Here is a 45,655-nt window from a genome sequence, read left to right as displayed (position 1 = left end):
CCACCAATATCTGGCTTTTCTCTGCCAAGTAAGAGTGCCAGATAGCCGATTATTCCCGCCATTTTCTGGCTATATCAGAGCCCTATCAGTTTCATTCACAGCAATTTGAACGACTCTGCAGGTGGTCAAATCAGGCTTCTGTCGCTTGCTGGCTACAGGGCAGTTCCATATTGACTACCCCCTCTTCCATTTGCACGTCGATCTTGAATCCCAGCCGCTTGGCGAGGTTGACCATGCCGCGATTGCTGGGCATGGTCATGCCGGATAGCTGGCCAATCCCCTGCTCTTTGGCGTAACGGATGATCTTCTCCATCATCAATTTGCCGAGCCCCACCCCTTTCAAGTCCGATCGCACCAGAATTGCAAACTCGGCATCGCTCAGATCCGGGGTCGAGATCGCGCGTACCACGCCGAGGATCTGATCCTGCAGCTCGCCATCTTGCCCCACCGCTACGAAGGCCATCTCCCGGTCGTAATCGATCTGGGTCATGCGAGCCAGCTCTTCATGGCCCAGCTCGCCTACATCGGCGAAGAAGCGTTTGTACCTGTCTTCATCGGAGACCTGCAGCACGAACTGCTTGTGAGCCGGTTCATCTTCCGGCCGGATCGGGCGCAGCAGGATATGGCGCTGATCTTTAAGCCAGGCACCCTCCTCCAGTTCGGTAGGATAGGGGCGGATTGCCAGTCGGTTGCTGGTCGGGATGGCGGGGTCAGCCAGCGTGAGGCTGGCATCCAGCACCACCATCTCGGTACCGCACGCTTGCAGCGGGTGCAGATCCAGCTCCTGGATCTCAGGAAAGGCGAGCAGCAGTTCGGAGAGCTGGCAGAGCACCTGACCGAGGGCATCGGTATCCAGTCGTTCCGGTGTGGCCTGCTCACGAATCTTGCGACTCTTGAGTGCACCGATGATCTGGTAACGGGCCAGCGCCTGATTGAGCGGCGGTAACGCTGCCACCATCTCCTGCGGTTCCGCACCCGACTCACCCAGCAGAATGACGGGGCCAAAGATGGCGTCTTGCTGGATGCGTACCCGCAGCTCGAGGCCACCGCTGCGGCGAGCCATCCGCTGCACCAGCAAACCTTCAATGCGGGCGCCCGCATCATGCTGTTTGACCCTGTCCAGAATGGCATCTGCAGCCTGTGCTACTTCGGCCGAGGTGCGCAGATTGAGCACCACACCGTGTACGGCAGACTTGTGCAGGATATCGGGCGAGCGCAGTTTTACCGCCACCGGATAGCCGATCTGCTCGGCGGTGAGGGTCGCCTCGATGGCGTCGGTGACGATCCAGGTTGGCAGGGTCGAGAGACCGGCAGCTTGTAAAATCGGGTGCACCAGATGGGTATCCAATCTTAGCTGTTTGCGCTCCTGCGCTTGGCGGATCAGCTGCTGGCACAGATCGACATTGAGCTGGTTGCCATGCAGGGATGCCGGGGTTTCCATCAACTGCTTCTGGTTGCGGCGGTATTCCACCATGTGCATGAAGGCGGCCATGGCGCTTTCCGGCGTGCGGTAGGTCGGGAAGCCCGCCTCGGTAAAGAGTTTGCGCCCCTCCTGCGCCGAGTATTCGCCCGCCCAGTTGGTGAGGATGTTGAAACGGCGAGCTCTGGGATGCTGTTTCAGATGAGCAATAAGATGGCTGGCCAGCGGCGCACTCGGTGCCGTGAGCGAGGGGGCGTGGATGATCAGGATGGCGTCGATGCCATCTTCCTGCAGCACGCTGTCCAGCGCCTCCTGATAGGTGGTGATGGTGGCATCGCTGCCGATATCGAGCGGCGGGCGAGCCAGTTTTCCGCCGCGCTCCAGCAGCACATCCACCGCCATATTGGCCAGCCCGCGGCCGTTGGAGATGATGGCGAGTCGCTCTCCCTTGAGGGTCATGGAGTGGCTGAGGGTTTCCACCGCGGCAAACAGTTCGTGGGTATCCCGTACCCGCAGCATGCCGGCACGGCGGATGGCGGCATCATAGACATTGTCGAGGCCGTGGGCCGGTTCGTGGCGCCCGCTTTTCAGCACCAGGATCGGCTTGTTGCGCGATGCTGCCCGCGCAGCCGAGAGAAAGTGGCGGGCGTCGTGCAACTTGTCCATGTAGATCAAGATGGCGCGGGTGACGCTGTCGCGGGAGAGCTGATCCAGCAGCTGGCCGAAGTCGATATCGCAGTGATCACCAAGGGAGATGAAGGCGGAGAAGCCCAGTTCATGCTGCTTGGCCCAATCCAGAATGGTGGTGCTGACGGCGGCGGATTGCGAGAGAAAGGCGACCTGCCCCGGCTTGGCGGCAATAGGGGAAAAGCTGGCGTTGATCCCCTGGCCGGGCAGCAGCATCCCCATGCTGTTGGGGCCGAGCAGGCGAATGCCATATTGCTGGCAGACCCGTTTCAGCTCCAGTCGCTCCTCGGGGGAAAAGTCGGCGGCCAGTATGATGGCCGCCCCCGCGCCCTTTTGGCCGAGCGCTTCCAGCAACGGCAAGACCCGCTCCCGTCTGGTGCAGATGATGGCGAGATCCGGGGTCAGCGGTAGGCTGGCGATATCGGGATAGGCCAGCACGCCGGCGATGGCCTTGTTACGCGGGGTGACGGGGAGGATGGGCCCTTTGAACTGGCCCGCCAGCAGGTGGCGCACGATCACATGACCCGCCTTGAGCGGGTCGGTCGAGGCGCCGATCACGGCGATTGAGTGGGGTTTGAACAGCCGATCCAGACCGCTTGCTTTCATGGGCACTCCCGACAAAAGGGGGAAGATACCAGTCTAATACGCCTTTGCTGCGGGTTCTGTGACCGGATCCTGATCACCGTTTGTTGAGGGCATTGGCACGCAGATAAAAGCGCAGTTCGCCCTGCACCCGGCGAATGGCTCCCAAGTGGCGTTCCTGCAGATAGATATCCTGCTCCCGATCGAGCGCCGTGCTGGGTACGCCCATGCTTTGCAGATACTCGTCAAACAGGGTTGAACCCTTGATCTCTACCAGATGCTGTTTCATGGCTCTCCTCCCTGCGGCTTGGCGTTTGTTGATGAACGCCCAGTCTGCGATGACCTGCCGGGTTTGCCTATTGTCACTTTTGACACGAGATTTGACACGAGAGCGCTCACACATCTTTCAGAGAGGGCGCCGTTGAGGTGCTGGCTGACGTTATAGTATGGCGAGGAGCATAAGGCACGGATGGTGCGCAGGATGATCAGAGTCTGGTGGTGGTGCATGGCACTGTGGACGGTTGGCGCAACGGCAACCGAGCAGCCTATCCGCGCCTGGAATCTGCTGCTGGATCACCCCAACCCCGCCGTCGTCCAGTTGTTGCGCCTCTCCCTCGATCTCACCGTGCCCGAATATGGCCCTTACCAGCTGGTCTCCAGCCCGCAGATGGAGCAGGGGCGGGCGGTGAAGGAGCTGCGCAGCGGCGAGCTGGTTCAGGTCGGTGTCTTTGCCCCGGATGGTCAGCGAGAGCGGGAGTTGCTGGCAATCCACATTCCGCTGGCCAAGGGGCTGCTGGGGTGGCGGGTGTGTCTGGTTCGGAAGGGGGATGAGGGACGTTTTGCCGCGATCGGATCGTTGGCGGACTGGCATCGCGCCGGGCTCTCCATCGGCCAGCACAGATCCTGGCCAGACACCCAGTTGCTGCGGGCTAACGGCCTCAAGGTGACGGTGGGCAATCTTTATGAGGCGCTCTTCAACATGCTGCGCAAGAAGCGTTTTGACTGCTTCCTGCGTTCGGTCATCGAGATCGAGGATGAGCTCAGGCAGCATCCGGATCTCGCCATCGAGCCCCGTCTGGTGTTTCGCTATCCGCTGGCGCTGCTCTTCTTTGTCTCGCCAAAATATCCGGAGCTGGCCCAGCGCATCGAGCTTGGCCTGCTGCGGGCGCGGCAGTCTGGTGCTTTTGACCGGGTCTTTGAAGAGGGATTTGGCAGCACCATTCGGCGGCTGAAACTGGATGAGCGGGTGCGCCTCGAGCTGCACAACCCCGACTTGCCGCTGCCCAGCCGTATGATGATGGTCGATCCGGCCCTTATCTATAATCCGGTGTCAGCGCAGTGAGCCCTGATTCTGCGCGGTATCCCAGAAGGCGCGGATCAGCGGTTCCTCCAGCCGCTTCTTGAGTACCCCGATCCCCACATCAAATGGTTTGAAGGCGGGTTTGAGGTCGATGATCCGCACCTTGTCGCCGAGCGGGCTATGGTCGATCACCGCTGCCGGCACCAGCCCCACGCCACAGCCGAGCGCCACCATGGCGACGATTCCCTCGTTACCCGCCACTTCGGCGTAGATGTTGGGCGCGATCCCCTTGTTGCGAAACCACTGATCGCTGCGTTTGCGGGCCAGCCCCTGCTCGGAGAGGATGACTGGCAACTGCTCCCAATCAGGTTCTCCCTGACGGAACCACTGGTTCAGTTGCGGGGCGTTGCGCGGCGCGATAAAGACCAGCGGCACCAGCTGAAGGCTGGCGAACTCCAACTTGGCGGGCAGGGCATCGGGGCGGGCGGCGATGGCGAGATCGGCTTCATCGGCCAGGATCTTGTCCACCGCTAGCGCCGGGTCGCCGGTCTCCAGCTTGATCTCCAGCTGGGGGTAGCGGCGGCGAAAGCGCTCCAGCACCTCGGGCAGCAGAAAGTAACTGGCAGTGACCGAGCAGAATACCCGCAGCCGCCCCTGTAGCGGTTCATCGCTGCGTTTGAGCTCCTGCTTGAGCTGACGCCACTCCTGCAACAGGCCGCCGCCAAACTCCCGCAGTTTCTCGCCGGCAGGGGTGAGCCGCACCGAGCGGTTGTCCCGCTCGAACAGGATGCAGCCTGTCTCCTGCTCCAGCCGCTGGATGGCGCGGCTCAGGGTGGAAGGGCTGACCGCCATGGCATCGGCGCTCTTGCCGAAATGAAGGGAGTCGGCGAGGTGTAGAAACAGCTCGAGATTGCGAAGATCCATCTTTCAGCTCCTGGCGCGGCTGGTGTGCCCGATATCCAGCGGTTGGCGGCTTGTTTTTGCCATCTCGCGGTACATTCAGCAGGCAATTATAAAGGGTGAACGTTTCAGTTATTGCAACGTACTGTTTCGAATATATCAGTTCAGGCAATAAGTGTCCCGCGCTATAGTGGTTCAGACAACGCCGCTATCCGGCATGGAATCAATCGAACGGAGCAATCACCATGGCTAACTATTTCAACACCTTGAACCTGCGTCAGCAGTTGGCCCAGCTGGGCAAGTGTCGTTTCATGCAGCGCGAAGAGTTCGCGGACGGCTGCAACGTGCTGAAGGGCAAGAAGGTGGTGATTGTGGGCTGTGGTGCCCAGGGTCTGAACCAGGGCCTGAACATGCGTGACTCCGGGCTGGATATCTCCTACGCCCTGCGCAAGGCCGCCATCACCGAGAAGCGCGCCTCCTGGCAGAAGGCCACCGACAACGGCTTCGCGGTCGGCACCTATGAAGAGCTGATCCCGACAGCCGATCTGGTGCTGAACCTGACTCCGGACAAACAGCACTCTGATGTGGTGAAGACCGTGATGCCGCTGATGAAGCAGGGTGCTGCGCTGGGCTACTCCCACGGCTTCAACGTGGTGGAAGAGGGTCAGCAGATCCGCTCCGATATCACCGTCGTGATGGTTGCGCCCAAGTGCCCGGGCACCGAAGTGCGTGAAGAGTACAAGCGTGGCTTTGGTGTGCCGACCCTGATCGCCGTTCACCCTGAAAATGACCCGAAAGGCGAAGGCATGGCCATCGCCAAGGCGTGGGCCTCTGCCACCGGCGGCGACCGTGCCGGGGTGCTGGAATCCTCCTTCGTAGCGGAAGTGAAATCTGACCTGATGGGCGAGCAGACCATCCTCTGCGGCATGCTGCAGGCCGGTTCTCTGCTCTGCTACGACAAACTGGTTGCCGAAGGCACCGACCCGGCCTACGCCGGCAAGCTGATCCAGTTCGGCTGGGAGACCATCACCGAAGCCCTGAAACAGGGTGGTATCAGCCTGATGATGGACCGCCTCTCCAACCCTGCCAAGCTGCGCGCCTTCGAGCTCTCCGAGCAGCTCAAGACCCTGATGCGCCCGCTGTTCGAGAAGCACATGGACGACATCATCGCCGGTGAGTTCTCCCGCGGCATGATGGCCGACTGGGCCGAAGATGACGTCAAACTGTTCACCTGGCGTGAAGAGACCGGCAAATCCGCCTTCGAAAACGCCCCGGCGTTCGCTGGCAAGATTGCCGAGCAGGAGTACTTCGACAATGGCGTGGTGATGGTGGCAATGGTCAAGGCGGGTGTCGAGCTGGCGTTCGAGACCATGGTGGCCTCCGGTATCTACGAGGAGTCTGCCTACTACGAATCCCTGCACGAGCTGCCGCTGATCGCCAACACAGTTGCTCGCAAGCGTCTGTACGAGATGAACGTGGTCATCTCCGACACCGCCGAATACGGTAACTACCTGTTCGCCAACGCCGCCGTGCCCTTGCTGCGCGAGCACTTCATGCCGACCCTGAAAGCGGGCGATCTGGGTGCCAGCAAGGCGGAAGGGCAGAGCGTGGATAACCTGGCGCTGCTGGCGGCCAACGAAGCGACCCGCAACCACCCGATCGAAAAAATCGGCCAGGTACTGCGTGGTTATATGAAAGACATGAAACGCATCGCCGTTGGCGGTTAAGCCCGCATCGGGCTGGATGATGAAGGGGCGGGGATGACGATCCCCGTCGCCGGTCGGACTGGACACCCGCTCGGCCAGCCAGAAAAATCAGCCTGACAGCCATAAAAAAGCCCCGCTCATCGAGCGGGGCTTTTGCATTCAGAAAGGCCCGATAAATCAGGCTTTCCACGCTTTCCAGGTGTTGATCAGGCCGTTGGTGGAGCAGTCGTGGCTGGTGACAGCCTCGTTGTTGCCCAGCTCCGGCAGGATCTTGTTGGCCAGCTGTTTGCCCAGCTCCACGCCCCACTGGTCGAAGGAGAAGATGTTCCAGATTGCGCCCTGTACGAAGATCTTGTGTTCGTACATGGCGATCAGGGCGCCCAGGGTTTTCGGGGTCAGGCTCTTGAACAGGATGGAGTTGGTCGGGCGGTTGCCTTCGAACACCTTGAACGGCACCAGATCCTTGACCTGCTCCAGGGTTTTGCCAGCCGCTAGGAACTCGGCTTCAACCTCTTCCTTGCTCTTGCCGAAGGCCAGCGCCTCGGTCTGGGCGAAGAAGTTGGCCAGCAGTTTCGGATGGTGGTCACCGATCGGGTTGTGGCTGATGGCCGGTGCCAGGAAGTCACAGGGGATCAGCTTGGTGCCCTGATGGATCAGCTGGTAGAAGGCGTGCTGGCCGTTGGTGCCCGGCTCACCCCAGATGATGGGGCCGGTCTGGTAGTCAACCGGCTTGCCGTTGCGATCCACGTACTTGCCGTTGGATTCCATGTTGCCTTGCTGGAAGTAGGCAGGGAAGCGGTGCATGTACTGGTCGTACGGCAGAATGGCTTCGGACTCGGCACCGTAGAAGTTGTTGTACCACAGGCCAATCAGCGCCAGCAGCACCGGCACGTTCTGCTCATAAGAGGCAGTGGCGAAGTGCATGTCCATCTCGAAGGCGCCTTGCAGCAGGGCTTCGAAGTTCTCGAAACCGACAGACAGGGCGATGGGCATGCCGATGGCAGACCAGGAGGAGTAGCGGCCGCCAACCCAGTCCCAGAACTCGAACATGTTGTTGGTGTCGATACCGAACTCGGCCACGGCCTTGCCGTTGGTGGAGAGGGCAGCGAAGTGCTTGGCAACGTGGGCCTTGTCACCGGCGATCTTGATGAACCAGTCGCGGGCGGTCAGGGCGTTGGTCATGGTCTCCTGGGTGGTGAAGGTCTTGGAGGCCACCAGGAACAGGGTGGTTTCCGGATCGATCTTCTTCAGGGTCTCGGCGATGTGGGTGCCATCGACGTTGGAGACGAAGTGCATCTGCAGGTGGTTTTTGTAGGGACGCAGTGCCTCGGTGATCATCACCGGGCCGAGATCAGAGCCACCGATACCGATGTTGACCACGTGCTGGATCGCTTTGCCGGTGTAGCCTTTCCATTCGCCGGAGATGATCTTCTCGCAGAAGCCTTTCATCTTGGCCAGCACGGCGTTCACTTCCGGCATCACATCCTTGCCGTCGCACTCGATGGGGCGGTCGGAGCGGTTGCGCAGGGCCACGTGCAGTACGGAGCGCCCTTCGGTCATGTTGATCTTGTCGCCATTGAACATGGCATCGATCGCGCTGCGAAGATCGGTCTCTTTGGCCAGATCAACCAGCAACTTGAGGGTTTCTTCGGTGATCAGGTTCTTCGAGTAATCAACCAGGATGTCGCCGCCGAAGGTAAGGGAAAACTTGTCAAAGCGCTTCGGGTCCTGCGCGAACAGATCCTTGAGTCGAGTCTCTTTGTTTGCTGCAAAGTGGGCTTCCAGTGCCTGCCAGGCCTGGGTTTGGGTTGGATTGATATTTTTCATAGGATTCCTGAAATGCCAAGTTGTGTTTGAACCTTGCAGGCAAGGTCCCGCCAAACCTTATTATCCGAGCATTATAGCGAGCCGATCGGGCGGCCCGTGTAACAGATTTTTACCGATTGTCTTTTACCGCAATGGGTCAGTGTCGGGAGCATACAACCAGAACATTGGGATTATGTGTCACGAAAGCAAGGCGGATCTTGCGCTTGCTCATGATTGGGGCCACCCCGATAGCCTGAAATTGTTTTCATCCGGTTGGCGTGGTTATGCACCGACATGGCCATGGGCTGGGGCCAGAAACGACAATGCCAGCCCGAAGGCTGGCATTGTCTGTTGCAGCAGAACCGCGATCACGCCTGCGGTTTTTGCATGTGCATCACCATCTGCGGGAAGGGGATCTCGATGCCTTCGGCATCAAAGGTCAGTTTCACCTTCTCGTGGAAGTCGAACCAGACACCCCAGTAGTCAGCGGTTTTCACCCAGGGGCGCACCACGATATTGACCGAGGAGTCGGCCAGCGCGGCAACGGCGATGGTAGCGGCCGGATCTTTCAGGATGCGCGGCTCTTCGCTTACCAGACGCTCGAGGATCTGTTTGGCCTTGCGCAGGTCAGAACCGTAGCCGATGCCAAAGGTCATATCGACGCGGCGGGTATCCATGCGCGAGTAATTGACGATGGTGCCGTTGAGGATGGCGGAGTTCGGTACTACCACCATCTTGTTGTCACCGGAGGTGAGGGTAGTGGTAAAGAGCTGAACGGACTGTACTACACCCGCGGTACCTGCCACTTCGATGAACTCGCCCGCCTTGATGGGGCGGAAGATGATCAGCAGGAAGCCGGCAGCGAAGTTGGAGAGCGAGCCTTGCAGCGCCAGACCGATGGCCAGACCGGCGGCACCGATAATGGCGACGAAGGAGGCGGTCTGCACGCCGACACGGCCCAGCGCGGCGATCACCACGAACACCAGAATGGCGTATTTGAGGATGCTGCCGACGAAGTGGGTGACTGTGGTGTCCAGCTTGCGGGCCTGCATCACCTTGACCACGCCACCGCTGATGAGGTTGGCGGCGATATAGCCGACCAGCAGGGTCAGCAGGGCGGCGGCGATATTGACGCCGTATTCGATCAGCAGTCCCTGATTATTGACCAGCCAGGTCTGCGCTTCGGTAATGATTTCGGGTTCCATAGGATGTCCTGTCAGGTTCTAAAAGGTTTATGGTGGATAAATCTAACACCGCAGCGCGACAGTACGGGTCGCATCTGGTACTTCTTTTCTGCCATAAAAACCTGACACAAAAAAGAAGGGAGGCCAAAGCCTCCCTTCTTTTTGCTGAATGATGCGAAAAAACCATCAGCTCTGCAGCAGCTGGCTGCGGATAAATTGCCACTGATCTTCAAAACCGGCGGTCGGCTTGAGCTTGAACTCGGAGCGCACGAACTGGCTGATGCGGCCTTCGGTGTAGGCCAGCAGCAGATTGGCCAGCATGGTCTCGTCGAGCTGGAAGCCTTGCCCCTCGCGCAGCCGCTTCTCGCGCAGCACCTGCTTGATCTGGGTCTCCAGCTTGTCGAACAGGATGCTGATGCGATCCCGCAGCCGATCGTGCTCACCCAGCAGGGCGTCGCCATTGAGGATGCGGGTAATGCCGGGATTGCGCTCGGCGAACACCAGCAGCAGCTGCAGGATATGGTGGCAGCGCGCCATGGTGTCCTTCTCTTCCGCCATGATCAGATTGACCCGTGACAGCAGGGAATCCTCGATAAAGTCGATCAGCCCCTCGAACATCCGCGCCTTGCTGGGAAAATGTCGATAGAGGGCTGCTTCAGAGACGCCGACCTCGGCCGCCAGACGGGCCGTGGTGATACGCTGCCCCGGACTGGTTTCCAGCATATGGGCGAGCGCTTGCAGGATCTGATCGCGCCGACTCTGTTTCTGATTACTGCTTGCCATGGATTCCCCTAAAAAAACAATGGCTTGATTCTGTTATTAAGCACCGCCCATCGGGCTGGTGTGGTCTGTTATTGGCGACCAGAAGAACCAAAACCGCCTTCACCTCGTTCGCTCTGATTGAACTCATCGACCAGTTGGAAGCTGGCCTGAACTACCGGCATGATCACCAGCTGGGCGATGCGCTCGCCGGGTTGCATGGTGAACTCATCTTTGCCGCGGTTCCAGACCGAGACCATCAGCTGACCCTGGTAATCGGAATCGATAAGACCGACCAGGTTGCCCAGCACGATGCCGTGCTTATGGCCGAGGCCGGAGCGGGGCAGGATGGTGGCACACAGACCCGGATCCTGGATGTGAATGGCCAGACCGGTCGGCACCAGGGTGGTATCACCCGGAGCCAGAGTCAGCGGCGCATCCAGCAGTGCGCGCAGATCCATGCCGGCAGAGCCCGGTGTTGCGTAGGCGGGCAGCGGGAACTCGGTACCGATACGGGCATCCAGAATCTTCAGTTCAATTTGTGTAGTCATGAATCGCTTTTTCAGTTGGATCTTGTATTGGCGCCCCTCTTGGCAAGGCGGGGCGCCGTGAGTCTTGTTCTTTCGGGACGCTCAGTGCCGGTAGTGGCGTGCAATCAGGGCGATCAGGTGACGGGCCAGCGTCAGCTTGTCGGCCAGCGGCAGCGGGGCCTGGCCCCCTTGCCAGAACACGGTCAGGGCGTTGTCATCGGCGTTGAAGCCTTGCCCCTCGCGGGACACATCGTTGGCGGCGATCATGTCCAGCCGCTTACGTTGCAACTTGTCGAGGGCGTATTGTTCCACATCCACGGTTTCGGCGGCAAATCCGACGGTGAAGGGTTTGTCTGAAAGGGCACCGACGGCCGCGATGATGTCGGGATTCTTCACCAGCTTCACCACCATCTGGTCGTTGTCGCCGGTCTTCTTGATCTTCTGGCTGGCGACCTGCTCAGGACGGTAGTCGGCCACGGCCGCGCAGCCGATGAAGAGGTCGCACTCGCCGACCCGGCTCATCACCGCCTGATGCATCTGCTCGGCGCTCTCGACATCGATGCGGGTGACTCCAGCAGGTGTAGCCAGCGTCACCGGGCCGCTCACCAGCGTCACTTCGGCGCCCGCTTCACGGGCAGCTTGGGCGATGGCGTAGCCCATCTTGCCGGAGCTGTGGTTGCTGATGTAGCGCACCGGATCCAGCGCCTCGCGGGTTGGCCCTGCGGTGAGCAGCAGCTTGACGCCTGCCAGCAAGGGCTCGGCGGCCAGCTGCTGACAGCAGCGATCCACCAGTTCGAGGGGATCCAGCATCCGCCCCGGGCCCACATCGCCACAGGCCTGGCTGCCGGCATCCGGCCCCCACAGCAGAATGCCGCGGCTGGCCAGGGTCTTGAGGTTGGCCTGGGTGGCGGCGTTGAGATACATCTGCTGGTTCATGGCGGGCGCCAGTGCGATGGGTGCCGGAGTGGCCAGACAGAGGGTGGTCAGCAGTTCGTCGGCCATGCCGGCGGCCATCCGTGCCATCAGGTTGGCGCTGGCGGGGGCGATCAGTACCAGATCGGCCCACTTGGCCAGTTCGATATGGCCCATGCCCGCTTCGGCAGAGGGATCCAGCAGGCTGTAGGCCACCGGATGACCGGAGACCGCCTGCAGGGTCAGCGGGGTGATGAACTCCTTGGCGGAGCGGGTCATCACCACCCGCACTTCGGCACCCTGATCTTTCAGGCGGCGTACCAGCTCGGCACTCTTGTAGGCGGCGATCCCGCCACTGACACCCAACAGGATGCGTTTATCGGCCAATCTCATCTGCTGTTTCTCTATCCGGCTCATTCTGACTGGTCGGCTAAGATACCACAGGCAATGGATGACGACAGGGGTTGGCATCAAGGGGTGTGGTCGGGCGCGCGCAATTTTTTGCTATGTTTTTTCTCAACAGGGATGAGGGAGAGACAAATGAGCATCAAAGAGTGGCCGGAAGATGAACGCCCCAGAGAGAAGCTGCTGCGTCAGGGGCCCGCGGCGCTCTCCGATGCCGAGCTGCTCGCCATCTTTCTGCGCACTGGCGTCAATGGCCTGAGTGCAGTGGATCTTTCACGTAATCTATTGAATCAATTCGGCTCTTTGCGCAGCTTGCTGGGGGCGGATCAACGGGCATTCTGCGAGGCGCACGGCCTTGGCCCGGCCAAATATGCCCAGTTGCAGGCGGTGCTGGAGATGGCCAGACGCCATCTGGCCGAGCAGCTGCAACGGGGCGATGTCCTCACTTCACCCCAGCTGACCCGCGACTATCTGCAGGCCCAGCTGCGGGATCGGCCACGCGAGGTGTTTGCCCTGCTGTTGCTCGACAATCAGCACAGAGTCATTCAATTTGTTGAGCTTTTTTTCGGCACCATCGACTCGGCGAGCGTCTGGCCAAGAGAAATCGTGCAGATCGCGCTCAAACATAATGCAGCCGCGGTGATTCTGGCGCATAATCACCCGTCCGGCGTCGCCGAGCCCAGTAGGGCCGACCGCCAGATCACGGATCGGATCACGGCCGCTTTGGCCCTGATCGATATCAGAGTGCTGGATCACTTGGTGATCGGTGATGGCATCACGGTTTCTTTTGCCGAGCGCGGTTGGCTATAACTGTGCTCTGGCACCGTATTAGTTGATCTTTGATCACGGATGCTGTATAAAATGCCGCCTTCTGTTTGCCCCGCAATCGAAGGCCAGCGGGGCAGATATTTGCTCGAGCAATGAAGTAAGATTTGGAGAGACTGACATGTCTAGAGTATGCCAAGTAACCGGCAAGCGCCCGGCAGTTGGTAACAACCGTTCGCACGCTAACAACGCCACCAAGCGTCGTTTCCTGCCGAACCTGCACACTCACCGTTTCTGGGTTGAGAGTGAAAAACGCTTCGTAAGCCTGCGCGTATCCGCAAAAGGCATGCGTATCATCGACAAGCGTGGCGTTGAAGTGGTTCTGGCTGAACTGCGCGCCAGCGGTGTTAAGGTATAAGGAATTAGATCATGGCTAAAGGTATTCGCGAGAAAATTCGCCTGAACTCCAGCGCCGGTACTGGTCACTTCTATACCACTACCAAAAACAAGCGCACCATGCCCGAAAAAATGGAGATCAAAAAGTTTGATCCCGTTGTTCGTCAGCATGTGATCTACAAGGAAGGCAAAATCAAGTAATTACTTGATGCTGCATTCCCAAAAACCCGGCTTCGTGCCGGGTTTTTTTATGCGCCGAATTCAGTACACTGCCGGTTCAAAGGGAGGCTTGCCATGTTCAAATTGAGCCGCAAAGGCTGGAATAACGTGATCATTGTGGTGGTGCTGATCGTGATCACCCTGTTGCATCGTATGGAGACTGCCCAGCAGGAGAACAGCGCCAAGCGGGCTCGCCCCTTGTTGCCGGATGCGTCTGTGGTGCTCACTTGGCAGGGGCCTAGTTGGCAGATTGAGCGGATCGGTCAGGGCTGGCGCAGCGTGCCGGATTTGGGGCTCGACACTGCTCAGCTGGATGCCCGTCTGGCACGCTGGCAGAGCTGGTTGCTGCCCCCCGGCGAGGTGGTGCGCGGTACCCCGGTGACCATCAAGGTGTGGATTGCCGGCCAGAGCGATCCGGTCGAGATCGGCCTCTATCAGAACAGCGGCCAATATGGCGCCCAGCTGCCCTCCGGTCTCTGGCTCGCCCTCACTGCCGAGCAGTATCGCGATCTGCTGCGTCCTGCCCCCTGAGTTCCTTTTCCTTGCGAGGTGCCCATGCCCGAATTGCCAGAAGTTGAAGTCAGTCGTCAGGGGATCTCCCCTTGGCTCACCGGTATCAAGGTGACGCGCGTGGTGGTGCGGGATGGTCGCCTGCGCTGGCCGATCCCCGGTGAGATTCAGGAGCTGGTGGACCTCACCATCCATCGGGTGCGTCGGCGTGCCAAATACCTGCTGCTGGAGACTGATTTCGGCACCGCCATCCTTCATCTGGGGATGTCCGGCAGCCTGCGGGTGCTGGATATCGGCACCCCGGCCGAGAAGCACGACCACGTGGATATCGAGCTGGAGAATGGCAAGCTGCTGCGGCTCAACGATCCGCGCCGCTTCGGTGCCCTGCTCTGGACCCGTGAACCGGCCGAAGCCCACGCGCTGCTCGCCAAGCTGGGGCCAGAGCCGCTCACCGATGCCTTCAGTGCTGATTACCTGCAGGGGCGCGCCAAGGGGCGCAGCACCGCCATAAAACAGTTCCTGATGGACAATCAGGTGGTGGTCGGGGTGGGCAACATCTACGCCAACGAGGCGCTCTATGCTGCCGGCATTCACCCCAAACGGGCGGTGGGCAATATCAGTGCCGAGCGGCTGGGAACCCTGGTGGCCGAGATCAAGCGGGTGTTGGCCGAGGCGATTCGCCAGGGCGGCACTACTCTTAAGGATTTCACTAGCGCCGATGGCAAGCCGGGCTATTTCGTGCAGCAGTTGCAGGTTTATGGCCGTGGCGGTCAGCCCTGTTTCCACTGCCACACCCTGCTGACCGAGACAAGAATGGGCCAGCGCACCACGGTTTTTTGCAGTCATTGCCAGCGCTGAGCGCACTTTTTGCCCCGATCCGGGGGAAGTTGTAACAGCGTATTTCCACTCTGTTGAAGATTTGCACAGCTGTCACTAGTATCCCGACCGTTCAGGCGGTTTGAGAATATAAAAATGACAGTTAAATCAATAGACTGGGAATATTTATCCCGGCAGGAGCGTTATTGCGCAAAATCCATGGCCCGCTTCCTCTACCCCGAGGGATGTGACCGGAAAACCTTCAATCGCGGCAAGTTCGTGCTGCGCAGCCTGCTCTATCGCAAGTCGCTGAGCCGGGTCTTCAGCCTGTTTCAGTGCGACTCGCTCAAGGCACTGCCAGCGGTCTATCCCGAGCTGCTCGACAAGCCGATGCGACCCTATCGCTTCGCCTGTGCCAGCGCCCGTGAGCGGGTCGAGATGCTGGAAAATCACTATCGGTTGCTGCTGGAGTGCTACCCGCAGCTGATCGACCCCCTCTATCTGGGCGAGGGGATCGCGCTGGGGCACTATCCCCAGAGCGGCTGCCGCATTCTGCTGCGCCACGATGGCACCTTCCGCCGCGAGGCCGAGCTGGCGCTATCCATCGTCAACGGCGAGGGGCAGCGCCTCTACAGCTGTGCTTTTTCGCTGGCGGGCAGTGCGGATCGTTTGATTCTGATGATCGGCTCCATGCAGGGGCCGGAGCCTGCAGTCGACAATGCCCAGGATCGGGTGCGCGAGCTGACCAAAGAGGGGCACGGCCTGCGGCCCAAATCCCTGCTGGTGCAACTGGTGCTGCAACTGGCGCAGAGCATGGGGGCGGCAGAGGTGCTGGCGGTGCGCAAGCGGGCCCACGTGTTTCAGGCCAAGCGCTACAGCAGCAAGCAGAAAGCCAATTTGCAGGCCGATTATGACGAGCTGTGGCAGGAGTTCGACGCCCGGGATGTGGATACCAACTTCGTCGCACTGCAAGCCCAGCCGCGCAAGCCGCTTGAGGAGATCGCTTCCAAGAAGCGGGCCATGTATCGGCGCCGCTACGAGTGGCTCGATCTGCTGGTGCAGGAGATGAATGAGCAGTTTGCCCGTCAGTAAACGGCAAGCAGGCTGACCTCTCCATGCGAGAGAGATACAACAAGGGCTACCCGTGGGTAGCCCTTGTTCGTAGTTGCCGTTGGGAATGGCGAGTATGGAAGGGGATCACCCTTTCTGTTTGGCTGCGATGGCCTGGGCCACCACGGGGTCGACAAACTGACGAATGTCGCCACCGTGCAGCGCCACCTCTTTCACCAGAGTGGAGGAGATAAAGGAGTTCTCCTCCGCCGGGGTGAGGAAGACGCTTTCCAGCTCCGGCATCAGGCGGCGGTTCATATTGGCCAGCTGGAACTCGTACTCGAAGTCGGAGACGGCGCGCAGGCCGCGGATCAGCACGTTGGCCTGATGCTCTTTGGCAAAATCGACCAGCAGACCGGAGAAGCCCACCACCTTGACGTTGGGAAGCTGGCTGGTCACTTGCTGGACAAGCTGGACACGTTCTGCCAGATCGAACAGCGGGCGCTTGCTCGGGCTGTTGGCGACCCCGACCACCACCTCGTCAAACAGCTTGGCGGCGCGGCCGATGAGATCGGCGTGGCCATTGGTAACGGGATCAAAAGTCCCGGGATAAATTACCCTGGTAGTCATCTTTGCGGTCCTGCAACCTGGAAATTTGGTCGCATTATAAGGTCGTCGCTTGAGAATAGCAGTGCATCAGGCAAGAATACGCCATCGCGCATCAAGCCTCCTTGCATTGGTGACAGGGAGCAAAGGGATTTTTTATGAAACGTATTCTGGTCGTTCGCAATGACAAGATTGGTGACTTCATGCTGGCGTGGCCTAGCTTCGCCATGCTCAAAGGCTCCATGGAGTGTCATGTGACTGCCCTGGTTCCGGCCTACACGGCGCCGCTGGCCCGGCTCTGCCCCTGGATTGACGAGGTGATCATCGATCCGGGCGTGCGGGCCGACAAGGAGCAACAGCGAGCGCTGCTGGCGCGGATCAAGGCGGCGGCGTTCGACGCGTCCATCTGCCTCTTCTCCAACTCCCGCAACGCCATGCTGGTGTGGAAGGCGCACATCCCTTACCGGCTGGCCCCGGCGACCAAGCTGGCGCAGGTGCTCTACAACCAGCGACTGGTGCAGCGTCGCTCCCGCTCCCAAAAGCCGGAGTCCGAGTACAACCTGGAGCTGATCCGCCGCTTCCTGGCCGATCAGCAGGTGGCCGTGGTGGAGCCCAAGACCCCCTTCCTGCAGTTCGATGACGAGACCCTGCTACAGGTGCGCGAACAGCTGGCACTCAAGCTCAAGCTCGATGCCAGCCGCCCCTGGCTGATGGTGCATGCCGGTAGCGGTGGGTCTGCCAACAACCTCTCCATCGAGCAGTATGCCCGCATCATCATCAAGCTCAATCAGGCCTGCCCCGAGCTGCAGTGCGTGCTGACCGCAGGCCCGGGCGAGGAGAAGATGGCCGAACAGCTGGCGGCCGAGTTGCTGGCCCACGGTGGCAACGGCTGGATCTACCGCTCCAGCGATGGTCTGCCGATGTTCTGTCAGGTGCTGGCCAACGCAGCCCTGTTTATCGCTGGCAGTACTGGCCCGCTCCATATCGCTGGCGCGCTCGATGTGCCGACCATCGGCTTCTTCCCGATGCGCCGCTCCGCTACTCCGCTGCGCTGGAAGCCCCTCAACAGCGAAGGGCGTCACCTCGCCTTCAGCCCGCCGGAGGATAGCGACCATCCTGAGGATATGAGTCAACTCGATCCCAAGACCATGGTGCCGGTGATGGCCCGCTGGGCGGCGCCTTTCTGGCGCAAGTAACCTATGCTGCAATGCAAACAGGGCCCCGCGGGGCCCTGTTTCGTATGACGGTTATTCCGGCTGCTGCGGCTGCTGGCGCACCCAGAGGTCGGCGTATTTAACGAAGGTGGAGTGGGCGGAGAGGATCGCCAGCAGCAACCCTTGCTTGCCATCGAGGAAGCCCGCTTTGAGCAGGTACATCTTGAGGAAGCAGCCTACCGCGTGGATCAGCCCCTGACTGAGGGAGCCCTTCTTGCCGCGAGCGGTGCGCTGATCGGCCCAGGCGCGGGCATAACCGGCGGATTTGACCAGATAGTGCTCCAGATCCCGATAGGTGAAGTGGAGCAGGTCGCCATGAATATTGACGATCTTCATGTTGGCGCGCACTTCCACTTTCTCGTGCACCAGTGCCTCGTTGTAGCTGGTGAGCGCCTTGGGATAGAGGCGCAGCACCCGATCCGGATACCAGCCACTGTGGCGGATAAAGCGGCCAAAGACCCAGGAGAGGCGCGGGATCGAGTAGATGGTATCGCTGGCCGGATTGGCCATCACGTTGGCGATGGCGGTTTTCAGCTCGGGGGTGAGCCGCTCGTCGGCATCCAGCCACAGCACCCAGTCGGATTGCACGTGGGATTGGGCCAGTCGGCGCTGTTTGCCAAAGCCCGGCCACTTGGCGTTGACGAAGAAGCGGGCGCCAAATTCGGCGGCAATGGCCGGGGTTTCGTCCTGACTGCCTGAGTCCAGAATGACGATCTCGTCCACCAGTCCGTCGAGGGAGGCGAGGCACTTGCGCAGGTTGTCGGCTTCATTCTTGACGATCAGAACGGCAGCCAGAGTCGGTTTTTTCACGAAATGGGGCTCACGGTTATTGCCCGGCTGGCGGGTCGAATGCGTATTGATGGGCCATTCTAACGGAAAAACGGGTCAAAGAGAGAGCCGCCATTGCCCGTTTCTATCAGCTGTTTGCCTGTCTCGTCTCGTCCGGCTGGAAGATGGGCGCCGCTGGAAAAATGGGGTGACGGCAGCGTCTGCCAAGGATCTTCTGTTATTTATCCAGTCATTCTTGGGGCATAATCTCGCCCAGTGATGATTAACTGCCGGGCCAGTCCCGAGAGAAGACGCGTGATGAAAATATTGGTGATCGGCCCCTCCTGGGTCGGCGATATGGTGATGTCCCAGAGCCTCTACAAGGCGATCAAGGCCAACCATCCGGAGTGCGAACTGCACGTGATGGCCCCCGCCTGGTGCTGTGCCCTGCTGGAGCGGATGCCGGAGGTGGACAAGGCGATCACCATGCCCCTTGGCCACGGTGACTTCAAACTGGTGGCACGCCGCCGCCTCGGCAAGCAGTTGGCCGCCGAAAAATACGATCAGGCCATCGTCCAGCCCAACTCCATGAAGTCGGCGCTGATCCCCTGGTTTGCCCGCATTCCGGTCCGTACCGGCTGGAAGGGCGAGAGCCGCTACGGTCTGCTCAACGACCTGCGCAGCAACAAGTCCGCCTTCCCGCTGATGGTGGAGGGCTATCTGGCGCTCGCTTATCCCAAAGCGCAGATGAAGAGTCGGGCCGATATCCCGACCATTCCGCATCCGGCGCTCCATGTCGATCTGATAAACCAGAGCAAGGCGCTGGAGCGGCTGGGACTGGATCGCGCCCGTCCGGTGCTGGTGCTCTGCCCCGGTGCCGAGTTCGGCCCGGCCAAGCGCTGGCCGGAAGGGCACTACGCCGTGGTGGCCCAGCAGCATCTGGACGAAGGATGGCAGGTGTGGATCTTCGGCTCCAACAAGGATGTACCGGTAGCCAATACCATCCGGGATCGGGTCAACCTGCTGACTCGCCCCAACTGCCACGTGCTGGCGGGCAAGACCAGCCTGCATGAGGCGATCGATCTGATGGCGCTGGCCAGCCGGGTCATCTCCAACGACTCCGGCCTGATGCACATCGCCGCCGCCCTCAACCGGCCGCTGGTGGGTGTCTATGGCTCCACTTCGCCGCTCTACACCCCGCCGCTGGCGGATCGGGTCGAGATCGTCCACACCGACATCGAGTGTCGCCCCTGCTTCAAGCGCACCTGCAAATTCGGCCATCTCAAGTGCCTGATCGATCTGGCGCCGGAGCAGGTGGTCGATGCCTGCAAGAAGCTGGAGCAGAGTCAGTAAGATGCCCTACCGTCTGCTCTACAACCTGCTGATCCATCTGGGATTGCCGCTGGCGCTGCTGGCCCTCTACAAGCCGAAGAGGGGCAAGCCCGGTTTTGGCAAGCGCTGGGCCGAGCATCTCGGGCGGCTGCCCGCCACCGGACAGGATGTACCGCTGTGGATCCATGCGGTGAGCGTGGGGGAGACGCTGGCCATCATGCCGCTCATTCGCGCCCTGAAAGCGGAGCGGCCCGATCTGCCGATCCTGCTCACCACCACCACCCGCACCGGCGCCGATCAGGCTGCCAGGCTGGGGGATCTGGTGATCCATCGCTACGCGCCGCTCGACTACCCCTGGGCCATTGCCGCCTTTCTCGACACCTTCAAGCCGCGCGCGCTCTGGGTGATGGAGACCGAGCTGTGGCCAAACTGGCTGGCCGCCTGCGAGGTGCGCCACCTGCCGGTGACCATCATCAACGCCCGCCTCTCCGAGCGTTCCTGCCAGCGTTATGCCCGCTTCCACGGCGCCTTCGACGCCCTGAGCCGGCCACTGACCCATCTGCTCTGTCAGCATCAGGATGACGCCGACCGCTTCGCCCACCTCGGCATCGATCGTTCGCGGCTGGCGGTGACCGGCTCCATCAAGTTCGATATCCAGTTTGGTGACGAGGTACAGGCAAAAGGGCGCGCCCTGCGCCAGCAGTTGGGGGCGGATCGGCCGGTCTGGATCGCTGCCAGCACCCATCAGGGTGAGGACGAGCAGGTGCTGGCCGCCTTCGATCTGCTGCTCAAACGCCATCCCGATGCGCTGCTCATTCTGGTACCGCGCCACCCCGAGCGGTTCGACCGGGTGGCCGAGCAGTGCGCCCCTTATGGCTGTGTGCGGCGCACTGATGGTGCTGCGGTGAGTGCCGGGGATAAGGTCTATCTCGGCGATACCATGGGCGAGCTGCCGCTGATGCTGGCGGCAGCCGATGTGGCCTTTGTCGGCGGCAGTCTGGTGAAGATCGGCGGTCACAACCTGCTGGAGCCGGCGGCCCTCGGCAAGCCTTGCCTGACGGGTCCCGCCTACTTCAACTTCAGCGACATCACTCGCCAGCTGGTGGCTCAGGGTGGCGCCGCCATCGTGGCCGATGCCGCCGAGCTGGGCGAGCAGGTGAGCCAGCTGTTTGCCGACGAGAGCACCCGCCGCGAGATGGGCGAGCAGGCCCGCGCCGTGGTGCTGCGCAATCAGGGAGCCCTGGCGCGTACCCTCTCGCACTGCCTCACTGCGCTGGAAAACGACTGAGTGTCGGTCTTTCATACCGCCCGGCCATAAAAAAACGGAGCGCGATGCGCTCCGTTTTGTTTTTGGCGGTTGCCGGAATTAGCGAACGATCAGCCCCAGCAGGATGCCGACCACACCGAAGTCGGAGTCGCTGAAGGTGGTGTTGGCGAAACCGAGGTTGCCCAGCACCGGCAGCAGGAACACCGGCAGAATGGTGAGCAGCAGCAGGCCGTTGGCGAAGGAGCCCAAAATGGCGCCGCGACGACCACCGGTGGCGTTGCCGAACACCCCGGCAGCGGCGCCGACGAAGAAGTGCGGTACCACGCCCGGGATGATGACGGTCAGGCCCATGGCGTAGAGCAGCGCCATCCCCACCAGACCGGCAGCAAAGCTCGACAGGAAGCCGATCAGCACGGCGTTGGGGGCATAGGGGAAGACGATGGGGCAGTCGAGTGCCGGCTTGGCGTTCGGTACCAGCTTGTCGGAGATACCCTTGAAGGCCGGTACGATCTCGGCGATGACCATCCGCACACCTTGCAGGATGACGTAGACACCGGCGGCGAAGGTGATGGACTGCATCAGGGAGAACATGAACCAGTGCTTGCCCTTGGCGACGCTGGAGACAAACTCGGGGCCAGCGAAGGCGGAGGTCACCAGGAAGATGATGCCCATGGTGAAGGAGATGGCCACCGGGGTATCGCGCAGGAACAGCAGGCTCTTCGGTACCTGCACATCTTCGCAGCTGTGGGCCTTGTTGCCGAACTTGGCGCCGATCAGGGCGGAGAGCACGTAGGAGCAGGTGGAGAAGTGGCCCAGTGCCACGTCATCGGAGCCGGTGATCTGCTTCATGAAGGGGTGGGCGATGGCCGGGAAGAAGACCATGGCGACACCGACCACCAGACTGCCCACCGCGATCAGCGGTACGCCGCTCATGCCGCCGGCAGAGAGGATCACCGCCACCATCATCGACATGAACAGGGTGTGGTGACCGGTCAGGAAGATGAATTTCCACGGGGTCAGACGGGCGATCAGGATGTTCACCAGCATGGCGAAGAACATGATCATCGCCATCTCCTTGCCAAACGAGGTCTGGGCGATGGAGACGATGGCCTCGTTGTTGGGGACGACCCCCTTGATACCGAAGGCGTGCTGGAAGATGACGGCAAAGTCACCCAGCGAGTTGATCACTAGGGTGGCACCGGCCCCCAGAATGACGAAACCCATGATGGTCTTGACCGTGCCCTTGATGCACTCGGTCACCGGTTTCTTCTGGGCAATCAGGCCGATAAGCGCGATCAGGCCGACCAGCACGGCGGGCTCGGACAGCACGTCAAACATCAGAAAGTTGAAAAATTCCATGGTCAGCTCCTGGCAATGGAAGATGCGGCCCGCAGGCCGCATGGAGGATCCTTAGAGGGCGCCCAGTTCGCGCAGGGCAGTGGCGAGCTTCTCTTTCATCGCGGCCTTGTCGACCATGTTGTCGAGGGCCACCAGACGGCCGTTGACGCCCATGGATTGCAGCTGCTCGGCGATGTCGCGGGTGGCGACAAAGATCTCGGCGGTTTCACTGCCGGCGGAGGCCAGATCGCGGTGATCCACTTCGGCGGTGACTGCCAGCTCTTTCAGGATGCTCTTGATGCTCATCTCCATCATCAGGCTGGTACCCAGACCGTGACCGCATACAACCAGAATTTTCATTGTCTCTTCCTCTGTCAGGTGCGCCGTGGCGCAGATCAGTAGCGCGCCAGAATGCGCAGGATGTCGTCTTTGGTGTCGGCCGCAATGATGGCCGCCACGTCCTCTTCATTCATAAACAGCTCGGCCAGCTGGGCGATGGTCTCCACATGGGAGTTGCTGTCGCTGGCGGCCAGGGTGATCAGCAGCCTGATCGGGTCGTTGCCCTCGGAATCGAAGTTGACCCCCTGCTTGATGACGGTCAGCCCCAGACCCAGCCGGTTGACGCCGTCTTCGGGGCGAGCGTGGGGCATCGCCAGACCGGGGCCCAGCACGTAGTAGGGGCCGAGCTCTTCATGAGAGCGAAACAGCGCCGCTACGTAGGAGGGTTCGATGGTGCCATTGGCCAGCAGGGGCGCCGTCGCCAGCTCGATGGCGTGACGCCAGTCGCGGGCTGCGGGTTCGATGCGGATGACATCCTCGGTCAGCAGTTGAGTCAGCATGGTGGTGATCCGGCTAGTTAAGATGGCGCCAATCTATCGATCTTGCGGTGGTGAAACTGTGAGAGTGATCGCGAAAGTTAGCGCTATCAGATAGCGCTAACATCAAACTGTGATAGCGCTATCACTTCACCCATTAACGGGAGTCATCTTGCCCCCGTGATCCGGGAAAGAGGGTAGAATCGGCCTTGAGCAAATGGTCAGTGGCGCTCTTTTGCCTTAAAGTGAGCAGCCGCAAGTCGAGGATGGGATGGATGTCAGAAGCAAAGAAGCGCCGTAGCACGGGTCGGGTGACCCTCAACGATGTGGCCCAGCTGGCTGGTGTGGGGGCCATGACGGTTTCCCGTGCCCTGCGCACGCCGGAGATGGTCTCCGACAGGATGCGCGAGCGCATCGAAGCTGCGGTGGAAGAGCTCGGCTATATCCCCAATCGGGCCGCCGGGGCGTTGGCCTCAGCGACTTCCCAGACCATCGTAGTGATCGTCCCGAGTCTGGCGGAAGCGGGCTGTGGCGAGATGATCGCGGGACTGCAACAGACCCTGCTCGAGGAGGGTTACCAGATCATGCTGGGGGATGCCCAGCATCTGAAACAGCAGGAAGAGAGCCTGCTGACCAGCTTTTTGCAGCACAATCCGGCGGCGGTGGTGCTGTTTGGTGGCGATCCCGGCGAGACGATCCGTACTCGCCTGAAAGCCTCCCGCCTGCCGGTGGTGGAAGTGGGTGCAATGGCCCGCAGCCCCATCGACATGAATGTGGGAGTCTCCAACTTCGATGCCGGTTATCAGCTCACCCACCACCTTATCGAGCGGGGCTACCGCAATATCGGTTTTCTCTGTGCCCGTCAGGAGCAGTGGATGCTGCAACAGCGGATGCAGGGCTGGCAGAAAGCGCTGCTCGACAACTACCTCTCCCCCGATGCCATCATCAACACCTCGGAGCGGCCCAGCTTCAGCACCGGTGCCACCATGCTGGGTGAATTTCTGCTGCGCTGGCCCGAGCTGGACGCGCTGATCTGCGTTAACGACGAACTGGCGGCCGGGGTACTGTTCGAGTGCCAGCGTCGCCATTTGAATGTGCCGGGCAAACTCGCCATCGCCGGATTTGACGATCTGGATGTGGCGCGCGCCTGTTATCCGACCCTTACTTCGGTCAGGATCCCCTATCGCAAAATGGGGCAGGAGGCTGCCGAGCTGATCCTGCGCCAACTGGCCGGGGAGCCCGTGATTGGCACTGCTCTGGCTCTCGATTTTCAACTGCAAAAGCGTCAAAGCAGCTGATCCCCGTTTCACACGTCATCAAAGAGGCAACCATGTTCAAGGCTCTGTTACTGGAAAACCAAGACGGCAAGACTGTACCGACTCTGACCCGGCTGGCCGAGAGCCTGTTGCCGGAAGGTGAAGTGCGGGTAGCGGTCGCTTACAGCTCCATCAACTACAAGGACGGGCTGGCCATCACCGGCAAGGGCAAGATAGTGCGTCAGTGGCCGCTGGTGCCCGGCATCGACTTCGCCGGTACCGTGCTCGAATCTGCCGACAGCCGCTATCAGCCCGGCGACAAGGTGGTGCTGACCGGTTGGGGCGTGGGCGAAGGGCACTGGGGCGGCATGGCCGAACAGGCGCGGGTCAAGGGGGACTGGCTGGTGCCGTTGCCCGCCGGGCTGGATGAACGGCAGGCCATGTGCATCGGTACCGCTGGTCTCACCGCCATGCTCTGCGTGCTGGCGCTGGAAGAGGCGGGTATTACACCAGATAGCGGCGAGGTGCTGGTCACCGGTGCGGCAGGCGGTGTGGGCTCCGCCTCAGTTGCCCTGCTGGCAGCCCTTGGCTATCAGGTGGCTGCGCTGACCGGTCGTCCGGAAGAGCAGGGCGCCATGCTCACTGCGTTGGGTGCCAGCCGCATCGTGCCGCGCAGCGAGCTGCTGGTGCCAGCCAAACCGCTGGAGAAGCAGCTGTGGGCCGCTGCCATCGATACCGTCGGCAGTCAGGTGCTGGCCAAGCTGCTGGCTCAGATGAACTATGGCGGCGCTGTGGCGGCCTGCGGGCTGGCGGGCGGTTTTGATCTGCCGACCAGTGTGATGCCCTTTATCCTGCGCAACGTGCGGTTGCAGGGGGTCGATTCGGTGATGTGCCCGTTTGAACGTCGTCAACTGGCGTGGCAGCGACTGGCACGAGATCTTCCCGCCAGCTTCTTTGCTCAGGCGGTCACCGAGATTGGGCTGGAGCAGGTAGTGGAGGCCGCCGAGGCCATCACGCAAGGCCAGATCGCAGGTCGCACTCTGGTCAAACTTTGAACTCTCTCTGACTGGCGAGCCCGACAATTCCGGATAAAATTGGAGTGCGGGTGAACTATCCAAGGAGAGTGAAGATGGGTGGACACAAGCCGGATTACGACTCCTCTGATGATGATTGGGAGCCGGATTCCTGGGAAGAAGAGCTGGATCAGTGGGAAGATGAAAGCTGGCAGGATGATGACACTTTCGATGACCAGTGAACCACGGCATTGAACGAACAGGCGGGCTTTGGGCCCGCCTGATTTTTTTGCCACGCTCACATGGCTGAGCGTTCGTCCTTGGTCAGGAGCGGGGCGCTGGGTAGAATGAACTGCCCAAATGACGCTCAAGGATGACTATGCGACTCACCATCATATTGTTGGCTGCCCTGCTGGGTGGCTGTGTCTCCAACGATGATCCCTGCGAGAAGGTGTGGAGTGAAGTGGGGGAGGCGGATGGCAAGCTGGGCTTCACCACCGAGCGGATCGAGTTCCATCAGGGCCAGTGTGGCAAGAAGGTGGATGCCGAACTGTGGAAGCAGGGACATCAGAAGGGATTGGCATGGTATTGCCGCCCCGAGCATCTCTATCTGGCTGGCCGCTCAGGCGAGGAGTATCGCGGCGTTTGCCCGAATGATACCCAGGCGCGCAGATTGTTCGAACAGGGGCGTCAGGGGTGGACAGATCAATAACGCCCTGACAGGGAGGGGCGTTACTCCTCTTTCAAACGCAGCGGCTGGCAGAGGTAACCCTTGTCATTGGCACTGCGGGCGCACTTGCTGCAGACAAACTTGGGTTTGCGCACGATTTTTCTCAGCGCCTTGAGATCGGTGGGGATCTCGTGACGGCGCCATTCACACAGGGTTTTGCTGCCCATAACGACTACCTCTACGACTTGACGGCCGTATTGTAATCGATTTTCATTTCGAATAAACCGGCAAAGCTCGCTTATTGGCCGATATGCCAATAAGCGATTGTTTCGGGATGGATTACTGGTAGAGGAACTTGGTGAAGATAAGCTCGCGCACCGCTTTCTTGCCGGTCTCTTTCACCAGCAGTTCGTTGACGGTTGTCTCGCACTCCTTGCGCAGCTCTTCTCGGTTGGTCAGGGACTTCACTTGATCGGCATTTTTGCTGCCAATCAGACGGATGATGGCATCGCGGATCAGCGGGTCATGCTGCTCCAGCAGCTTGAGATCGGCCTCGTTTTCCGCCATCAGCTCTACCGTGACCCGGATATAACCGAGGGTTTTGCTATCACTCAGGTAGTTGGTGATGATGTCGGGATCGAGCGCGTGGTAGGAGAAACCAGGCTTGGCAGCCCCCTCTGCGCCCTCGGCGGGCGGCTCATCTTCAGCCAGAGCTTGCTGCTGCAGGGCGCCACAGCTCAGTAACAACACCAGCAGAATTTTGAAGATCTTCATATAGATGGCTCATCAGCAAGAGATAACCCATTTTTGATGTTGCCATCGGGGCCGTCAAGCACGGATGTTCTTACATTTCGCTATTGATTTACGGATAATAAACCGGATTTTAACCTGAACACGGAAATCTCTGGATGGTGAAGCTGTGAAGTCCGAGTTGACTGTTCCCCTCACGCCGTTAAGCGGGTGGCTGGCCCCCGAATGTTGCGAATTGCCTGCCAGCTTGCGCCCCTGGCTGCTGGAGCCCGGCTCCATGACCCGGCGGCTGCGTCAGCACAATCGCCACTTTTCGGTGGAGTGGCTGGGCAATCACCCGGTCGCCCTTACTGCCGATGAGCAGTGGCTGGTGGATTCGGCCTCGCCGGCCGGTACCTGCCGCGAGGTGATCCTGCACGGGGATCGTGGGCCCGCCGTGCTGGGCTGGACCCTGTTTGCCGATGACGCACTGCAAGGGAGCGGCATTGCCGAGCTTGGCGAGCAGCCGCTGGGTGAGCGGGTATTTGGCCATGAGCCTGCCCGCCGCGATCATCTGCAACTGGCCCGTTTCGATATCGCCGCCAATCCCCGTTGCCCGGCCGCCACTGTCTGGGGGCGTCGTTCCCGTCTGTTTCTGGGGCAGTGGCCACTGCTGGTGCACGAGCTGTTTCTGCCCTCTCTCGTCTGTGACAAGGAGCTGGAGTGAATCTGTTAACCAAGGAGCGGGGACTTGCCTACATGCAGTTGGCCCGCGTCGACAAACCCATAGGTACTCTGCTGCTGCTGTGGCCAACCCTGTGGGCCCTCTGGCTGGCCGCCGGTGGCCTGCCCAATCTCTGGGTGCTGACCGTGTTTGTGGTCGGCGTCTTTCTGATGCGCTCGGCAGGGTGCGTGATCAACGATTATGCGGATCGCAACTTCGATGGCCACGTCAAACGCACCGCTGGTCGCCCCTTGCCCACGGGCAGAGTCAAGCCGTGGGAGGTGCTGGCGCTCTTCTTCGTGCTGGCGCTTATCTCGTTTGGTCTGGTGCTGACCATGAATCCGCTCACCATCGGTCTGTCGTTTGTCGCCCTGCTGCTGGCGGTGAGCTACCCCTTCATGAAGCGCTTTATCTCGAATCCCCAGCTGGTGCTCGGGATGGCCTTCTCCTGGTCGATCCCGATGGCCTATGCGGCGCAGGCGGATGCTCTGCCGCTGGTGGCCTGGCTGCTCTTCTTCGCCAACCTGCTCTGGACCGTGGCTTACGACACCCAGTACGCCATGGTGGATCGGGATGACGACCTCAAGATCGGCCTCAAATCCAGCGCCATCCTGTTTGGTCGTTACGACAAACGGATCATCGGCGTACTGCAACTCTCGACGCTGCTGTTGCTGCTGGCGGTCGGGCAGCTGATGACGCTGGGGGGCTGGTATTACTGGGGATTGCTGGGGGCGGCGGTGCTGTTTGTCTATCAGCAGCGGCTCATTCGCGAGCGGCAGCGAGAAGCCTGCTTCCAGGCGTTTCTCAACAACAACTATGTGGGGGCGCTGGTGTTTGCCGGTCTGGTGCTCGATTACCTGCTGGCGTGACATGTTCCCGCGCAGACTCCGATAAAAATGAAGGCCGCATCATGCGGCCTTCATTGTTTGCGTTGCAGATTAGAGCTGATTGCCTGCCTGAATGGTGCGGCGGATCTTGTTGCTCAGCAGCGGCACTATGTTGTCGGCCAGCGCCTGGAAGCGGCCGAGATCCGGCTTGCACTCGGGGGAGAGGTAGCCCTCCTTGCGCAGCGTGTGGATCAGGGTGCTGAACAGCTTCTGGTCGAAGAACTCGGGGGCGTTGATGCCGTGCAGGGTGCCGAGGCGCTCTGCCATCATCAGGCCGTCCGCCTCCAGCTGCTCCGCCTCGATATGGGGCTGGGCCAGTACCCGGGTCAGCACGATGGCGTAGCGTTGCAGGGTCTCCTGAATGCTCTCCGCCAGCAGCAGCAGGCGCATCTGGTTGGCCGGATTGACCCAGTAGCCGTCATCGCAGGTCTCGATCAGTTGCTGGGTCTGCAGTGCGTCGAGCAGGCTGTCGACCAGCGCTGGCAGCTCCTCCTCTTCATAACGCAGGAACAGCTCGGTCTTGAGCAGCGGATAGATGTCGATGCAGCGGGCCATGATCTCGCTGCGGGAGATCCCCTCGCACCGTTCAATCAGTGCCGCCACCAGAGAGGGCATGGCAAACAGGTGGAGGATGTTGTTGCGGTAGTAGGTCAGCAGGATCGCCTGATAGCGGTCGAGACTGATGATCTGCCCCAGCTTGTCCTCGCTCACCTCGAACTTGTTGAGCTCCATCGCCTGATCCAGCAGGGTCTTGGCATCCTCATCCGGAATGGTGCTCTGCGGGCTGTAGGGCACCGCCTTGAGCAGATCCAGATAGGTGTTGAGCTGGGCCTGCAACTCGTCGCGGGTCAGGGCGTGGCGCTCGGCGGCCAGCAGCGCCAGCGCACTCAGGGTCAGGCCGTTGACCGCGGCAGCGCCGTTGATGCGGGTCATCAGCAGTTCGGCCAGATTGTTGACAGTGCCCGCCATCCACTCCGGACGCTCCTCTTCCCCGATGTGCTTTTTCCAGTCGGGGATATGTTCGCTCAGGTAGCTGTTGAGAGTCAGCGGCTCGCCGAAGTTGACGAAACCACGGCCGTAGTTGCGCAGCTTGCGCAGGATGCCGAGCACCTGCAGGAAGCTCTCTTTCTCCTTGCGGCTCCCTTTGAGCTCGTTGTGGTAGGTGTTCACCTCCATCACGTGCTCGTAGCCCAGATAGACCGGCACCAGAGTGACCGGCCTGTCCAGCCCGCGCATCATCGCCTGCAGGGTCATCGCCAGCATGCCGGTCTTGGGCGGTAGCAGACGGCCGGTACGGGAGCGACCACCTTCGGTGAAGAACTCTACCGAGTAACCCTTGGCAAACAGCAGGTTGAGGTATTCACGAAATACCGTGCTGTAGAGCGGGTTGCCCTTGAAGGTGCGGCGAATGAAGAAGGCGCCGCCGTGGCGGAAGATGGGGCCCGCCGGCCAGAAATTGAGGTTGATGCCTGCCGCGATATGGGGCGGCACCATCCCCTGGTGGTAGATGACGTAGGAGAGCAGCAGGTAGTCCATGTGGCTGCGGTGGCAGGGAACGTAGACGATCTCGTGCCCTTCCTGCGCCAATTGGCGTACCTTCTCGGCGCCATTGACCGACAAACCGCGGTAGAGCTTGTTCCACAGCCAGCCGAGGAAGCTCTCGCCCAGGCGGATCAGCCGGTAGGAGAAGTTGGAGGCGATCTCGTCCATGTAGCCATGGGCACGCTTTTGCGCCTTCTCGAGGCTGATCCCTTCGCGCTGGGCCTCCTCTTCAATCGCCTGCTGGATCACCGCGGAGTCGAGCAGTTGCTTGAACAGCAGGTTGCGGTTCGGCAGTTTCGGGCCGGTGGCAGCCAGCTGCTGACGGCTGAAGTGGGTACGGGCAACTCGCGCCAGCTTGTGGGCGATCGCCTCGTCGGTGCCGTGCTTGTCGGCCATATAGCGCAGGGAGAGGGGCGGCGAGAAGCGCACCAGATTCTCGCGACCCTTGAGGATCACGATGAGCGCCTTCTTCAGCCGGTTCGGCGCCAGGCTGCTGATGATGTTGAGGCCGGAGGCTTCTTCCCCTTCCCGACCCGGAGCGCGGCCCCAGAACAGGGTGACGGGCACCACCTGGATATCCAGCTCGGGATCCTGCTTGTGCAGATCCAGCAGCTGGTGGAACTCCTGCAGGAAGGGGAGCGGTTTGCTGCGTTTGCCAAACAGGGGAGGCGGACGGTCCAGACAGACATAGCGCGGCAGCAGCTGGCCGTTGAGCTCCAGCGGCGTGAAGGGGCCGGGCAGACCGAGATCCTCGCAGCACTGCTGCAGGGTCATCAGGTCGGTGATCGAACTGGTTTTCAGGGCATAGACGATGGGTCTGGCCGGATCCAGATTGAGTTCTGTGATGGGATTTTCCGGCAGGCTCTTGTGATTGACCAAGCCGCTGACCGGCCATTGCAAGATGGCTCTGGAAATCTTCTGTCCTAGGGACATGTGCGTCTGCTCTCCAAAAAAATGCGGCGTGAGCATAGCAAATCGACAGCCCCTTGTCGCCGAGAGGTACGATGAGTCGGCTGCGCAGGATCAAAACAGTAGTAAATGAGGGGTCGGTTGCGACAAATGTCAGCTGCGCCTTGCCTTGGCCACTGCACTGTATATACTGCCAGTGTGCTGTATAAAAAGACAGGTGCCAATTCTATGAAACCCCTTACCCCCCGCCAGGCCGAAGTGCTGGAGCTGATCAAGGTGAACATGAGCGAGACCGGTATGCCGCCGACTCGTGCCGAGATTGCCCAGAAGCTTGGTTTCAAGTCGGCCAATGCGGCCGAAGAACATCTGAAGGCCCTGGCCAAAAAAGGGGTCATCGAGATCATGCCGGGCACGTCCCGCGGCATTCGCCTGTTGCTCGAAGAGGAAGAGGTGCTGGAAGAGAGCGGCCTGCCGCTCATCGGCAAGGTGGCTGCCGGTGAACCCATTCTGGCTCAGGAGCATATCGAGAGCCACTATCAGGTTGATCCCGCCCTGTTCCATCCGCGCGCAGATTTTCTGCTGCGGGTGCAGGGGATGAGCATGAAGAACATCGGCATTCTGGATGGCGATCTGCTGGCGGTGCACAAGACCCAGGAGGTGCGCAACGGTCAGGTGGTGGTCGCCCGTCTCGATGAGGATGTCACCGTCAAGCGCTTCCAGCGCAAGGGCAGTCAGGTATGGCTGCTGCCGGAGAATGAAGAGCTCTCCCCCATCGAGGTGGATCTCTCCTGCCAGCAGCTCACCATCGAAGGGCTGGCGGTCGGGGTGATCCGCAACGCCGACTGGATGTAATCATCCCCGCCAACTGCGTTTGCCACACGGCCTCCTTCGGGAGGTCGTGCTGTTTCTGACGCACTTTCCCTGTCATATCAAATAGATCATCGGCGGCGGCATTTTTGTCCTGCGCGACCGGCTACCAATCATCCATTTCAGATATATGCTCAGATCAGTGCCCTGTCGCCGAGGCCGGGCTTGGCGCCTCCCTCTGACCATCGCAATGCATCGGTACGGGAGGGCCGGTAACAACGAGAATCGGGCAGAACACCTTCACGGGATATGAAGGGGGAGTGGGGAGATCCCGAGCCTTGTCAGGCAAAGGGGACCACTCGTAATGGTTGCAGATAGTCGTGACGGGCCTGTTCCCAGTTCAGGCCGACGAAGCAACATGACCTGTCGGTCAAGGAGGACTGGTATGGCATCAAGATCGCCATGGGATTCAGAGGCTGGGGCTGCGCCAGCGGAATCGTCAATCACCCGTTTTGTCAAAGGTAGCCGGATGACCTGGTTTTACGGTCTCTGGCTGCACCATCGTGGTTCGCACTGGACGCTCTGGCTGGGATGCCCGAAAGAGAAGGTGGTGCGTCTGGTGCTGCTGTTCAAACGGGGTCACGGTGATCGCCAGGGGGAAGAGGGCTGGCTGGCCCCCGTGATTCCCATCGGCGTGCGGGCCATCGGCAAGATGTTGCAGCAGGGACGCAACGTTCGCCCCTGAGCAGAAGAGACAAACAAATCCATCCATAACCGGCACCCGAGGGGGCCGGTTTTTTTATGGCCGCAACTGGCGATTAATTATGCCAAATGGTCGACTCCTGACAGGGCGTTGCACAAGGTTGAACCACCTTGGCGGCTCGCTGGGGTACAATGCCCCCCTCTTGTCCGGTCACTGCTGGCCATCTGCCTCGAACTGAAAGGGTCTCTTGTTATGATGAAGCTCCGCTATCCCCTGCTCTTTCTGCTGCTGACAGCCTGTCTGATTCTGGTGTTTTACGCCACGCAGCCAGAGCAGCCGGAACAGGCCGATTATTATCCGGCGGGGCGGGACATCAATGATTTTGCCTTTACCGATGCGGACAACCAGCCGTTCACCCCTGCCAACCTGAAGGGGCACTGGACCTTCCTGTTTGTCGGTTACACCTTCTGCCCCGATATCTGCCCCACCACCCTGGCAGATATGCGCTCCGTCTATGACCAGCTGAAGAAGATGGCGCCCGACAGTCAGGTGGTGTTTATCTCGGCGGATCCCCAGCGTGATGATATTCCACGTCTCAAGACCTATACCGCCTTCTTCAATTCCGAGTTCAAGGCGGCCACCGCCCCCCACGACAAACTGTTCCCGTTTGTGCGCAATCTGGGGCTGATCTACTCCATCGCCAATCAGGGGGAGAAGGATTATCTGATCGATCACTCCGCCTCCATCGTGCTCATCAATCCCAAGGGCAAGCTGCAGGCGGTATTCCGCCCGCAGGTGGCGCCGGGTCAGGTACCACGGGTGCAGATGGCCACCATGCTCTCTGACTTTTCCCGTATCCTGAAGCTGACAGGCAACTGAGCGTGACCCCAGCTGTTGCCCCCTGGTGGCGAGATCCCTCTCGCCACCGCGCCGTCTTTGCGCTCGCTCTGCCCATGGTTTTTTCCAATATCACCACCCCCTTGCTGGGGCTGGTGGACACCTGGGTGATCGGTCATCTCGGTCAGGCCTGGTTTCTGGGGGGCGTCTCGGTCGGTGCGACCCTGATCAACCTCATCTTCTGGTTGCTCGGTTTTTTGCGGATGTCGACCACCGGGCTGACGGCGCAGGCGCACGGCGCCGCCGACGGTCGTGCCCAGCTTGATACCCTGCTGCGGGCGCTGGGGCTGGCCATTGCTCTTGGCCTGGCGCTGCTGTTGTTGCTTTTCCCCCTGTTGCCACGGCTGATCGCCCTGAGTGGCGGTTCGCCCGAGGTGCAGCTCTATGCGGGCCAATACGTGGCGGTGCGGATCTGGAGCGCCCCGGCGGCGCTCTGCAATCTGGTGATCATGGGCTGGCTGTTGGGGATGCAGGATGCCCGCAGCCCCATGGTGATGCTGATCCTCACCAATCTGGTCAACATGGCGCTCGACGCCCTGTTTGTGCTGGGGCTCGGCTGGCAGGTGCGGGGTGTGGCGGCGGCCTCGGTCATGGCGGACTACTGCGCGCTGGCAGTCGGTATCTGGCTGGTACGCCGTCAGCTGGGGCAACTGGCGCCGACGGTGTGGCAGGATGGTTGGCAGCGCTGGCGGCAGCTTGCGCCCATGGTGCGGTTGCTCGGCCTCAATCGCGATATCTTCCTGCGCTCCCTCTGTTTGCAGCTCTGTTTCGCCTTCATGACTCTGCAAGGGGCACGACTGGGGGATGTGGCGGTGGCCGCCAATGCGGTGCTGCTCAACTTCCTGATGCTTATCTCCTACGGACTCGATGGTTTTGCCTATGCGGTGGAGGCCATGGTAGGGCGAGCCATCGGTCAGCGGGATCGGCAGAAACTGCGGGAGGCCATCGTGCTCAATCTGGGCTGGGCCGCCCTCATCGCCAGTGGTTTTACCCTGGTGTTTTCCCTCTTTGGTGCCCACCTTATCGGCTATATCACCGACATTCCGGCTGTGGTGGCGGAGGCAAATCGTCAGCTTCCCTGGCTGATCGCCATGCCCTTGCTGGCGGTCTGGTGCTTCCTGCTCGATGGCGTATTTATCGGGGCGACCCGGGCGCGGGAGATGCGCAACAGCATGTTGCTGGCCGCGTTTGGCGGCTTCTTCCCGATCTGGTGGCTCTGTCAGTCGTGGGGCGTGGCCGCGTTATGGGCGGCGATGGCGGCGCTGATGGTGGGGCGCGGTCTGTCGCTGGGGGTCACTTGCTGGCGGCTGGAGCGCAGCGGGCATCTGCTCGACGCCCGCCACTGATCATCGGTGGCGCTTACATGGCACCGTCGTAGCCGAGCTGGCGCCAGCTCTCGTAGACAAAGACAGACACCGCGTTGGAGAGGTTCATGCTGCGGCTCTGGGGCACCATAGGGATGCGCAGCCGCTGCTCGAACGGCAGGCTCTCGATGATCTCGATGGGCAGGCCGCGACTCTCCGGGCCAAACAGCAGGGCGTCGCCAAGGGCATATTGTGCTGCCGAGTGCGCGGTGCGCCCCTTGGTGGTGCAGGCAAACACCCGCTTGGGCGCCACGGCGGCCAGAAAAGCCTCATAGCTCGGCCAGCGCTTCACTTCGGCAAATTCGTGATAGTCGAGTCCCGCCCGCTTTACCCGCTTGTCATCCCACTCAAACCCCAGCGGCTCGATCAGATGGAGCCGGTAACCGGTATTGGCGCAGAGCCGGATGATATTGCCGGTGTTGGGCGGAATTTCCGGCTGGTAGAGGACGATATCGAGCATGACGAGCTCCTGCAAAGAGGTGTAAAGCCAAGAAGGGGCGCCAGCATACCCAGCGCCCGTCCGGATGAAAAGGATCAGGCGATGGGCAAGCGGATGGTGATGGTCAGCCCGGTCGGGTGATTGTTGCTGGCCGCAATGGTGCCGCCGTGGCGCTGTATTGCCTCCGAGGCGATGGCCAGCCCCAGCCCGGTGCCGCCAGTCTTGGCGTTGCGGGCATCATCGACCCGGAAGAAGGGCTGGAACAGCAGCGCCTGCTGCTCGTCAGGCACCCCGGGGCCGTCATCCCGAATGGTCATCACCCACTCCAGTCCCTCTCGATACCAGTCCACCTTGATGAACTCGCGGGCATATTTGAGGGCGTTGCGCAGGGGGTTCTCCACCGCCCGGGCCAGCAGCTCGGGCCACATCTGGATCGACTCTGCGGGCAGTGGCGGCAGTCTGAGCTGTTTGCCGCTCTGGTTTGCCTCGAACATGGCATCTTCGAGGATGGGCTCCAGCAGGTCGGCCAGCGGGTGTACCACCGGCGCCTCCACATGCTGCTGCACCCGCGACAGATCCAGCAGATCGCCGATCAGCTTGTCCAGCCGTCCGATCTCCGATTCGATCCGCGCCAGCTCGGCGCTGTCACCCTGCTTGCGGCGGATCAGCGCCTGCGCCAGTTGCATCCGGGTGAGGGGGCTGCGCAGCTCGTGGGAGATATCGGAAAGCAGCTGTTTCTGCTTCTGGATCATGCTCTTGAGTGTCTCCACCATGCGGCTGACGTTATCCGCCAGCTGGCCGATCTCGTCGCCCCGTCCCAGGTTGGGGATCTGTACCTCCAGATTGCCAGCCGCCAGTTGGGAGACCGACTTCTGCAACTGCAGGATGGGCCGGGTCAGCCGCCAGGCGAGCAGCAGGCAGAGCGGGGTGCTGACCAGCATCGAGATGCCCAGAATGCGGATCGGGTGATCCAGCACCTGTATGAACAGGAACAGGTAGGGGTTCTCGGCATTGAGGCCGAAATAGACGTGATAGCGATGGCCGTGGTGCTCCATCAGGAAGGGGCCGGCGATCGCCTTGCGATCCTCGTTGCCCAGCATGGGATTGGCCGGGTCATCGGCATCCACCATAAAGCGCACCACGAACTTGCGCGGATGGGTGGTGGACTGGATCTGCCCCTTCTCGTCGCGCAGGTAGACGTTGTCCACCGGCAGCATGGCGATCTTGTCCATCGCCTTGGCCAGATCGAAATCCTGATCCGGCTCGGCGGCGTTGAGCAGGGCCTGCACGTTGTTCTGCATCCGCGCCACTTCATGGGTCGGCAGCGGGATCTGGTTGCGGGGATCCAGGGTCGGCAGGCTGATCACGGCGGCCAGCATCACCAGCAGCATGAACCAGAACCAGAGGAAGATGTGGGTCGAGATCCCGTTGAGGGAGTTGATGCGCTCTATTCTTGCTCTAGCCACAGGTACCCGCGCCCCCGTACGGTTTTGAAGCGGGGCTGGCCATCGGTGCGGTCCGGCAGCTTCTTGCGCAGGTTGCTCAGGTGCATGTCGATGGCCCGATCGAAGGGTTCCAGCTTCTTGCCCAGCACCTGCTCGGAGAGGTGGCTCTTGCTGACGATCTGGCCGGGATTACGCAGCAGGCACTCCAGCAGGCCAAACTCGGTGGCGGTCAGCTCCAGCAGCTGTTCGCCGCAGCGGGCCTGCTGCAGGCCGGGTTGCAGCACGATATCCATGAAGTGCACTTCGTCGGAGGAGTTGCCGCGCTGGGGCGGGGCGCTCTGGGTACGGCGCAGGATGGCGCGTACCCGGGCCAGCAGCTCCCTGTCATCGAATGGCTTGGCCAGATAGTCGTCGGCACCCGCTTCCAGACCGTTGACCCGATCCTGGCTGTCACCGCGGGCGGTCAGCATCAGCACCGGGGTATCGTGGGTCTTGCGCAGCTTGGTCAGCATGGCAAAGCCGTTGAGCTTGGGCATCATCACATCCAGCAACACCAGATCGAAGCTCTGCTCCGCCAGCCGTTGCAGCCCCTCTTCACCATCCTCGGCGACCGTGACCTGAAATCCCTCCAGGGTCAGAATTTCGGTGAGCAGTTGGGTCAATTCAAGATCGTCGTCGACCAAGAGTATTCTGTTCATCTGGTGTTATTCCGCAGATTTTCGCGCCAAACTGACGCCGGGGTCAGGGTATAATAAGTTTTTCATCGCCAGAGGAAAGCCGGTTTTGAGCCATCAACAATATTCCCGTTGGGTGACCTTTGCCAGCATAGCGGCGGTCACCACCGCTACCCTGCTGATCATCGGCAAACTGATCGCCTGGCTGATGACCGACTCGTCGACCCTGCTGGCATCGCTCACCGACTCCTTCATGGATGTGAGTGCCTCCATCATCAACCTGCTGGCCATTCGCTATGCGCTGGCCCCCGCCGATGACGAGCACCGTTTCGGCCACGGCAAGGCGGAGTCGCTGGCGGGCCTCATCCAGTCGGCCTTTATCTCCGGCTCCGCCCTGCTGCTGGTGATGCATGGCATCTCCTCCTTGCTCAATCAGGCGCCTATCCTGCGGCTGGAGGCGGGTCTCTGGGTCAGCGGCGGATCCATCGTGCTGACCCTGCTGCTGGTCAGTTTTCAGAGTTTCGTTATTCGCAAGACCAACAGTGTGGCCATCAAGGCCGACATGCTGCACTACCGCTCCGATCTGCTGCTCAATGCCGGTGTCTTGCTGGCGCTGGTGCTGGCGGGGCAGGGGTGGTACTGGGCCGACGGCCTGTTTGCCATCCTGATCGGGCTATTCCTGTTGTGGGGGGCGGGACACATCGGCTACGAGTCGGTGCAGGCGCTGCTCGATCGTCAGTTGCCAGCGGAAGAACAAGCGAGAATAATGGCGCTCTGCTGTGCCGTAGAAGGTGTACACGGCGTACATGACCTGCGCACCCGTCAATCCGGGCCGACCCGATTCGTACAGTTGCATCTTGAACTGGATGATCAGATCCCCCTGGTCAAGGCCCATCAGATCGCCGATGAAGCCGAACTGGCGGTACGCCAGGCATTCGAGCGGATGGATGTCATCATCCACATGGACCCCATCTCGGTGCTGACAAAAGAACAACAGAGCCCTCACCCAGAACAACAGTAGGCTGCAACATGGATGAACTGGTTGCCAAAACCTGGCACAAAATTCAGCAAGAAGCGGAGTGCATGGCGGCCCAGGAGCCGATGCTGGCCAGCTTCTTCCACTCCACCATTCTCAATCACAAGAATCTGCGTTCGGCCCTCAGCTTCCAGCTGGCCAACAAACTCGACAGCGCCACCATGCCCGCCATCGCACTGCGCGAGGTGATCGAGCTGGCCCTGCGCAGCGAGCCCGAGCTGCTGACGGTAGTGGCGGCCGACATCTGCGCCGTGCAGGAGCGGGATCCTGCGGTCGATCTCTTCTCCACCCCGCTGCTCTATCTCAAGGGGTTCCATGCCCTGCAGGGTTATCGGGTCGCCAACTGGCTGTGGCGTCAGGGGCGCCGCTCGCTGGCCCTCTATCTGCAAAATCAGATCTCGGTGGTGTTCGGGGTGGATGTGCACCCGGCCGCCCGCATCGGCAAGGGGATCATGTTCGACCATGCCACCGGCATAGTGGTGGGCGAGACGGCGGTGATTGAAGATGATGTCTCCATCCTGCAGAGCGTGACCCTCGGCGGTACCGGCAAGGAGAGCGGCGATCGCCATCCCAAGATCCGCGAAGGGGTGATGATAGGGGCGGGCGCCAAGGTGCTCGGCAATATCGAAGTGGGCGTGGGCGCCAAAATTGGCGCGGGCAGCGTGGTGATCAATCCGGTGCCGCCTCATACCACGGTCGCTGGCGTACCTGCCAAGATCGTCGGCCGTCCGGAGTGCGACAAGCCTTCCCTGGATATGGATCAGTGTCTCTGATCTCCCGGCCGGAGTAGTCGATGGCCAAACGCTGGTCGGGTTATCTGATTTTGGGGATGTGGCTGCTCAACCTGCTCCATCTCTATCTGGGACTCTCCCCCTGGCCAGCGGCCATGGCGGCCTGGGGGGCGTCACTGCTCACCTGGCCCTGGCTGGTGGGAGCCGCCAAGCGGCAGGCGCTGGCCCTGTATGGCGCCGCCCTGCTGCTGCTCATCTTCTCCTGGTGGCAGGGCGCGCCCCTCACCGCCGGTGACTGGCTGCTGCCCAACATCAATATGCTCACCATGTTTGCCGCGGTGAGCACCCTCAACCTCGCCACCTCAGGTCTCTTGACCGGCACCACCTCCTGGACCGGGCGTAAAGGTCTGTGGAGCACCATGGCCAGCCTCAATCTGCTGGGGGCGGTCATCAACCTCTCGGTGTTGTTCATCATCGGCGATCGGCTGGAGCGCAATGGCACCCTGGAGCGGCGTCAGGTGATGGTGCTGAGCCGGATCTTCTGTGCCGCTGCCTTCTGGTCACCCTTCTTTGTCGCCATGGCGGTGGCGCTTACCTATGCGCCGGGCTTGCAGCTCTCCCATATTTTGCCGTTCGGGATCCTCGCCGCCTTGCTGGCGATGGGACTGACCGCCTGGCAGGTGGAGCGGATCGGGGTGGCCGACTTTGCCGGTTATCCGCTGCGGTTGCAGACCCTGGGGCTGCCGGTCACGCTGGCGTTGCTGGTACTGCTCATCAAGCAGATCTGGCCCCAGCTCGGCATTCTGGCGGTGATCGCGCTGGTGGCCCCGCTGCTGGCGCTGCTTTTTATGCCGAGGGCCGGGCGCAAGGCGGCCCTCAAGCGGCAGGTGGTGGAGCGCTTCCCCGCCATCGGTGGTCAGCTGGTGCTGTTTCTGGGGGCCGGTTTGCTGGCGGCAGGCATCAACAGTGCGTTGTCGGTCATCGATCTCGGTGCCGGTCACGGCTTGCCGCTGTTCAATCACTTTGGCTGGCTTGAGGCATCCCTCACTCTGCTGCTGATACTGCTGGTGGCCATCGTCGGGGTACATCCGCTCATCAGTATCTCCGGGCTGGCGCCGCTGCTCTGGCCGCTGGCGCCGGATCCCAGCCTGCTCGGCATGTGTTTCCTGCTGGGGTGGGGGCTTGCCACCGGCACCAGTCCGCTCTCCGGCTCCAATCTGGCGCTGGCCTCCCGTTACAACCTCAGTGCCGGGCTGATCCTGCGCTGGAATCTGCTCTATGGCCTGCTGATGTATGTGGTCGCCTGTCTATTGCTGGGGGCTTATATCGCCTTGCATGGATAACGGCGGCGCCGTCAGGAGGGGGCAAATGATGCGCAGGTGGCGGGGTCTTTTACGCACGGTTCAGTGTGTTGTCGCGGCTCGGACGCAGGATGCGAGAAAAATAGACGCATATTTAGACAATACATCTATGGAAGGCGCATTTTACAGCGCACTGGCTTGTTTGTGCCGATGCGCTCGGGGTATGCTGGCTTCACGCGCTTGAATCGCCCTCTGTGGGGCATCGCAATTGAACATACAGGTATGCATATGTCACTAGAAGTCCTTGAGCAACTCGAATCCAAAGTACAATCCGCTGTCGACAACATCTCCCTGCTGAAGATGGAGCTGGACGAGCTGAAAGAGCAGAACAGCAAGCTGCAAGACGAGAACCATCAGCTGCGCAACGAGCACACTGCATGGCAGGAGCGTCTGCGTGCTCTGCTGGGCAAGATGGATCAGATGGGCGAAACCATCTAATTCATCGCCTTCAGGCAGAATTGAAAACGGGCCGCTCCATGAGCGGCCCGTCTGTTTTTGGCAGGGTGAAGATTACAGCGCCAGCAGTTGCTTGACTGTCTTCTCGATGCCGTCTGCCGCCTCGACAATATTGTTGGCCAGCATGTAGGCGGGGGTGGAGATCACCTTGCGCTCCTGATCCACTACGAACTCGTTGACCGGGCAGTTGAGATGGCTGCCACCCATCGCCTCGATGGCGTTGGCGGTGCCTTCGTCATGGCCGATGGTCGCCAGCGTCCCGGCACCATAGATCAGCGGGATCATGGCGGGCGCGATGCAGATATAGGCGGCCGGTTTGTTGGCTTTGGCAAAGCTCTGGCATGCTTTCAGCACATCGGGCTGGATCTGGCACTCGGCTCCTTTGATAGCAAAGTTACACAGGTTTTTGGCCGCGCCAAAGCCGCCGGGCACCAGCAGCGCGTCGTAATCGGCCGCATCCAGCTCGGCCACATCCTTTATCTGGCCACGACAGATGCGGGCCGCTTCGACCAGCACATTGCGGCTCTCTCCCTCGCTCACTTCACCGGTCAGGTGGTTGATGACATGGAGCTGCGCCACGTTCGGGGCGAAGCACTGGACGGCGGCTCCCTGACGGGCCAACGCCAGCAGGCTGATGACGGCCTCGTGGATTTCGGCCCCGTCAAAGACACCGCAGCCACTCAAAATCACGGCCACTTTTTTCATGGCAAACTCCTCGTTGTTGAAAATGTGAGCCAGGATGGATTGTTGTACTTTTGTATGGTTATCGCTCGCCCTCCGCTGGTCAAGTCATCTTGCTGTGCTAGGATTGTTTCGTTTTGGATCCTGCCGTACCTACTCCCTTAAATCTTTTTCCACATTGATCGAGATCATTCCAACTGTCTTGCGATCGGTTTTTACGATCTCAATTAACTGTTTTTAATGGATTTTTATATTCTTATGCACAGTTTTATCACTGTGCACTCTGATGCGCCCCATTTTTGAACACAGACTTATCCACAGACTGAGTCCCTGTATCAGGCTCTGTGTGCTGTTGCTGCGCCCCTTGGTGTGAGGGGGGCCCTGTGGCATCCTAGCGGCTGTTTATCTCTGGCAGGACGATTTCATGGCCCCTAGCAACCCCCTTATTCTGGTCGACGGCTCCTCTTATCTTTACCGCGCCTTCTTCGCCTCCCAGCAGGCTGATCTGCGCACATCGACCGGTTTGCCGAGCGGCGCCGTCCGTGTCATGGCCAACATGATGCGCAGCCTGCGCAAGCAATATCCTGATTGTCATGTGGCCGTGGTGTTTGATGCCAAGGGCAAGACCTTCCGCGATGACATCTATCCCGAGTACAAGGCGACCCGTGCCAGTATGCCGGACGATCTGCGCAGCCAGGTTGCGCCTATCCACCAGATGATCAAGGCGATGGGCTTCCCCTTCCTGATGGTGGAAGGGGTTGAAGCCGACGACGTGATCGGCACTCTGGCCCGCCAGGCGACCGAGAAGCAGCTGCCGGTGCTGATCAGCACCGGTGACAAGGATATGGCACAGCTGGTCTCCGACCATGTCACCCTGATCGACACCATGAAAGATGTGAAGACCGATCGGGAAGGGGTGATCGAGAAGTTTGGCGTGCCGCCCGAGCTCATCATCGACTATCTGGCCCTGATGGGTGACAAGGTCGACAACATTCCCGGCATGACCGGTGTCGGCGAGAAGACCGCACTGGCCCTGCTGCAGGGGATTGGCAGCATCGACGATATTGCCGCCAACCTCGACAAGGTGGCCGCGCTCGGCTTTCGCGGCTCCAAGGCGTTTGCCGACAAGTTCCGCGAGCAGGAGGAGCAGGTTCGTCTCTCCTATCGACTGGCGACCATCAAGACCGACGTCGAACTGGAACAGAGTCTGGAAGAGCTGTTGCTCAAGCCGGTCGACAAGGAGTCCCTGCTGGCGGTCTATCGCGAATACGAGCTGCGCAACCTGATCAAGGAGCTGGAATCCGGTGGTGAAGAGGGCAGCGAGAGCGCCGGACAGGACGAAGCTGGCGATGAGAGCGCCGCTCCGGTTGCCGCCATCGAAACCGACTACCGCTGCATTCTGGACGAAGCCGAGTTTGACGGCTGGCTGGAACAGCTGAAAGCGGCACCGCTGTTTGCCTTCGATACCGAAACCACCAGTCTCGACTATATGGAGGCGCGGATCGTCGGCGTCTCCTTCGCGGTTGAAGCGGGTAAGGCTGCTTATGTACCGTTTGGCCATGACTATCTGGGGGCACCGGTACAGCTGAGCGAGGCCGTGGTGCTCGGCAAGCTCAAACCGCTGCTGGAAGATCCGACTTGTCTCAAGGTAGGGCAGAACCTCAAGTACGATCGCAACGTTCTGCTTAACCATGACATCGACCTGCAGGGCATTGCCTACGACACCATGCTCGAGTCCTACGTGCTCAACTCCACCGCCAGCCGCCACGACATGGATTCGCTGGCCAAGCGTTACCTCGGGGTCGAGACCACCTCCTTTGAAGATATTGCGGGCAAAGGAGTGAAACAGCTCACCTTCAACCAGATCGAGCTGGAGCAGGCCGCTCCCTATGCGGCGGAAGATGCCGATATCACTTTGCGCTTGCACCAGACCCTGTGGGGTCAGCTGGAGGCCGTGCCGGGTCTCGCCAAGGTATTCAGTGAGATCGAGCTGCCGCTGCTGCCGGTATTGGCGCGGATGGAGTTGCTCGGCACCACCATCGATCCCAAGCTGCTGCACCAGCAGAGCCAGGAGATCGAGCTGCGCTTGGCGGAGCTGGAGAAGCAGGCCCATGAGCTGGCCGGGCAGGAGTTCAACCTCTCCTCGCCCAAGCAGCTGGGGGAGATCCTCTTCACCAAGCTGGGCCTGCCTATCATCAAAAAGACGCCGAAGGGGGCACCGTCCACCGCAGAAGAGGTGCTGGCCGAGCTGGCGGAGACCTATGAGCTGCCGCAACTGCTGATGGAGCACCGTGGGCTGGCCAAGCTCAAGTCCACCTACACCGACAAGTTGCCGCTGATGATTAAGCCGCAGACCGGGCGGGTACACACCTCCTATCATCAGGCGGTAGCGGCTACGGGCCGTTTGTCATCATCTGATCCCAACCTGCAGAACATCCCGGTGCGCAACGAGCAGGGGCGCCGGATCCGTCAGGCCTTTATTCCGAGCGCCGGTTACAAGCTGGTGGCGGCGGACTACTCCCAGATCGAACTGCGCATCATGGCGCACCTCTCCGGTGATAAGGGGCTGCTGACCGCCTTTGCCGAGGGCAAGGACATCCACAAGGCGACCGCCGCCGAGGTGTTCGGCGTGGCGATCGATGCGGTCACCACCGATATGCGCCGCAGTGCCAAGGCGATCAACTTCGGCCTCATCTATGGCATGAGTGCCTTCGGTCTGGCCAAGCAGTTGGGGATTGGCCGCGCCGAAGCGCAGAAGTACATGGACCTCTACTTCGAACGCTACCCGGGCGTGCTGGAGTATATGGAGCGTACCCGTCAGCAGGCGGAAGCCCAGGGCTATGTCGAGACCCTGTTTGGTCGTCGCCTCTATCTGCCGGATATCAAGTCCCGCAACGCCGGTCTGCGCAAGGCAGCCGAACGGGCCGCCATCAACGCACCCATGCAGGGTACGGCTGCCGACATCATCAAGCGCGCCATGATCAACGTGGACAGCTGGATCCGCGGTATCGAGGATGAGTCGATCCGCATGCTGATGCAGGTACACGATGAACTGGTGTTCGAGATCCGCGAAGAGAAGCTGGAGGAGTACATCGCCATCATCAAGGAGAAGATGTCTGCCGCAGCCGAATTAGATGTGCCGCTGGTGGTGGAGGCGGGCACCGGTGACAACTGGGATCAGGCTCACTGATTTCCGGTCAGCCGTTCTGCACGGTTATATAGCTATATAAGAAGCGAAGCCCGGCATTATGCCGGGCTTCCTGTTTCTGCCAGCCCTATCAGGTCTCTTGCAGATACTCATCCTTGAGCAGCACATAGTTGTCGGCCGAGGTCTTGAGGAAGGCGATCTCGGCGGGTTTGAGTGGGCGAGCCTGTTTGACGGGATTACCTATATATAGAAAGCCCGATTCGAGTCGCTTGCCCGGTGGCACCAGCGAACCTGCGCCGATCATCACATCATCTTCAACCACGACGCCATCAAGCAGAATGGCACCCATGCCGACCAGCACCCGGTTGCCGATGGTGCAGCCGTGCAACATCGCCTTGTGACCCACAGTGACATCTTCACCGATCAGCAGCGGATAGCCGGTCGGGTTGCTGGCGCTCTTGCGAGTCAGGTGCAGCACAGTGCCGTCCTGAATATTGCTGCGGGCGCCGATGCGGATATGGTTCACATCCCCCCGTGCCGCCACCATGGGCCAGATGCTGGCATCATCGGCCAGCTCGATATCGCCCACCAGTGTTGCGCAGGGGTCTACATACACCCGTTTGCCCAGTTGCGGGCATTTTCCCTTGTAGGGTCTCAGTCGCAAGTCCATCTTGGCCTCCTTGTTTTCGGCCATTCTAGCAACCAGAAGGGTGTTTCTGTGGATAAGTTTGTATAAAAGCTGTGGTTGGATATGAATAACTAAAAAAGTGCTGTTTTTTGCAATTTTATTGCAGATAAGGGGTTGCCAGAAAGAATCTGTTCCCTATAATGCGCCTCCATCGACAGGGCAAGCGGCAACGCAGAAAGCCAAGTCGATAACCTCGAAAAGCCCTTGA

47 protein-coding genes are annotated in these 45,655 nt (G+C 60.6%); 26 read left to right on the top strand and 21 right to left on the bottom strand.

Translation table 11 applies throughout. The annotated features are described in order from the left end of the window. Nucleotides 1-130: 130 nt before the first annotated feature. Both BN1139_RS15405 and BN1139_RS15400 read right to left on the bottom strand, forming a co-directional pair. On the bottom strand, nt 131-2,713 hold the full coding sequence (locus tag BN1139_RS15405) for a bifunctional acetate--CoA ligase family protein/GNAT family N-acetyltransferase (RefSeq protein ID WP_005355969.1): 2,583 nt from the start codon (nt 2,711-2,713) through the stop codon (nt 131-133). A gap of 73 nt (nt 2,714-2,786) precedes the next feature. Then, the gene (locus BN1139_RS15400; protein WP_005339486.1) at nt 2,787-2,978 is read right to left on the bottom strand and encodes a hypothetical protein; all 192 of its coding nucleotides are present in this window, start codon (nt 2,976-2,978) and stop codon (nt 2,787-2,789) included. A 192-nt stretch (nt 2,979-3,170) separates the two neighbouring features. Here BN1139_RS15400 and BN1139_RS15395 point away from each other — a divergent pair, with 192 nt between their 5' ends. Beyond that, nucleotides 3,171-4,031, top strand: coding sequence for a transporter substrate-binding domain-containing protein (locus BN1139_RS15395; RefSeq protein ID WP_041202832.1), 861 nt, complete (start codon nt 3,171-3,173; stop codon nt 4,029-4,031). Here BN1139_RS15395 and ilvY read toward each other — a convergent pair. Then, the gene (gene ilvY, locus BN1139_RS15390) at nt 4,020-4,913 is read right to left on the bottom strand and encodes an HTH-type transcriptional activator IlvY (RefSeq protein ID WP_005342097.1); all 894 of its coding nucleotides are present in this window, start codon (nt 4,911-4,913) and stop codon (nt 4,020-4,022) included. The genes BN1139_RS15395 and ilvY overlap by 12 nt on opposite strands. A gap of 221 nt (nt 4,914-5,134) precedes the next feature. On the opposite strand from ilvY, the gene ilvC reads away from it, so the two are divergent. After that, on the top strand, nt 5,135-6,616 hold the full coding sequence (gene ilvC / locus BN1139_RS15385; protein WP_005355979.1) for a ketol-acid reductoisomerase: 1,482 nt from the start codon (nt 5,135-5,137) through the stop codon (nt 6,614-6,616). 156 nt (nt 6,617-6,772) lie between these two features. On the opposite strand, the gene pgi is transcribed toward ilvC, so the two are convergent. The 5 genes from pgi to coaBC form a co-directional block, all read right to left on the bottom strand. Continuing rightward, nucleotides 6,773-8,422 carry a glucose-6-phosphate isomerase gene (gene pgi, locus BN1139_RS15380; protein WP_005355982.1) on the bottom strand — a complete coding sequence of 550 codons (1,650 nt, stop codon included), beginning with the start codon at nt 8,420-8,422 and terminating at the stop codon, nt 6,773-6,775. Nucleotides 8,423-8,769: 347 nt separating this feature from the next. After that, on the bottom strand, nt 8,770-9,606 hold the full coding sequence (locus tag BN1139_RS15375) for a mechanosensitive ion channel domain-containing protein (RefSeq protein WP_005339493.1): 837 nt from the start codon (nt 9,604-9,606) through the stop codon (nt 8,770-8,772). A gap of 165 nt (nt 9,607-9,771) precedes the next feature. Continuing rightward, nucleotides 9,772-10,368 (bottom strand): nucleoid occlusion factor SlmA, encoded by a 597-nt coding sequence (slmA, locus tag BN1139_RS15370; protein ID WP_005339495.1) that lies wholly within the window; start codon nt 10,366-10,368, stop codon nt 9,772-9,774. A 68-nt stretch (nt 10,369-10,436) separates the two neighbouring features. Then, a complete protein-coding gene (gene dut, locus BN1139_RS15365) occupies nt 10,437-10,895 on the bottom strand; it encodes a dUTP diphosphatase (RefSeq protein ID WP_005355985.1) in 459 nt (152 codons plus the stop codon). Between the two features lie 81 nt (nt 10,896-10,976). Next, nucleotides 10,977-12,179: a bifunctional phosphopantothenoylcysteine decarboxylase/phosphopantothenate--cysteine ligase CoaBC gene (gene coaBC, locus BN1139_RS15360; protein ID WP_005355988.1), complete on the bottom strand. Its 1,203-nt coding sequence runs from the start codon at nt 12,177-12,179 to the stop codon at nt 10,977-10,979. 147 nt (nt 12,180-12,326) lie between these two features. Between coaBC and radC the strand changes: the two genes are divergently transcribed. From radC to BN1139_RS15330, 6 genes are all read left to right on the top strand, one after another. Then, nucleotides 12,327-13,001, top strand: a complete 675-nt coding sequence (gene radC, locus BN1139_RS15355) for a RadC family protein (protein ID WP_005355991.1) — start codon at nt 12,327-12,329, stop codon at nt 12,999-13,001. A gap of 136 nt (nt 13,002-13,137) precedes the next feature. After that, nucleotides 13,138-13,374 (top strand): 50S ribosomal protein L28, encoded by a 237-nt coding sequence (rpmB, locus tag BN1139_RS15350; RefSeq protein ID WP_005307492.1) that lies wholly within the window; start codon nt 13,138-13,140, stop codon nt 13,372-13,374. Between the two features lie 11 nt (nt 13,375-13,385). Further along, nucleotides 13,386-13,553, top strand: coding sequence for a 50S ribosomal protein L33 (gene rpmG, locus BN1139_RS15345; protein WP_005307500.1), 168 nt, complete (start codon nt 13,386-13,388; stop codon nt 13,551-13,553). 93 nt (nt 13,554-13,646) lie between these two features. Next, nucleotides 13,647-14,102, top strand: coding sequence for a hypothetical protein (locus tag BN1139_RS15340; protein WP_005355994.1), 456 nt, complete (start codon nt 13,647-13,649; stop codon nt 14,100-14,102). Nucleotides 14,103-14,126: 24 nt separating this feature from the next. Continuing rightward, nucleotides 14,127-14,939 (top strand): bifunctional DNA-formamidopyrimidine glycosylase/DNA-(apurinic or apyrimidinic site) lyase, encoded by an 813-nt coding sequence (gene mutM / locus BN1139_RS15335; protein ID WP_005356002.1) that lies wholly within the window; start codon nt 14,127-14,129, stop codon nt 14,937-14,939. A 114-nt stretch (nt 14,940-15,053) separates the two neighbouring features. Beyond that, entirely contained in the window at nt 15,054-15,989 is a 936-nt protein-coding gene (locus BN1139_RS15330; RefSeq protein WP_005356007.1) for a VirK/YbjX family protein, read from the top strand. Nucleotides 15,990-16,094: 105 nt separating this feature from the next. Here BN1139_RS15330 and coaD read toward each other — a convergent pair whose 3' ends face one another. After that, on the bottom strand, nt 16,095-16,577 hold the full coding sequence (gene coaD / locus BN1139_RS15325; protein ID WP_005356008.1) for a pantetheine-phosphate adenylyltransferase: 483 nt from the start codon (nt 16,575-16,577) through the stop codon (nt 16,095-16,097). Between the two features lie 134 nt (nt 16,578-16,711). On the opposite strand from coaD, the gene BN1139_RS15320 reads away from it, so the two are divergent. Further along, entirely contained in the window at nt 16,712-17,749 is a 1,038-nt protein-coding gene (locus tag BN1139_RS15320) for a glycosyltransferase family 9 protein (RefSeq protein WP_005339514.1), read from the top strand. A gap of 51 nt (nt 17,750-17,800) precedes the next feature. Here BN1139_RS15320 and BN1139_RS15315 read toward each other — a convergent pair whose 3' ends face one another. Then, complete coding sequence (locus BN1139_RS15315) at nt 17,801-18,577, bottom strand: glycosyltransferase family 2 protein (RefSeq protein ID WP_005339515.1); 777 nt, start codon at nt 18,575-18,577, stop codon at nt 17,801-17,803. A 276-nt stretch (nt 18,578-18,853) separates the two neighbouring features. Here BN1139_RS15315 and waaF point away from each other — a divergent pair, with 276 nt between their 5' ends. Then, complete coding sequence (waaF, locus tag BN1139_RS15310) at nt 18,854-19,888, top strand: lipopolysaccharide heptosyltransferase II (protein WP_005339516.1); 1,035 nt, start codon at nt 18,854-18,856, stop codon at nt 19,886-19,888. Between the two features lies 1 nt (nt 19,889). Continuing rightward, nucleotides 19,890-21,155 (top strand): lipid IV(A) 3-deoxy-D-manno-octulosonic acid transferase, encoded by a 1,266-nt coding sequence (waaA, locus tag BN1139_RS15305; protein ID WP_005356009.1) that lies wholly within the window; start codon nt 19,890-19,892, stop codon nt 21,153-21,155. Between the two features lie 78 nt (nt 21,156-21,233). Here waaA and BN1139_RS15300 read toward each other — a convergent pair whose 3' ends face one another. From BN1139_RS15300 to BN1139_RS15290, 3 genes are read right to left on the bottom strand one after another with little or no spacing between them, the layout of a single operon-like run. Next, nucleotides 21,234-22,493, bottom strand: a complete 1,260-nt coding sequence (locus tag BN1139_RS15300) for a PTS ascorbate transporter subunit IIC (protein WP_005356012.1) — start codon at nt 22,491-22,493, stop codon at nt 21,234-21,236. Nucleotides 22,494-22,544: 51 nt separating this feature from the next. After that, nucleotides 22,545-22,832, bottom strand: a complete 288-nt coding sequence (locus tag BN1139_RS15295) for a PTS sugar transporter subunit IIB (protein WP_005356014.1) — start codon at nt 22,830-22,832, stop codon at nt 22,545-22,547. Between the two features lie 35 nt (nt 22,833-22,867). Beyond that, nucleotides 22,868-23,311 carry a PTS sugar transporter subunit IIA gene (locus BN1139_RS15290; RefSeq protein ID WP_005356016.1) on the bottom strand — a complete coding sequence of 148 codons (444 nt, stop codon included), beginning with the start codon at nt 23,309-23,311 and terminating at the stop codon, nt 22,868-22,870. A 251-nt stretch (nt 23,312-23,562) separates the two neighbouring features. On the opposite strand from BN1139_RS15290, the gene BN1139_RS15285 reads away from it, so the two are divergent. The 4 genes from BN1139_RS15285 (at nt 23,563) to BN1139_RS15275 (ending at nt 26,268) form a co-directional block, all read left to right on the top strand. Beyond that, on the top strand, nt 23,563-24,585 hold the full coding sequence (locus BN1139_RS15285; RefSeq protein ID WP_005356020.1) for a LacI family DNA-binding transcriptional regulator: 1,023 nt from the start codon (nt 23,563-23,565) through the stop codon (nt 24,583-24,585). 32 nt (nt 24,586-24,617) lie between these two features. Then, the gene (acuI, locus tag BN1139_RS15280; RefSeq protein ID WP_005356023.1) at nt 24,618-25,598 is read left to right on the top strand and encodes an acrylyl-CoA reductase (NADPH); all 981 of its coding nucleotides are present in this window, start codon (nt 24,618-24,620) and stop codon (nt 25,596-25,598) included. A gap of 74 nt (nt 25,599-25,672) precedes the next feature. After that, nucleotides 25,673-25,798 carry a hypothetical protein gene (locus BN1139_RS21875; RefSeq protein ID WP_005339521.1) on the top strand — a complete coding sequence of 42 codons (126 nt, stop codon included), beginning with the start codon at nt 25,673-25,675 and terminating at the stop codon, nt 25,796-25,798. A gap of 137 nt (nt 25,799-25,935) precedes the next feature. Then, complete coding sequence (locus tag BN1139_RS15275; protein ID WP_005339523.1) at nt 25,936-26,268, top strand: DUF2799 domain-containing protein; 333 nt, start codon at nt 25,936-25,938, stop codon at nt 26,266-26,268. Nucleotides 26,269-26,288: 20 nt separating this feature from the next. Here BN1139_RS15275 and BN1139_RS21675 read toward each other — a convergent pair whose 3' ends face one another. Both BN1139_RS21675 and BN1139_RS15270 read right to left on the bottom strand, forming a co-directional pair. Continuing rightward, nucleotides 26,289-26,453, bottom strand: coding sequence for a hypothetical protein (locus BN1139_RS21675; RefSeq protein WP_005339525.1), 165 nt, complete (start codon nt 26,451-26,453; stop codon nt 26,289-26,291). A gap of 112 nt (nt 26,454-26,565) precedes the next feature. Further along, nucleotides 26,566-27,000, bottom strand: coding sequence for a flagellar basal body-associated protein FliL (locus tag BN1139_RS15270; protein ID WP_005339527.1), 435 nt, complete (start codon nt 26,998-27,000; stop codon nt 26,566-26,568). 145 nt (nt 27,001-27,145) lie between these two features. Between BN1139_RS15270 and BN1139_RS15265 the strand changes: the two genes are divergently transcribed. Further along, nucleotides 27,146-27,682, top strand: coding sequence for a chorismate--pyruvate lyase family protein (locus BN1139_RS15265; protein ID WP_005339534.1), 537 nt, complete (start codon nt 27,146-27,148; stop codon nt 27,680-27,682). After that, nucleotides 27,679-28,548, top strand: coding sequence for a 4-hydroxybenzoate octaprenyltransferase (gene ubiA, locus BN1139_RS15260; protein ID WP_005356031.1), 870 nt, complete (start codon nt 27,679-27,681; stop codon nt 28,546-28,548). Before BN1139_RS15265 ends, ubiA begins: the two co-directional genes overlap by 4 nt. 69 nt (nt 28,549-28,617) lie before the next feature. Here ubiA and plsB read toward each other — a convergent pair whose 3' ends face one another. Beyond that, a complete protein-coding gene (gene plsB, locus BN1139_RS15255) occupies nt 28,618-31,041 on the bottom strand; it encodes a glycerol-3-phosphate 1-O-acyltransferase PlsB (protein WP_005356040.1) in 2,424 nt (807 codons plus the stop codon). Between the two features lie 204 nt (nt 31,042-31,245). Here plsB and lexA point away from each other — a divergent pair, with 204 nt between their 5' ends. The 4 genes from lexA to dinF all read left to right on the top strand — a co-directional run bounded on the left by lexA (nt 31,246) and on the right by dinF (nt 34,770). After that, nucleotides 31,246-31,869, top strand: a complete 624-nt coding sequence (gene lexA / locus BN1139_RS15250; RefSeq protein WP_005339540.1) for a transcriptional repressor LexA — start codon at nt 31,246-31,248, stop codon at nt 31,867-31,869. A gap of 484 nt (nt 31,870-32,353) precedes the next feature. Continuing rightward, nucleotides 32,354-32,569 carry a hypothetical protein gene (locus BN1139_RS15245; RefSeq protein ID WP_005356042.1) on the top strand — a complete coding sequence of 72 codons (216 nt, stop codon included), beginning with the start codon at nt 32,354-32,356 and terminating at the stop codon, nt 32,567-32,569. Between the two features lie 210 nt (nt 32,570-32,779). Further along, nucleotides 32,780-33,406 (top strand): SCO family protein, encoded by a 627-nt coding sequence (locus tag BN1139_RS15240; RefSeq protein ID WP_005356049.1) that lies wholly within the window; start codon nt 32,780-32,782, stop codon nt 33,404-33,406. 2 nt (nt 33,407-33,408) lie between these two features. Then, on the top strand, nt 33,409-34,770 hold the full coding sequence (dinF, locus tag BN1139_RS15235; RefSeq protein WP_013724202.1) for an MATE family efflux transporter DinF: 1,362 nt from the start codon (nt 33,409-33,411) through the stop codon (nt 34,768-34,770). Nucleotides 34,771-34,783: 13 nt separating this feature from the next. On the opposite strand, the gene trmL is transcribed toward dinF, so the two are convergent. The 3 genes from trmL to BN1139_RS15220 all read right to left on the bottom strand — a co-directional run bounded on the left by trmL (nt 34,784) and on the right by BN1139_RS15220 (nt 37,370). Next, complete coding sequence (gene trmL, locus BN1139_RS15230) at nt 34,784-35,248, bottom strand: tRNA (uridine(34)/cytosine(34)/5-carboxymethylaminomethyluridine(34)-2'-O)-methyltransferase TrmL (RefSeq protein WP_005339545.1); 465 nt, start codon at nt 35,246-35,248, stop codon at nt 34,784-34,786. A 74-nt stretch (nt 35,249-35,322) separates the two neighbouring features. Next, nucleotides 35,323-36,693: an ATP-binding protein gene (locus BN1139_RS15225; RefSeq protein ID WP_005356054.1), complete on the bottom strand. Its 1,371-nt coding sequence runs from the start codon at nt 36,691-36,693 to the stop codon at nt 35,323-35,325. Beyond that, on the bottom strand, nt 36,675-37,370 hold the full coding sequence (locus BN1139_RS15220) for a response regulator (protein WP_005339549.1): 696 nt from the start codon (nt 37,368-37,370) through the stop codon (nt 36,675-36,677). The genes BN1139_RS15225 and BN1139_RS15220 overlap by 19 nt, the downstream gene beginning before the upstream one ends. Nucleotides 37,371-37,455: 85 nt before the next feature. On the opposite strand from BN1139_RS15220, the gene fieF reads away from it, so the two are divergent. The 4 genes from fieF (at nt 37,456) to BN1139_RS21555 (ending at nt 40,912) form a co-directional block, all read left to right on the top strand. Beyond that, nucleotides 37,456-38,367 carry a cation efflux pump FieF gene (gene fieF / locus BN1139_RS15215; protein ID WP_005339551.1) on the top strand — a complete coding sequence of 304 codons (912 nt, stop codon included), beginning with the start codon at nt 37,456-37,458 and terminating at the stop codon, nt 38,365-38,367. Between the two features lie 8 nt (nt 38,368-38,375). After that, nucleotides 38,376-39,155: a serine O-acetyltransferase gene (cysE, locus tag BN1139_RS15210; protein ID WP_005339552.1), complete on the top strand. Its 780-nt coding sequence runs from the start codon at nt 38,376-38,378 to the stop codon at nt 39,153-39,155. A 20-nt stretch (nt 39,156-39,175) separates the two neighbouring features. After that, nucleotides 39,176-40,456 carry a hypothetical protein gene (locus BN1139_RS15205; RefSeq protein WP_005356062.1) on the top strand — a complete coding sequence of 427 codons (1,281 nt, stop codon included), beginning with the start codon at nt 39,176-39,178 and terminating at the stop codon, nt 40,454-40,456. Nucleotides 40,457-40,702: 246 nt separating this feature from the next. Continuing rightward, nucleotides 40,703-40,912 carry a cell division protein ZapB gene (locus tag BN1139_RS21555; RefSeq protein ID WP_005339554.1) on the top strand — a complete coding sequence of 70 codons (210 nt, stop codon included), beginning with the start codon at nt 40,703-40,705 and terminating at the stop codon, nt 40,910-40,912. A 72-nt stretch (nt 40,913-40,984) separates the two neighbouring features. On the opposite strand, the gene elbB is transcribed toward BN1139_RS21555, so the two are convergent. Then, nucleotides 40,985-41,635, bottom strand: a complete 651-nt coding sequence (gene elbB, locus BN1139_RS15195; protein WP_005356063.1) for an isoprenoid biosynthesis glyoxalase ElbB — start codon at nt 41,633-41,635, stop codon at nt 40,985-40,987. A gap of 400 nt (nt 41,636-42,035) precedes the next feature. Here elbB and polA point away from each other — a divergent pair, with 400 nt between their 5' ends. After that, the gene (gene polA / locus BN1139_RS15190; RefSeq protein WP_005356064.1) at nt 42,036-44,801 is read left to right on the top strand and encodes a DNA polymerase I; all 2,766 of its coding nucleotides are present in this window, start codon (nt 42,036-42,038) and stop codon (nt 44,799-44,801) included. An 88-nt stretch (nt 44,802-44,889) separates the two neighbouring features. On the opposite strand, the gene BN1139_RS15185 is transcribed toward polA, so the two are convergent. Next, nucleotides 44,890-45,429 carry a gamma carbonic anhydrase family protein gene (locus tag BN1139_RS15185; RefSeq protein WP_005356065.1) on the bottom strand — a complete coding sequence of 180 codons (540 nt, stop codon included), beginning with the start codon at nt 45,427-45,429 and terminating at the stop codon, nt 44,890-44,892. Between the last annotated feature and the right edge of the window lie 226 nt (nt 45,430-45,655).

Origin of the sequence: Aeromonas veronii bv. veronii, assembly GCF_000820225.1 — a bacterium.
GTDB classification, from domain to species: Bacteria; Pseudomonadota; Gammaproteobacteria; order Enterobacterales; family Aeromonadaceae; genus Aeromonas; species Aeromonas veronii.
The sequence above is the reverse complement of the archived record's forward strand: the minus strand, read 5'-3'. Positions and strand labels throughout refer to the sequence as shown.

What these genes read in the sequence shown, in the direction of transcription:
- BN1139_RS15395 (WP_041202832.1), top strand. Translation starts at nt 3,171, where the DNA reads ATGATCAGAGTCTGGTGGTGGTGCATGGCACTGTGGACGGTTGGCGCA.
- BN1139_RS15330 (WP_005356007.1), top strand. Translation starts at nt 15,054, where the DNA reads ATGACAGTTAAATCAATAGACTGGGAATATTTATCCCGGCAGGAGCGT.
- coaD (WP_005356008.1), bottom strand. Translation starts at nt 16,577, where the DNA reads ATGACTACCAGGGTAATTTATCCCGGGACTTTTGATCCCGTTACCAAT.
- BN1139_RS15220 (WP_005339549.1), bottom strand. Translation starts at nt 37,370, where the DNA reads ATGAACAGAATACTCTTGGTCGACGACGATCTTGAATTGACCCAACTG.
- rpmG (WP_005307500.1), top strand. Translation starts at nt 13,386, where the DNA reads ATGGCTAAAGGTATTCGCGAGAAAATTCGCCTGAACTCCAGCGCCGGT.
- BN1139_RS15300 (WP_005356012.1), bottom strand. Translation starts at nt 22,493, where the DNA reads ATGGAATTTTTCAACTTTCTGATGTTTGACGTGCTGTCCGAGCCCGCC.
- BN1139_RS15320 (WP_005339514.1), top strand. Translation starts at nt 16,712, where the DNA reads ATGAAACGTATTCTGGTCGTTCGCAATGACAAGATTGGTGACTTCATG.
- BN1139_RS15275 (WP_005339523.1), top strand. Translation starts at nt 25,936, where the DNA reads ATGCGACTCACCATCATATTGTTGGCTGCCCTGCTGGGTGGCTGTGTC.
- BN1139_RS15405 (WP_005355969.1), bottom strand. Translation starts at nt 2,713, where the DNA reads ATGAAAGCAAGCGGTCTGGATCGGCTGTTCAAACCCCACTCAATCGCC.
- ilvC (WP_005355979.1), top strand. Translation starts at nt 5,135, where the DNA reads ATGGCTAACTATTTCAACACCTTGAACCTGCGTCAGCAGTTGGCCCAG.
- acuI (WP_005356023.1), top strand. Translation starts at nt 24,618, where the DNA reads ATGTTCAAGGCTCTGTTACTGGAAAACCAAGACGGCAAGACTGTACCG.
- BN1139_RS15295 (WP_005356014.1), bottom strand. Translation starts at nt 22,832, where the DNA reads ATGAAAATTCTGGTTGTATGCGGTCACGGTCTGGGTACCAGCCTGATG.
- dut (WP_005355985.1), bottom strand. Translation starts at nt 10,895, where the DNA reads ATGACTACACAAATTGAACTGAAGATTCTGGATGCCCGTATCGGTACC.
- plsB (WP_005356040.1), bottom strand. Translation starts at nt 31,041, where the DNA reads ATGTCCCTAGGACAGAAGATTTCCAGAGCCATCTTGCAATGGCCGGTC.
- polA (WP_005356064.1), top strand. Translation starts at nt 42,036, where the DNA reads ATGGCCCCTAGCAACCCCCTTATTCTGGTCGACGGCTCCTCTTATCTT.
- radC (WP_005355991.1), top strand. Translation starts at nt 12,327, where the DNA reads ATGAGCATCAAAGAGTGGCCGGAAGATGAACGCCCCAGAGAGAAGCTG.
- coaBC (WP_005355988.1), bottom strand. Translation starts at nt 12,179, where the DNA reads ATGAGATTGGCCGATAAACGCATCCTGTTGGGTGTCAGTGGCGGGATC.
- slmA (WP_005339495.1), bottom strand. Translation starts at nt 10,368, where the DNA reads ATGGCAAGCAGTAATCAGAAACAGAGTCGGCGCGATCAGATCCTGCAA.
- BN1139_RS15205 (WP_005356062.1), top strand. Translation starts at nt 39,176, where the DNA reads ATGGCCAAACGCTGGTCGGGTTATCTGATTTTGGGGATGTGGCTGCTC.
- waaF (WP_005339516.1), top strand. Translation starts at nt 18,854, where the DNA reads ATGAAAATATTGGTGATCGGCCCCTCCTGGGTCGGCGATATGGTGATG.
- BN1139_RS15270 (WP_005339527.1), bottom strand. Translation starts at nt 27,000, where the DNA reads ATGAAGATCTTCAAAATTCTGCTGGTGTTGTTACTGAGCTGTGGCGCC.
- BN1139_RS15285 (WP_005356020.1), top strand. Translation starts at nt 23,563, where the DNA reads ATGTCAGAAGCAAAGAAGCGCCGTAGCACGGGTCGGGTGACCCTCAAC.
- BN1139_RS15375 (WP_005339493.1), bottom strand. Translation starts at nt 9,606, where the DNA reads ATGGAACCCGAAATCATTACCGAAGCGCAGACCTGGCTGGTCAATAAT.
- waaA (WP_005356009.1), top strand. Translation starts at nt 19,890, where the DNA reads ATGCCCTACCGTCTGCTCTACAACCTGCTGATCCATCTGGGATTGCCG.
- BN1139_RS21875 (WP_005339521.1), top strand. Translation starts at nt 25,673, where the DNA reads ATGGGTGGACACAAGCCGGATTACGACTCCTCTGATGATGATTGGGAG.
- mutM (WP_005356002.1), top strand. Translation starts at nt 14,127, where the DNA reads ATGCCCGAATTGCCAGAAGTTGAAGTCAGTCGTCAGGGGATCTCCCCT.
- trmL (WP_005339545.1), bottom strand. Translation starts at nt 35,248, where the DNA reads ATGCTCGATATCGTCCTCTACCAGCCGGAAATTCCGCCCAACACCGGC.
- BN1139_RS15340 (WP_005355994.1), top strand. Translation starts at nt 13,647, where the DNA reads ATGTTCAAATTGAGCCGCAAAGGCTGGAATAACGTGATCATTGTGGTG.
- BN1139_RS15400 (WP_005339486.1), bottom strand. Translation starts at nt 2,978, where the DNA reads ATGAAACAGCATCTGGTAGAGATCAAGGGTTCAACCCTGTTTGACGAG.
- rpmB (WP_005307492.1), top strand. Translation starts at nt 13,138, where the DNA reads ATGTCTAGAGTATGCCAAGTAACCGGCAAGCGCCCGGCAGTTGGTAAC.
- BN1139_RS21675 (WP_005339525.1), bottom strand. Translation starts at nt 26,453, where the DNA reads ATGGGCAGCAAAACCCTGTGTGAATGGCGCCGTCACGAGATCCCCACC.
- BN1139_RS15290 (WP_005356016.1), bottom strand. Translation starts at nt 23,311, where the DNA reads ATGCTGACTCAACTGCTGACCGAGGATGTCATCCGCATCGAACCCGCA.
- BN1139_RS15240 (WP_005356049.1), top strand. Translation starts at nt 32,780, where the DNA reads ATGATGAAGCTCCGCTATCCCCTGCTCTTTCTGCTGCTGACAGCCTGT.
- lexA (WP_005339540.1), top strand. Translation starts at nt 31,246, where the DNA reads ATGAAACCCCTTACCCCCCGCCAGGCCGAAGTGCTGGAGCTGATCAAG.
- ilvY (WP_005342097.1), bottom strand. Translation starts at nt 4,913, where the DNA reads ATGGATCTTCGCAATCTCGAGCTGTTTCTACACCTCGCCGACTCCCTT.
- elbB (WP_005356063.1), bottom strand. Translation starts at nt 41,635, where the DNA reads ATGAAAAAAGTGGCCGTGATTTTGAGTGGCTGCGGTGTCTTTGACGGG.
- cysE (WP_005339552.1), top strand. Translation starts at nt 38,376, where the DNA reads ATGGATGAACTGGTTGCCAAAACCTGGCACAAAATTCAGCAAGAAGCG.
- BN1139_RS15185 (WP_005356065.1), bottom strand. Translation starts at nt 45,429, where the DNA reads ATGGACTTGCGACTGAGACCCTACAAGGGAAAATGCCCGCAACTGGGC.
- pgi (WP_005355982.1), bottom strand. Translation starts at nt 8,422, where the DNA reads ATGAAAAATATCAATCCAACCCAAACCCAGGCCTGGCAGGCACTGGAA.
- BN1139_RS21555 (WP_005339554.1), top strand. Translation starts at nt 40,703, where the DNA reads ATGTCACTAGAAGTCCTTGAGCAACTCGAATCCAAAGTACAATCCGCT.
- BN1139_RS15245 (WP_005356042.1), top strand. Translation starts at nt 32,354, where the DNA reads ATGACCTGGTTTTACGGTCTCTGGCTGCACCATCGTGGTTCGCACTGG.